The sequence below is a fragment of the Pseudomonas sp. ML96 genome, from assembly GCF_000761545.1.
GTDB lineage: Bacteria > Pseudomonadota > Gammaproteobacteria > Pseudomonadales > Pseudomonadaceae > Aquipseudomonas.
The window spans coordinates 1-53,542 of sequence record NZ_JPMY01000042.1 but is presented as its reverse complement, the minus strand read 5'-3'; the positions used below and the strand labels follow the sequence as shown (position 1 = coordinate 53,542).

Below are 53,542 nucleotides of genomic sequence, written 5' to 3'. Positions count from 1 at the left end.
CACGTCGGCGGCCAGGACTTCATCGGTCAGCTGGTTGGAACGGGCGGCGGCGGCTTTCTCGGCATCGTTCTGCTGCTCGGCGGGTTTCATCCAGCCGGCGAGCAGGGTTTCGTCCAGGTGCGGTACCGGCTGCTTGGCCAGATCACGGACGCTTACTTGATCCTGCGGATGAGCGGCCTGCCACTGGGCGATGAAGTCAGCGGTCAGCTGACGGGATACGGAACCTTCCTGGCGGGCGCTGCTTTCGATAACGAGGATGCGGGACATTTGGCTAACTCCATCGGGGTTGTTTGGCTTCGATGGGGTGCAGATTATGGTCAGCCAATAAGATAAAAAAGCGCAAATATCCGCTATAAACAATCAACAAAGTTGATTTATAGGCGAGCAGCCTCTAGGCTCATTTCGGCTCGCAGGTGACGTCCACGCGCAGCTTGATGATGTTGCGGGCGAAGCGCACGGTGAAGTTGGCGGTATCGCCGGCCTTCAGTTCAGCGGAGCGCGTACGCGGAGCCTCGGGGCCATTGCGGAACACCGCCTTGCACTTGGCGTCAGCAGCCCCGTAGTTGTACAGCGTGGCGCCACCGATGTTGCTGTCGATCTCCTGGACGGTGGCCGACACCTCGGCGCCATTCATCTGCTTCTTCAGCTCGGTCGGGTAGGCGAAAGCGGTCAGCGGCAGCAGCGTGAGCAGAACCAGGCAGCAATTTTTCATCGGTATCTCCTTTTTAGGGGCACCCAGATTAGAGAAGAGGAAGCGGCGATGAAAGCGCCCCGTGTCACCCTGGAACAATGGCGGACCCTGCAGGCGGTGGTCGACCACGGCGGCTTCGCCCAGGCGGCCGAGGCCATGCACCGCTCGCAGTCGTCGGTGAGCTACACGGTGGCGCGCATGCAGGAGCAACTGGGCGCACCGCTGCTGCGCATCGACGGGCGCAAGGCGGTGCTGACCGAAGCCGGCGAGGTGCTGCTGCGCCGCTCGCGGCAACTGGTCAAGCAGGCCAGCCAGCTGGAAGAGCTGGCCCACCACATGGAACAGGGGTGGGAGGCCGAGGTGCGCCTGGTGGTGGACGCCGCCTACCCCACCGCCAACATCGTGCGCACCCTCTCTGCCTTCATGCCGCAGAGCCGCGGCTGCCGCGTGCGCCTGCGCGAGGAAGTGCTGTCCGGCGTCGAGGAGGTGCTCACCGAGGGCTCCGCCGACCTGGCCATCAGCGCCCTCAACATCACCGGCTACCTGCCCATCGAACTGGGCGAGGTCGAGTTCCTCGCCGTGGCCCACCCGGAACACCCGCTGCATCGCCTGCAGCGCAACGTCACCTTCCAGGACCTGGAAGGCCAGATGCAGGTGGTGACCCGCGACAGCGGCCGCGTACAGCCGCGCGATGCCGGCTGGCTCGGCGCCGAGCAGCGCTGGACGGTGGGCAGCCTGCCTACCGCGCGCACCTTCGTTTCCAGCGGCCTGGGCTTCGCCTGGCTGCCGCGCCATCTGATCGCCCGCGAGCTGGACGAAGGCCTGCTCAAGCCGCTGCCGATGGAACAGGGTGGCACGCGCATGCCGCGCTTCTACCTGTACGCCAACAAGGACAAGGCGCTGGGCCCGGCCACGCAGATCCTCATCGAACTGATCAAGAACTTCGATGGCGCGCCGCTGGAGGCGCCCTTCGCCGCCCCGCTCCCCCAGGCCTGAGAACGACACCATGTCCTACTTCGAGCACGCCGGCTGCCAACTGCACTACGAAGATCGCGGCCATGGCGAACCGGTGCTGCTGGTGCACGGCCTGGGCTCGAGCATCCAGGACTGGGAATACCAGATCCCCCATCTACTCCAGCAGCATCGCGTGCTGGCCATCGACCTGCGCGGCCACGGCCGCTCCGGCAAGCCGCGTGAGCGCTACAGCATGGCTGGCTTCGCCGCCGACGTAGCGGCGCTGATCGAGCACCTGGGGCTGGGGCAGGTGCATCTGGTGGGCATCTCCATGGGCGGCATGGTCGGCTTCCAGCTCGGCGTCGATCGCCCGGAGCTGCTGCGCAGCCTGACCATCGTCAACAGCGGCCCCGAGGTGCGTGCCAAGAGCGCCGCCGACTGGTGGATGCTGGCCAAGCGCTGGAGCCTGTCACGCCTGTTGAGCATGAACACCATCGCCAAGGGCCTGGCCCGCGTGCTCTTCCCACGCCCGGAACAGGCCGAGCTACGCGCCAAGGTCGAACAGCGCTGGCCGCAGAACGACAAGCGCTCCTACCTCAGCAGCCTGGATGCGATCATCGGCTGGAGCGTGCGCGAACGCCTGTCCGTCATCACCTGTCCTACCCTGGTGGTCACCGCCGACCGCGACTACACCCCGGTGGCGCTCAAGGAGGCCTATGTGCGCGAGCTGCCCGACGCTCGCCTGGTGGTGATCGAACGCTCGCGCCACGCCACGCCGATGGACCAACCCGAACGATTCAATGCCGTCCTGGACGAATTCCTCGCCCAGGTCGCCCAGTCTCAACCGCAACAAGAAAACAAGGACCCGCAATCATGCTGAAGCAACTCCTCCTCTCTGCCTGTGGCCTGCTGCTGAGCACCAGCCTGCTGGCCGCGGAGAACCCGCACGTGCTGCTGACCACCAGCTACGGCGACATCGAGATCGAGCTGAACGCCGAGAAGGCGCCGATCAGCACGCAGAACTTCCTCGGCTATGTCGACGCCGGCTTCTACAACGGCACCCAGTTCCACCGCGTCATCCCCAACTTCATGATTCAGGGTGGCGGCTTCGATGCCAACATGCGCGAGAAGGACACCTTCAAGCCGATCAAGAACGAGGCTGACAACGGCCTGCTCAATGATCGCGGCACCATCGCCATGGCCCGTACTCAAGTCGTGGATTCGGCCACCAGCCAGTTCTTCATCAACCACAAGAACAACGACTTCCTCAACCACGGCGGCCGTGACTTCGGCTACGCGGTGTTCGGCAAGGTGGTGCGCGGCATGGACGTGGTCGACCGCATCGCCGGCGTCCGTACCAGCAACCGCGGCATGCACCAGAACGTACCCGTGGAGCCGGTACTGATCCTCACGGCGAAGAAGCTGTAACAGCCGCGCAATGGGTGCAGCCGCCCTGGCTGCCCCCTCTCACTCAGCGCAGATAGGCGCCCGCCTTGCGCTGCAGCAACTCGACCAGCTCCGGCTGCATGTACTGGTAATCGTCAGGAATGCCCAGGCAGATCACCCGCCGCCCCTTGAGCAGCGAGCCGAAACGCTGCTGCAGGCGACGTTGGTGTACTCGCTCCATGACGAAGATCAGCTCGGCCCACTGCACCTGCTCGGCCGACAGCTGCACCTCGGCGTCCGCCGCCAGGCCGGCCGAATCGCTTTCCACTCCAGGCCAGTCGGCAAAGATCTGCTCCGCCGTCGGGCTGCGCAAGCGGTTGCGACTGCAGATAAACAGCGCACGCGGCACCTCAGCACCCCGCCTGGCGGTAGGGCAGCAGCTCGCGCGCCTGCTCGGCATAGGCCAGCACGGCCGGACGCTCCTCGTCGAGGAAGCTGGCCACCGCACTGCGCAGACCGGGATGTAGCAGGTAGTGCCAGGAGCGGGTGATGACCGGTTCGAAGCCACGAATCAGCTTGTGCTCGCCCTGGGCGCCGGCGTCGAAGCGCTGCAGCCCTTCGGCGATGGCGCGCTCGATACCCTGGTAGAAGCAGGTCTCGAAGTGCAAGCGATCGAAGTCACCCAGGCAACCCCAGTAGCGCCCGTAGAAGCTGCCACCGGCCACCAGACTGAAGGCCATCGCCACCGGCCGCCCACCCTGCCGTGCGCTGACCACGCGGATCACCTCGGGCATGCGTTCGGCCAGCAGGCTGAAGAAGTCGCGGCTCAGGTAGGGCGCACGGCGGCGCACATGGTAGGTGCTGGCGTAGCAGGCGTAGACGAAGTCCCAATCCGCCTCGCTCAGCTCATGGCCAAGTTGCCAGCGGAAGTCGATGCCCTGCCCGGCTACCTGCTCGCGCTCCTTGCGCAGCTGCTTGCGCTTGCGCGAATTGAGCGCATCGAGGAAATCCTGGAAATCGCGATAGTCGCGATTGCACCAGTGGTACTGGCAATCCAGGCGCTGCAGCCAGCCGTCACGCCCCTCGAACAGGGCATCGTCTTCAGAGCGCAGGAAGTTGATGTGCAGCCCGGACAGGCCCTCCGCTTCCAGGCCCGCCGTCAGCTCTTCGAGCAGCGTGCCCAGCTGTTGCGGATCACCCAGCAGGCGCGGCCCGCTGACCGGGCTGAACGGCACAGCGCCGAGCAGCTTGGGGTAATAGGCGATGCCGGCGCGCTGGCAGGCCTCGGCCCAGCCCATGTCGAACACGTATTCGCCGAAGGAGTGCTGTTTCAGATAGGCCGGCAAGGCGGCCAGTACTTCGCCGGAGGCGGAGCGCAGCAGGCGGTGTGCCGGCTGCCAGCCGGTGCGCGCACCGACACTGCCGCTGTCCTCCAGCGCCGAGAGGAAGGCGTGGCGCAGGAAGGGTTGTGCCTCGGGCAGCAAGGTGTCCCAGACGGCGGGCTGGATATCGGCGAGGCAATACAGAGTGTGGAGTGGCATGCGGTCAGTCTGGCGGCTTGGCCAGGCAAAAAAAAGCCCCGCGAATGCGGGGCTCAGGAAGGAGCAACGATGAAGCGTTTTGCTTAGAAGACGTACTGAGCGCGCATTACGAAGCCGTCGCCGTCGTCGTCGCCATTGGCGTTGGTGGCGTTGTCGACCTTGGTCTTGACGTAGGTGCCGCTGATCTTCACGGACTCGTTGGCGTACCAGTTCACACCCAGGTTGTGCACTTTGGCTTCGACGTCGTCGGTAACCACGGTGCCGCCAGCGGTGTCGTCTTCGGCGTTCAGGTTGTCGTAGCGGTAGAACAGTTCCCAGGCACCGGTCTGCTTGTTGGTCGGCTTGATGGCATCGAACTTACCGAGTTTGTAGCCACGCGGCTCGCCGGTCAGGGTGTAGGCCAGCTGCACGTAGTAGCCGTCGGCATCTACGTCGTCATAGCCAGCGAGCTCGGAGTCCATGCTACGAGTGACGTATTCACCCTGTACGGAGAACGGGCCGGTAGCCCAGGCCGCTTCCAGACCGAAGGCGGCGTCATCTCCGTAGGCACCGGAGGTTGCAGCAGTCAGGCTACGACCACCCAGCAGCAGACGGTTGCCGTTGGTACCGGCATCCTGGCCACCGTCGGTGCTCACGCCACGCATGCCCAGACGGCTGCGGATACGAGCGTCGAGAGCGGAGTCGGAGAGGTCACGGTAGGCGTAGTTCAGACCGAAGTGCAGGACGTTGCCCGGATCACGCATCGGAGCGAACACGCCACGCAGGTTGTACTGTTTGATGCTGTCGCCGTCTTCGGTCTCAGTGTTAGCAGTGGTGCCGTCCTTGACAGTGATACCGGCGGAACCGTATAGGCTGGCGCCTACGGTGCCGGAAACCTGGATGCCCATGCCACCGTTGTGGGCGTTAGCCCAGTCGACCAGGTCGTAGGCAGCGGTACGCTCAGGAGCGGTTACCCACTTGGAGCTGGTGGCTTTTTCCAGACCGAATTCCGGGTCGAAGCGACCCATTTTGATAGCGATCGGTGCGAAGCCGTTGTAGGCCAGGGAAGCCTCGTCGAAGTAACCGTCGGAGCTGCGCTCGTCGCCACCGGCGTTGTGCGACAGGTCGTAGTTAATCTGGTAGGCCCAGTCGGTGAACATCACGCCGCCGATTTCGACGAAGGCGCGACGGAAGTAACCAGCGTCGGCGGTGTTGCCGTTGTTGGTGTAGAAACCATCGAAGCGGCTGTAGTCAGCCTGCACACGACCACCCAGCTTGAAGCTGAAGGCCTTGTCGGTGGTGCCTACTTCCAGGCCACCCTTGGTCTTGATCATGATGTCGGCGCCGTCAGTGGTGACGGTACCGGCGAAAGCCTGGGCGGAAATGGCCAGGGCCAGAGCGCTGGCAGCAAAACCGGCGAAGTGCTTCATGAAGGATTCCCCTATTGGTCTTAGAAAAACACTGGGCTTAGCCCTGCGTGTTGGGGGGGAATCTTGGCGGGGGGTTATTTCAGCCCAGTTGCCGTTATATGAAAATTCGATGACAGAGGAACTTTTTACTTCTATTGACGATAACCATGAAAGCCTTGCACTGCCTGGCTTGCGTGCCAATCAGCGCTGGCAAAAACCTCTCGCCAACCAATGATCGAGACTGAAATAACGCCCCGCTCCGTTAAAGAAAAGCGTCAACAACATGAGCAGATAAGTCACAGCGAACTCAATGCCGTTGTTCAGCACCACCAGGCGCCCGCTGCTGGTCAGCCACGAGTAGTCGCCGTGCTCCTGCAGAATCGCGCGGACGCGCTCCAGCTTCTGCGCCGAGGCCAGCACCCGCTCGCTGGCGAAAGGCGCGGACGGATCGGCGATGGCCTGCCAGCCGAATGGCCAGTGCACGGCGAAGATCGCCACCAGCATGGTCACCATCAACGGCACGCTGACCCAGCGCACGGCTAGGCCGCACAGCAGGAGCAGCGCCCCGCCCGCCTCGGTCAGCGCCGCCAGCCAGGCCAGCAGCTCGGGAAACGGCAGGCCCAGGCCCCAGTCCGGATTGCCGAACCAGGCGATGGTGGCGTCCATGTCCGCCAGCTTGTGCGTGCCGGCCATCCAAAACACCGGCACCAGGTACAGGCGCAGCAGCAGCGGCGCTAGAAAGTCCAGGCGACGGCTAGCGTCCAGGCCATCCTGGAAGCGGTTGAGTAGAGTCAACATGTTGTTCTCCGAGGCTAGGCGGCAGGCCCAACCCTTCAGGTATTAGGTGGAAACCAGATGTCCTGGCGTTGCCAGTCGTCCAGCAACGCGCGGGCATTGGCGAAGTAGTGCTTGTCGGCTGCCAGACCACTGGCCTCGGCCAGGTCCAGCAAGGCTTCCAGGTGGGGTTGCCCGGCCTGCAGACGCAGGGCCAGGTGGTAGGCGAAAGGCGACAGCTGCTGGAAGCGCACGCGTTCCTGGGCATCGCGCCAGGCCAGTAGGCAGGTCGGCTCGGCCGGTGGCTCGGCGGGACGGTAGTCGCCGCTCAGGCGCTGTACCGGCCAGACATATGCCAGCGGCCAGGCCAGCGGCGACCAGCCCTGCAGCGGCAACGTCTCGGTGGCGATATCCAGAGCCAGCTCGACGCGCTCGTAGTGCGCCAGCTCGGCGAGAAACGGCGGATCGTCCGGCTCCGCACCGCCCCCCATCTCCAGCCAGTCGACGAACTCGCCACCAATCTGCAGGAAATACGGCGTAGCAGCCCGATGCCCGCTGAGAAAAGCCCGCACCAGGCGCTGCCGGCGCGGCTCGCCGAGAATCTGGCAAAGCACCGGAAAACCGCTGCGGATGAAGCCGTCGAGGTTGTTGAAGAACAGCTCCTCGTACACCGCCATGCGCTCGGCGGGCACGCCCTGCACCAGCGGCGTTTCAGGCTGGCGGATGCGCGCGGCGAAGGCCTGCTGGTCGTGCTGACTCATCGCCCGACCTCCCCTTGCAGCGCGCGGATGCGCCCCACCTCGGCATACAACTCGGCCATTGGCGGGAAGTTGAAGTCACGTTCCAGTAACGTCGGGCGTACACCATGCACTGCATAGGCATGCGCCAGCAGCACCCATACCGGGTCGTCCACCGGCGCGCCGTGGGTGTCGATCTTCAGGTCAGCGGCCTGGTCCATGTGCCCGGCCACGTGCAGATAGGCGATGCGCTCGCTGGGCATCGCCGCGATATAGGCATGCGGGTCGAAGCCGAAGTTATGGGCGTTGACCTGCACGTTGTTGACGTCCAGCAGCAAGCTGCAGTCGGCCTCCTCCAGCACTGCGCGGACGAAGTCGATCTCGCCCAGCTCGCCGGGCAGGCGCGCATAGGCCGAGACGTTCTCGATGATCAGCGGCCGCTCCAGCACCTCTTCGACCTGGCGAATCCGCGCAGCAACGTGCAGCACCGCCTCATCGCTGAACGGCAGCGGCATCAGGTCGTACAGCTGGCCGTCGTCGGCGCATGCCGACAGGTGCTCGCTGTAGCCGCGGATGCCGTGCTCGTCGAGGAAGGCCTTGATCGCGCGTAGCAGCTCGAGATCCAGCGGCACGTAGCCGCCGAGGTTGAGGGACAGGCCGTGGCAGAGGAACGGCAGGCGCTCGGTCAGTGCGCGCAGCTGGCGGCCGAAACGGCCGCCGACGCCAATCCAGTTCTCCGGCGCGATCTCGAGGAAATCCACCTGCTCGGCCGCGCTTTCCTGCAGCTCGCCGAGCAGACCACGACGCAGGCCCAGGCCCGCGCCGCTGACGAAGTTGCCGTTGGCCATGTCCCGTCGCCCTTACTCGGCCTTCTCGCCGCCACACTTGCCCTCGTGGCCGGCCTTGCCTTCCTCGCCGCAGCTACCTTCCTTGCTCGCCTTGTCGCCGCCGCACTTGCCTTCCTCGGCCTTGTCGGCCGCCTTGCCCTGCATCTCGGCGCCACACTTGCCCTCGCCACAGGAGCCTTCCTGGCTCTTCTCCTGCGCCGCCAGGCTGTAGCCGCTGGCCAGTTCCTGGGCGGCGAAGGGATTGCTGCCAGCCTGGGCGACGAAGGTGGTGCCGAGCAGGGCTGCGCCCAAGGTGATGGCGATGGAATTGCGCTGTTTCATGGAGTCTCTCCAGTCGTGATTGTTGTACGAGGAGCGCCTGGCTCCTTCGCAACACTAGACGGAGGTCGATGCGGGTCGTTACAGCGCGACGGGAAAAAATTTGCGAATCAGGATTCGCGCTGCTGGCGGGCGAGTTTCTCGGCCAGGGCGTCGAGCTCTGGAATCGCCTCGTCCGGCAGTTGGCGCAGCACCGCCTGGCTCAGCTTGAACTGGCGAATGAAGCGCCGGCAATGACTGCACATGGCCAGGTGCGCACGCACGCTGATGCGCTCGCGCAGGCGCAGTTGGCCGTCGAGATAGTCGCTGGAATGGGCCACCAGTTCCTTGCAGCTCAGCATTGGCCGGTCTCCTCGAAATGCTCCAGGGTGGCGAACACCTTGAGCCGGGCGCGGTGCAGCAGTACCCGCAGATTGGAGAGCGAGATATCGAGAAGATTACAAATCTCCTCGGGCTCCAGGCCCTGGCGTTCGTGCAGCAGCAATACGCTGGCCTGCAGCTCGGAGAGGCTGGCAATGGTCTTCTCCAGGCATTCGCGCAGCTCGGCCTCGGCCAGCAGCGCCTCCGGGGTGTCCAGTTCCCACTGGCTGGGCGGGGTCTGCCAGTGGCCGTCTTCGGCGAAACGCTCGGCCCCGACGCTGCCATGCGGCGCCGGCAGGTCATCGAGCAGCGGCTCGCGGCGCTGCTGGCGCAGGCGGCTCTTGGCGGTATTGGCGGTGATGGTCAGCAGCCAGGTCTTCAGGCTGGAGCGGGCCTGGAAGCCGCCGAGGTTGCGCACCACGGCCAGCCAGGCGTCCTGCACCACTTCGTCGGCATTGCGACTGCCGACGATGGCGAAGGCCACGGCGCGCATGGCGCCCTGGTAGGTCGACACCAGCTCGCGGAAGGCGCGCTGCTCACCGGCCAGCAGGCGGGCGAGCAGCTCGGCGTCGGTCCCTGACATGCCGCGCGGATCAGCCCTTGCGGCGCAGGATCACGCTGCCGATGGAATAACCGGCACCGAACGAGCTGAGCACGCCCAGGCTGCCGGCCGGCAGGTCGTCCTGGTTCTTGTGGAAGGCGATCACCGAACCGGCGGAGCTGGTGTTGGCGTAAGTGTCGAGGATCACCGGCGCCTCGTGCGCTTCGGCGTCGCGGCCGAGCAGCTTACGGGCGATCAGCAGGTTCATGTTGAGGTTGGCCTGGTGCAGCCAGAAACGCTTCACGTCGCCGACGTTCAGCTGGTTCTCGGCCAGGTGGGCGCCGATCAGTTCGGCCACCATCGGGCAGACGTCCTTGAACACCTTGCGGCCTTCCTGGACGAACAGTTTGTCCTTGGCGCCGATGCCCTCTTCCGCCGCGCGGTTGAGGAAGCCGAAGTTGTTGCGGATGTTGTTGGAAAACTGGGTCAGCAGCTTGGTGCCGAGAATGTCCCACTGATGCGGCGAGGTGGCCTGGTCGGCACGCTCGATGATCACCGCGGTAGCGCCGTCGCCGAAGATGAAGTGGCTGTCGCGGTCGCGGAAGTTCAGGTGACCGGTACAGATCTCCGGATTGACCATCAGCACGGCACGGGCCTGGCCGGTGGCGATGGCGTTGTTGGCGGCCTGGATGCCGAAGGTGGCCGAGGAACAGGCCACGTTCATGTCGTAGCCCCAGCCGTCGATGCCCAGGGCGGCCTGCACTTCGATGGCCACGGCCGGGTAGGCGCGCTCCAGGTTGGAACAGGCGACGATCACGCCGTCGATGTCAGCCACGGTGCGGCCAGCGCGCTCCAGCGCCTGCTTGGCGGCGGCCACGGACATCTCGCAGAGAATGCCCCACTCCTCGTTGCTGCGCTGCGGCAGACGCGGGGTCATGCGCTGCGGGTCGAGGATGCCGGCCTTGTCCATCACGTAGCGGCTCTTGATGCCGGAAGCCTTCTCGATGAAGGCGCTGTTGGACTCGGTCAGCGCCTCGATCTCGCCACGCTCGATGGCGGCGGCGTTGTCGACGTTGAACTGTTGAACATAGGCATTGAAGGAGGCCACCAGCTCGTCGTTGGAGATGCTGTTGGCGGGGGTGTACAGGCCAGTGCCACTGATTACGGCTTTGTGCACGGGACATTCCTCTTCTTCTGGCCGCCCGAAGCGGCGAGCTTGACGGTTGCACCCCAGCCCAGGCCGGTGGCGCGAATTCGGTTGCAGCGGTGGCGCGAACCAGGCAGTGGCACAGCACGCTGCAAAGAGCGGAGTGTGCCATAGCCGGGGCCTGCGGCGCTGCCATGGCGAAGCGGCACCGACTGGCGGCGCGCGCCCAGGTGTTCAGGAGATGCACGATCCGGCGGGAAAGACACAGGACTTATGCGGCTATTTTCGGCAATTACGTCATAAACACGCGAGAACTCACGCGCGATACCGACACACAGGCGCTTTGACCGGCCACTCAGGAAGGCGCAGCATTGAGCCTCCTCACCACCAGGACCCACCCGGCCATGCTCGGCACCCACGACCTCGCCCTGTTCGTCATTTCCGGCCTGTTGCTGAACATGGCCCCCGGCCCCGACTCCCTGCTGATCATGGCGCGCAGCGCCACCCAGGGCTGGCGCGCCGGTTCGGCGGCGGCACTGGGTATCGGCGCCGGCACCTGCGTGCACATAGTCGCCGCCGCGCTGGGCATGTCCGCCCTGCTCGCCACCTCGGCCACGGTCTTCATGGTGGTCAAGCTGATCGGCGCGGCCTACCTGCTGTACATCGGCATCGGCATGCTGCTGGCCAAGCGCAAGGAGGCGGTCGAACCCGAAGCCAACGAACTACCGCCGCAGCCCTACGGGCGCATCTTCGCCCAGGGCTTCCTGACCAACGTGCTCAACCCCAAGGTGGCGCTGTTCTTCCTCGCCTTCGTGCCGCAGTTCATCAGCCCGGATGCCGAGCACAAGGCCCTGGCCTTCCTCCTGCTGGGCGCCATCTTCAACATCAACGGCATGCTCTGGTGCCACTTCCTGGCGCTGACCACCGCCTTCGCCCAACAGCGCCTGCAGATCGGGCGGCGTGTCGGCCTGTGGCTGGAGCGCTGCACCGGCGGCCTGTTCACCCTGCTGGGCGTGAAGCTGGCCCTGGCCGACCGGGTCTGAAAGCCTGTTTCGAAGACGCTGCGCGTCGGCCATGCGTCGTTGGAATCGGCCTCGGGCTGCTCATTTACACCTCGTAAACTCCGCACCCTCGGCCGCTTCCGCCTAGCCTGGCGCTAGCTCGCGCTCCCGAAAAAGGCTTTCTCAGTCACGACATCAGTTGCAGTTGGCCGGCGGAGTCGCCGCCACCACGGTGCTGTAGTGATAGCTGTAGTCACCACCGACCGACTGGGTGCCGCTGGTTCCGGCGTACTGGCCGATGATCCAGGTCTGCGCCTTGGGAATCCCGCCATCGGCATAGGCGGCGATATCGGTAGTGGCGTTGCCATAGGCGCGCACGATATTCAGGCCGACCTGTTCGCGCAGGTACTTCACGTAGTTGGTCTTGTGCGCCTGGGTATCCGGCGGGATCGGCCCGTCGCCATAGGGGTTGGAGCGGTAGTGCCACTGCGGGATGCCTTGGGTGTCGAACCACTGCCGCGCATCCTTGGTCACCCAGTACGGCCGCGCAGTGAGGAACACCAGCTGGTAGCCCTTGTCGCGATAGGCCTTCACCGTCTGCGGCGCGTAGTAGTAGGCCTGCGCGGTCTTCACCCCGACATAGTCGGCGTAGGCCTCGAAGTCGTTGATGGTCAGGGTGCCGTCGATGTCGAACAGCACCGCCGGGCGATTCGGATCGACCACGCTGAGGTAGCCGTCGACCTGGCTGAGATCACCCTCGACCACGAAGCGCACGCGGTACTCGCCCACCGGCCGGGCGCCGAGCGCGACGTTGATCTTGCCGTCGCTGTCGGTGGTGTAGCGGCCCAGGTAGCTCCAGCCGTTCATGCCGGTGCCGTACAGGTAGGCGTGCACGTACTCGCCCTCCAGATCCTTGTGCAGCACCGCGTCATAGTCGAACTTGGCGGTGATGGTGGCGGCCTGGCCGCTACGTACCATCTGGTCGTGGACCATGTGCCAGGGCTTGTACAGGCCGGCCAGCACTTGGCTGCCGAAATTGCGGAAGTTCTTCTTCGCCGGCTTGCTGAAGCTCGGCGGGTTGGCGGGACTCTGGAAGTCGGGGCACTGGGCGCTGACCTGGGCACTGACGGCCAGCAGGGTGAGGGCTGCGAGAGCACGCATCGCTACATTTCCTTATGGTTCGTTGTTGTTATGGCGCATCCCCAGACCGGGGAGCGCTAGAAGTTAAGCAGCGATTGTTAACCCAACATGAATGCCCGCAGCGCCACACCGTCGTGCCGCAAACGCCAGCGGCTCTAGCGCGCCATTGCGGCACGCGCGCGACCTGCTCGGCTTGTGACCGGCATCACCTTCGGTTAGCGTCAGCAGCATCCCTCGACTTCATTCGGCAGCTTCCATGGCCCTGCACATCTGGCTGATCTATCTCACCGCCGTCTTCGGCCTGTCGCTGACGCCCGGCCCCAACGGCCTGCTCGCCCTCACCCACGGTGCGCTCTACGGCCACCGCCGCGCGCTATGGACAGTCACCGGCGGCATGCTCGGCTTCGTCCTGCTGATGGCCCTGTCGATGTTCGGCCTGGCCGCCCTGCTCAAGGCCTCGGCACATGCCCTGCTGGTGCTCAAGTGGGTCGGTGCCGCCTACCTGATCTGGCTCGGCATCCAGCTCTGGCGCGCACCGGCGCTGCACCTCACGCCACTGGAATCGGCCGCGCCGCGCCCGGGCATCCAGCTGTTCCGCCAGGGTCTGTTGTCAGCCCTGTCCAACCCCAAGGTGATCCTGTTCTTCGGCGCCTTCCTGCCGCAGTTCATCGACCCGGCGCGCAACCTGTGGCTGCAGTTCGCGCTGATGGCCGCCACCTTCGCCATCGTCGAGGGCGTGGTGGAATACCTGCTGGCGCGCACCGCGCAGCGCACCCGACCCTGGCTGGAACGAGCCGGGAGTGGCTTCAATCGTTGCTGCGGCGGGTTGTTCGCGGCGATGGGCCTGGCCCTGCCGTTGACGCGCTGAGCCTCAGCCCGCCAGATCGTAAACAGGCTGCGCGGCGGCGAAGTTCAGCCGCCTGACCCAGCCGCAGCCCAGCAACGCACCGCAGAGGCGCTCGGCCGCGGCCGACTCCTCCAGCCACAGCAGCCAACCGGCTGGCCGTGGCTCCAGGCGCCATGCACAGGACTCGCCCAGCGCTGCCAGGCGCTGGCGCACCAGCGACTCATCCAGAGTCAGCGTCTCGATCAGCACGGCATGCAGCATGGTGACCTCCGGCCCGCGCGGGTGGTGATGGGAGTGCAGCGGCTCAGCGCCTCACAGCGCCGGCTGCATGGCGAAACCGACACCGAAGCGGTTCCAGGCGTTGATCGTGGCGATGGCCAGGGTCAGTTCGGCGATCTCGCTCTCGTCGAAGTGCCTGGCCACTTCCGCGTACACCGCATCCGGCGCATGCCGCTCGGCCAGCAGGGTCAGGGTATCGGTCCACAGCAGCGCGGCACGCTCGCGCTCGCTGAAGAACGGCGCCTCCTCCCACACGCCCAGCGCCAGCAAGCGCCGCGCCGACTCGCCCTGCTGCAGCGCATCGCTGCTGTGCAGGTCCACGCACAGGGCGCAGCCATTGAGCTGCGAAGCACGCACCTTGATCAGCTCGCGCAGCGAAGCCTCCAGGCCGAAGGCGGCTTGGGCCTGCTCCAGGGCGTAGATGGCCTTGAACACGTGGGGAGCGGTCTGGTGATAGTTGTTGCGTTTGCTGGTCATCATGCTGGCGTCTCCAAAGTAGGCCGGCGTCGTGCCGGGATTGGTCGCCACTGTATTGCTCGGCGTTTACGAGATAAATTGGCCTTACTCGTAAACATTGTGCGGAGAAACGGACAATGGCCTTTGACCGCCTGGAAGCCATGCGCGCCTTCTGCCGCATCGTCGAGCTCGGCAGTTTCACCCGCGCCGCCGAAGCCATGGGCCTGGCCAAGACCACGGTGTCCGGCCAGGTGCTGGCGCTGGAAACGCAGCTCGGCGTCAAACTGCTGCACCGCACCACCCGCCGCGTATCGCCGACCACCGATGGCAGCGCCTACTACGAGCGCGTCCGCGCCGTGCTGGAGGACCTCGACGAGCTGGAAAGCAGTGTCTCGCACAGTCGTGGCGTGGCCCATGGCCGGGTCAAGGTGGAGATGCCCTCGCCGGTCGGGCGCTTCCTGGTCATCCCCGCCCTGCCCGACTTCGTCGCCCGCCACCCGCTGGTGCGCCTCGACGTCGGCTGCAGCGAGCGCGTCGTCGACCTGGTTCAGGAAGGTGTGGACTGCGCCATCCGCGGCGGCCCGGTCAACACCCCGGACCTGGTCTGCCGGCCGATCGGACAGATGCGCTTCATCGTCTGCGCCACGCCCGGCTACCTGGCCCAGCACCCGCCACTGGAGCACCCCAGCCAGCTCGCCAACCTGCGCTACCTGGCCTTCGTCTTTCCCGGCAGCGGCCGGCAGAAGGTCAATGTGCTGCGCCGCGGCGAGGAGAGTTTCCTTATCGAGCAGGAGCCGGCGATGCGCTTCAACAGCGGCGGTGCCTATATCGCCGCTGCCGAGGCCGGCCTGGGCTTCGCCACGGTGCCCGCCGCCGAGGCGCAGCAACCGCTGGCCGAGGGCAAGCTGGTGGAAGTCCTGCCGGACTGGCAGCTCGAGAGCATGACCATGAGCCTGGTCTACCCCTACTCGCGGCACCTCTCGGCGCGGGTTCGCGCCTTCACCGACTGGGCCTGCGAGCTGATGCTCAACGACCCGCTCTGGCGCCCCTAGCATGAACCTTGCAGCCACCCTCGCGGCGGTTAAGCTGTGCTCCAAGCGCGCCACCCGCTCGCCCACCCTCATGTCCGGGAGCCCCATGCGTCTGCTGCCCATCGCGTTGCTGCTGTTCTGCGCCCAAGTCCTGGCCGAGGAGCGCCCCATCCGCTTCTCGGTAACCGAGAGCTGGGCCATGCCGATGATGCGCTACGACGCCCAGGGCCAAGCGGCTGGCGGCATCCTTTTCGACCTGCAAAGCCGTCTGGCGCAGAAGATCGGCCGCCGCGCCGAGATGCCGGTGCTGCCGCGCCGGCGCGTGCAGCAGATGCTGGTGCGCGGCCAGATCGACGTGCGCTGCTACGTCAATCCAGCCTGGCTGGAAGAGTCGCACCACCAGTACATCTGGAGCGTGCCGTTCATGGTTCAGCGCGACCTGATCGTCGGCCGCGCCAAGGAGATCGAGCGGCCGGGGCAACGCGACGGCGACCTGATCGGCACCGTGCTGGGCTTCAGCTATCCACGCCTGGAGCCGCTGTTTGCCAGCGGCCACCTGCACCGCGACGATGCGCGCACGCAGAAGCTGGTGCTGGAGAAACTGGAGGCCGGGCGCTACCGCTTCGCCGTCAGCAATGAAATGACCCTGGACTGGTTCAACAGCCAGCAACCCCCGCCTCGCCGCCTGCAGCGCCTCGAGGAAATCTCCGCCGATGTGGTCGCCTGCCTGGTACGCGACGAACCGGACGTGCCGACCATGCCGCTACTGCGCGCGCTGGTGCAGATGAGCAACGCCGGCGAGTTCGAGCAGATACTCGACCGCTACCGCTAGCCCTGCCCACCCAGCGCCTGCAGGCACTGCTGCGACACCTGCTGCAGGCGCTTGATCAGCGGTTCGGGCAGGTCGGCCTTCTCCAACGCGGCAACCTCGGCGGTGCTGAAGTCGCGGTCGATGCGCGTCACCGTGCATTTGCAGTAGAGCCCGGCGCGCTCCTGGCCCAAGGCCTCGCCCGCGCTCTTCACGCAGCCCTGCTGGAAGGTGTCGCGCACACCCGCCGGCCACTCGGCGGCCAGCACCGGCATGGCGGAGAACAACAAGGCGACCCAGGCAACTCGTGCGATACCGACCATCGTGCATCCCCCAGTGATGTGCATGCTGCAGTTGAGGCCATCGCGGGCGGCAAGGCAAGCCCCGCGCCTCACGCCGCCGCAGGCGGCACGAACTGGCTCAGGTCGCGAGCATCCAGCTGATCTTCGTCCAGGTAACGCTGCGCATACTCCAGGCACGCTCCCGAGGCGACGAAGATACGGAACAGTTCGCGATCCAGATGGCCCTCCTCGCACATGCTGCGCATGATGCGTAGCGCCTGGCTCAAGGTCTTGCTCGGCTTGTAGGGCCGGTCGCGCGCGGTGAGCGCCTCGAACACATCGGCGATCGCCAGCATGCGCGCCTGCGGGCTGAGCTGCTCGCCGGTCAGGCCGCGCGGATAGCCCTTGCCGTCGATGCGCTCGTGGTGGCCACCGGCGATCTCCGGTATCGCCGCCAGCTCCGGCGGAAACGGCAAGGCGGTGAGCATGCGGATGGTCTGCACGATGTGCTCGTTGATCTTGTAGCGCTCCTCCTCGGTCAGCGTGCCGCGGCGGATCGACAGGTTCTTCAGCTCGCCACGGTCGTACAGCAGCTCCGGGATCGGCATGCGGAAGCCCCAGGGATTGTCCGCCTCGTAGCGCTCGCTGGCGCGCCGCTCGACACACTGCTCGGGGCGATCGGCCAGCAGCGGCTCCAGCACGGGCACTGCCACCAGCGGCTGGCGTTCCTTGCGCTGGCGCTCCTCGCCGGAGATGCCCAGGCGATCATCCAGGGTGCGCAGCCAGGTGCGCTGGGCGATCCGCTGCAGGCGCTGCAGACGCTCGTCGTCGACGAAGCCGGTGTTGCACTCGGCGACGAAGGCGAATTCCTCGTCCAGCGTGGCCAGCAGTTGATCACGTGCGGCGCGGGCCTGAGCCTCGTCGGTGCCGGTCTGCACGGCCCGCAGGTAGTCGATCTCGGCATCGCGCTTGAGCACCTCGAAGCGCATGCGCACCTCATGGATGCGATCGTAGAGGGTCTCCAGCTTGGTCGCCTTGTCCACCACGTACTCCGGCGTGGTGACCTTGCCGCAGTCGTGCAGCCAGGTGGCGATATGCAGCGCCTGCCAGTCGTGCTCGTTCATGGCGAAGCTGGCGTAGGGGCCATGGCTTTCCGCGCAGGCCGCTGCGGCCAGCAGGCGCGCCGCCTCGGGCACCCGCGAGCAGTGACCGCCGGTGTAGGCGCTCTTGGCATCGATGGCGCTGGCAATCAGCTGGATGAAGGACTCGAACAGCGCCTTCTGCCGTTCCAGCAGGCCACGCGTCTCCAGGGCCAGCGCGGCGAAGCCGGCCAGTGCCTCGATGAAGCGCACCTCGTTATGCGCTGGCGCATGTTCGAAGAACAGCACCAGCACCCCAGCACCGTGCCCCTGGCGGGTGAACAGCGGCACGGCCACGCTGAGGCTGGGCGGCAAGCCGAGCGCGGCGCTGGCCTGCGGGTCCGCCTCGCGCAGCTCGGAATGGCGCGAGCGCATGGCATCGCTCACCGCGAACGACGGCGCATCGCTGGCCACCTCCAGCACGCGCGCGCCCCAGCGCCCCGCCATCAGGCGCGGGGGGGTGTCGGCACTGTGCTTCACATAGAGCAGGCCACCGATAGCCTGACAGGCCTCGGTGGTAATGCGCAGCAGGGTCGGCAGCAGGCGCTCGAAGTCGCGTTCGTCGTTGAGCTGCAGGGCCAGCTCGACGAAGCGCTGCTGGGTCACCCGGCTGTGATTCAGGTTCGCCGCCAACTGGCGTACCTCGACGATGCGGGTGGGCAGCTCCAGTGGCTCGTTGAACTCGAAGTTGTTCAGCCGCTCCGCGGCGGCAGCCAGGCGCAGGATGGGATCGACCAGGAAACCGGACAGCCAGACCGCCACGGGCAGGCTGAGCAGCAGGATAACCAGGGTCTGCAAGAGGATGGCGTTGCGGATATCACGGGCGTCTTTCAGCAACTCGTCGGCAGGTATGGCGATGCCCAGGTACAGCGGCCCGCCGCTCTTGTGCGGCAGGCTCAGTCGTTGCAGGTACCAGTCGCGCCGATCACCCGAGAACTGCTGCATTTTCCCTTCGGGCATTTCCACCAGCTGGGCCAGGGCTTGCAGGCCGAGCTTCCGGGCATCTACCCCTCCCTCCAGGTCCTTGAGGAAGTCTTCACCCCGATCCGATGCGATCACCATGCCTTGCTCATCGAGCAACAGCATGCGCGTCGAGGATGTCAGGCGATATCTGCCCAGCACCTCGTTGAGCAGGGCATGGCGAAAATCGGCAGCCGCGACGAACTGGCGATCCTGGGTGGCCATTGCCACCGTGTAGCCGCGCTCACCGCTGCTGAAAAACGTATAGGCGCCGGTACGAATCAGCTCATGGCTGGCCATGGCCTGGGTATACCAAGCCCGCTGGCGCGGGTCGAGGCCGGCAACTTCCGCATCGGCATGCCGGGCCAACTCGTTCAGCTCGAGATCGAAATACAGGCGCAGCGCCTGCACCTTGTCCCCAGCCCGCACGATACTCAGTGCGACATAGGCGCTATTGGCCGGGGCAGTATTGTCCAGGGGCTGTTGCGCGCGGCGGACATAGAACAACGAGCCGCTGGTATCGGCAAAGTAGAACCCCCTGGCTGCCGACGAGGTATGCAACATGGTCGCCATGAAGGGCAGCGCGCGCAGCTGCCCTTCAACCGCATCCATGCGCGGCAGGCGGCTAAGCCCGAGCAGCTCGACGCCGGAACGCACCGGAGCGGTAAGACGGAAGAACTCGCGAGTGGCGGCAGCGCCCACATCGACAGCCCTGGTCAGCGCCTGACGCCGAATCGCATCGGCGCTGCGCTCATAGGCCAGCAGCGCGGTAAGCGCTCCGATGCCGCAGATCAGCAGGAGGAAGGTGACGATGATCAGGGAACGAAGTCGGAAGCTGGTCGGCATGGCGCAATCCCTGGCGGCTAGAGAGGACTCCTGCCCGGGACAGACACGCTGGACCAGCCGGGGGCTACCAGCAGTCTAGTAGCCCTCCCCTGGGTTGCCCGTCTCAGGGCTGCGGCGGATTGGCATCCGGGCGAATGTCGAAGCCGCCTTTGTTCTCGCTGACCACGTGGAAGTACTGGGTGCTGCCCGGCGTCACCTTCACCGCCAGCTCCTTGTGCAGGCGCCCCATGCCGCACAGAGTGTCGTCCATCTTGTCGACGGTCAGGCCCAACACGCGGGTGCCGGCCGGCACGTTGAAGCTAACCACCTCGGCCATGGCGATACGCGCCGCCAGCTTGCGATCCACTTCCAGGGCCACGTAGCAACCGCCGCCCATCACGCCCATGTCGCGGTTGACGATCAGTCGGCCGCCGTTCGGTTGCTCGTCCTGGTATGCCAGCAGGCGATCGCTGGGTACCGGCGTGATGTTCTCGGCATCGGGGCGGAACGACGAACAACCAGCCAATACAACCAGGGGAAGAACAGCGAGCAATGAACGCATGGGAGCCCTCCTTGGGCATACCTGGGGTCGGCCCAGTATTGGCGGTTAGGCGCCGCGGCTCAAGTACCCGGCAGAATCCCTGAACCTGGCGCACGCTTCCGGCCTCTACAGGCCAACAGCACGCGCGAGGAGAACGAGATGAAAGCAATGCTTATCTGCGGCGGCCTGGCCGCCTGCCTACCGCTACTGGCATTGGCCGATGGCGAGATCAGCGAGCAGCTCAACGGCCTGCAGATCGAAACCAGCAGCAGCCCGCTGACGGCCCAGGACAACACCGGCGCCGCCGGCCCGGTCACCGGCAACGCCACCCTGTTGCTCAAGCTGACCAACCGCGATACCCAGATAGTGGAATGCGTGGTCGATCCCGGCCCCACCGCCACCGAACCGCAGCAGCAGCGGGCCCAGCTGGCACCCGGCGAGAGCGCCACCCTGCGTGTGGAAGCCCGTGCCGGAGGCCAGCAGAGCGACGCCCGCCTGACCTGTACCCCGGCCGGCGCCTCCTGACAGCGCCACTCCCCCGCCAGCCCCGCTCATGGGGCTGGCATATTTCTGTTCGCGCTACAGCCCCGATTTCAGCTTGCTGAAGGCGCGGGTCAGGGCGCGGTTGAAGGCCGGGCTGTTGTCGTTCTTGGTGTACAGCTGCGCACGCACCTCGGCCGGCGGATAGGTACCCGGATCGGCGAGGATCGCCGGATCGACCGTGGCATTGGCCGCCGGCACCGCGTTGGCGTAGTAGATGGTGTTGCTGATGGCACCGATCACCGCGGGCGTCATCAGGTGGTCCATCAGCGCCAGCGCTTCCTGGGGATGCGGCGCATCCTTCGGCACCACCATGGCGTCGAACCAGATCAGCGTGCCTTCACGCGGAATGCTGTAGTGCAGGCTGTACGGTTTGCCGGCCTGTTGCGCCTGGCCGGCGGCGATCGACACGTTGCCGTTCCACGACATCGCCAGGCAGGTATCGCCGTTGGCCAGGTCGGCAATGTTGCGGTCGTTGTCGAAGTAGCGAATGTATGGCCGCACCTTGGCCAGGTGCGCCTCGGCGCGCTTGAGGTCGTCGAGGTTCTGCTGGTTGATGTCCAGGCCCAAGTAGCGGAAGGTCGCGGCGAATACTTCGTTGGGGTCGTTGAGGAAGCTCACCCCGCAGTCGGCGAACTTGGCCACCACGGCCGGGTCGAGCAGCATCGCCCAACTGTCGGTCGGCGCATTGGCCAGGCGTTTGGCGATGGCCTCCTGCTGATAGCCGAAGCCGGTGGTGCCCCACACGTAGAGGCCGGCGTAGCGGTTGCCCGGATCGAACGCCGCCATGTGCGTGGTGAACTCCGGTGCCAGCCCGGTGAAGTGCGGTAGCGCCGCCTTGTCCAGCGGCTGCAGGGCATCGCTGCTGATCGCCCGCTGCAGGTGCTGGCCGGCGGTCAGCACCAGGTCGTAGCCGCTGCGCCCGGTGAGCAGCTTGGTCTCCACGGTTTCCAGCGAGTCGAAGTGATCGACCACCACCTTGATCCCGGTCTTCTGCTCGAAGGACGACAGGGTGTCCGGCGCCAGGTACTCGTTCCAGATGTACAGGTTGACCTGCTTGGCCGGCTCCGCCGCCTGCACTTGCGCGCAGACAGCCAGGGCCAGAGCCGCGATGGCATGCAGCTTCATGCTGGCCTCCTAGCGCTTGGGCGCCGCATATTGCGGCATGGTGATGCAGGCGACGTTGCCACCGCCGAGCAGGATTTCCCGCGAGTTCTCGATGCCGAGGATGCGGTGCTTGGGGAACAGCTCGGCCAGGGTGGCCTGGGCGATGCGGTCGCACGGATCGTTGAACAGCGGCAGGACGATGGCCGAGTTGCCGGCGTAGTAGTTGATATAGGAGGCGCAGATCTGCGTGCCGGCCTGGCGCGTGTGGGTCGCGTCATCCTGATCCAGGCCCTCGGCCTCCTCGGCCGTCCACTCCAACACCCGCGGTTGCGGCAGCTTGTGAATCTCCAGCTCACGACCCTGGGCGTCGCGGGTGCTGCGTAGGATGTCGTAGGCCTCCTGGTAGATCTCCCACTGCGGGTCGTTGCGATCATCGGTCCATTGCATCACCACCACGCCAGGGCGGACGAAGCAGGCCAGGTCGTCGATATGACCGTCGGTTTCGTCGAATTTGCAGCCACGCGGCAGCCAGATCACCTGTTCGGCGCCCAGGTAGTCCTGCAGACGACGGGTCACCTCGTCCTTGCCCAGGTGGGCGTTGCGGTTGCGGTTGAGCAGGCACTGCTCGGTGGTCAGCAGGGTGCGCTGGCCATCCGTCTGGATACCGCCCATCTCGGCGATGAAGGGCGCGCGGTAGCGGTCGTAGCCTTCGATCTCGAGGATCTTCTGGGCGATCTGGTCGTCCTTGTCCCACGGATAGTAGAGACCGCCGTCGAGGCCGCCGTAGGCGTTGAACTCGAAGTCGACACCGCGCACTTCGCCGCTGTCGTCATTGATCAGGAAGGCCGGGCCGCTGTCGCGGAACCAGGTGTCGTTGCAGGTCATCTCCACCACCCGCACATGGGCCGGCAGCTGGCGACGGGCGTTGGCGTACTGGCTGGCCGAGGCGCACACGGTCACCGGCTCGCTGCTGGCGATGGCGCTGACGATCTCCACCCAGACCTTCTGCGCCGGCTTGGCGCCGTTGCGCCACACGTCGGTACGCTCCGGCCAGCCGAGCCAGCAGCGGGCCTTGGGTTCGAATTCACCGGGCAGGCGGAAGCCGTCGGCTTTGGGCAGGGAGGTCAGGGAACGGGCCATTACTAGGTACTCGTCGGTGGCTGTTGGATAGCTCGACAGTACCCGTGGCAGAGCGGCCGCGACCAATGACCATTATCGCGGGATAGATGAATCCAATTCAGATATCAGCCAGCTGATCGGTGAACCATTCGACGAACTGCGCCACTGCCGGCTTCTCCAGACGCAGGCGCTCGCACACCAGCGCGTATTGCCCGAGCGACGCCACCTGGGCAGCGAATGGGCGAACCAGGCGCCCACTGGCCAGGTCCTCGGCACTGGTCAGGTTGTCGCCGATGGCCACGCCCTGTCCTCTTGCCGCGGCTTCCATGGTCAGCCCGGCATGGCCCAGGTACAGGTGGCGCGCCGGCTGGATGTCGCCGGCGTGGGTGGTCAGCCAGGCGGTCCAGGTCTTGCCGTCCTGATCGTCGTGCAGCAGGCAGTGCCGCGCCAGGTCGCGCGGGTGTTTGAGTGGCAGTTGGTTGAACAGGCCGGGGCTGCACACCGGGAAGAACTGCAGGGTCGGCAGCGGCCGCACGAAGTAGGCGCTGGCGTCCTCCGGACCGGTGCCGTAGGTGATCGCCAGGTCGATTTCGGCGCCCGGCAACGGAGCCTCCAGCGGCTGATCGTGCAGGTGCAGGGTGATCTGCGGGTGACGCTCAGAGAAGTCCGCCAGGCGCCCGACCAGCCACTTCTGCGCCAGCTCCACGGTCACCGCGACACGCAGTTGCGCCTGCGAGCCGGGGTCACGCAACTCGTCGCAGGCTTCGCCGATCAGCTCGAAGGCCTGCTGCAGGCTGCGCAACAGGCGCCGCGCTTGAGGCGTGGGACGCACCTGGCGGCCGTCGCGCTGGAACAGCGCAGTGCCGAGTTGCTCCTCAAGCTGGCGAATCTGGTGGCTGACCGCGCTATCGGTGACGCACAGCTCGGCGGCAGCGCGGCCGAAGTGGGCGTGACGTGCGGCGGCCTCGAAGGTGCGCAGGGCGGTGAGTGAAGGCAGGCGGCGCATGGCGATCCGGTTCCGGCAAAAGCCGTCATCCTTGCCCAGCGCCGCGCTCCGCGTCCAGCCCGATCAGTGCCCCTGGAAGGTCTGCCGCCAGGCGCTGGGCGACACACCGAAGGCGCGGCCGAAGTGATGCCGTAGCGATACCGGCGAGCCGAAGCCGGCCAGACCGGAGATAGCCTCCACGCTCTGCTCGCTGCTCTCCAGCAAGCGCTGGGTCAGGGCTAGGCGCTCAGCCAGCAGCCAGTCACCCACCGTCATGCCCGTGAGTTGACGGAAGTGCCGGGTGAAGGTGCGCCGGCTCATCAACGCGCGCTCGGCCAGGCTGTCCAGGCTATGCGGCAGGTCTAGATGGGCGCGCACCCAGTCCAGCAGGCCGGCCAGGCGATCGTCGCGGGAGGTAGCCGGCAGCGGCTGCTCGATGAACTGCGCCTGGCCGCCCTGGCGATGCGGCGGCACCACCAGGCGCCGCGCTACCCGGTTGGCCAGCTCGGCGCCGTGCTGCTGGCGCAGCAGGTGCAGGCAGCAGTCGATGCCGGCGGCGGTGCCGGCCGAGGTCAACAGGCCGCCATCGTCCAGGTACAGCACATCGGCGTCCACCGTCACGTTCGGGAAGCGCTCGGCGAAGTCGCGAGCCCAGGCCCAGTGGGTGGTGGCGCGCAAGCCATCGAGCAGGCCCGCCTCGGCCAGCACGTAGGCGCCCAGGCACAGGCCGACCAGCCGAGTACCGCGCGCATGGGCCGCCACCAGGGCGTCCAGCAACGCCTGCGGCGGGCGCTCGTCCGGGTCATGCCAGCTCGGCACGATGACCGTCTGCGCCCACTGCAACGCCTCCAACCCGTGTTCGACCTGCAGGGCGAAACCGGCGGTGGTCGGCAATGCGCCCGGCGCACTGGCGCACACGCGCAGCTCGTACAGCTCGGCACCCGAACCCAGGTCGCCGAATACCAGGCAGGGCACGGACAGGTGGAATGGCGTGATGTGGTCGAAGGCGACCACGGCGATGCGGTGGGCAGACATGGCGTTGTCCCGATCCGGAGATTTGGCCCGATCTTAGCGCAAGCTGGCTTCAGGGCCACTCACGGCGACAGGCGCGACGGGCGAACAATCTGCCCATCGACCACCACCACGCAAAACAAGAGGAACCCATCATGAGCAAGCAACCGAAACGCGCCCTGATCGTCATCGACGTACAGAACGAATATGTCACCGGCAACCTGCGTATCGAGTACCCGCCCATCGAGCAGTCGATGGCGAACATCGGCCGCGCCATGGACGCCGCCACCGCCGCCGGCATTCCGGTGATCGTCATCCAGCACCTGCTGCCGGAAAGCGCGCCGATCTTCGCCACCGGCAGCCACAACGCCGAGCTGCACCCACTGGTGGGCGAGCGCCCGCGTGATCACTTCATCCAGAAGCAGATGGCCAGCTCCTTCGCCGGCACCGACCTGGCCGCCTACCTCAAGCAGCACGACATCGACACCCTCAGCGTGATCGGCTACATGACCCACAACTGCGACGACTCCACCGTGCGTCAGGCCCACCACGAAGGCTGGAACGTCGAGCTGCTGCACGACGCCGCCGGCTCGCCGCCCTATAGCAATGCCATGGGCTCGGCCACCGCCGAGGAGATCCACCGGGTGTTCACCGTGGTCATGCACACCGGCTTCGCCGCCGTGCTCAGCACCGATGATTGGCTGAAGGCGCTGGAGACCGGCGAGGTGCCGCAGCCGGACAACATCTACCTGTCCAACCAGCGCGCGCTGCAGGCGCGCTGAACGAGCCGGCATCGACACCACTGATGCCCACTAGCACAAGCATCGATTTCTGCCGGCCCGGCCGGCGATGGTTTGATTAGCCCCGTAGAGCGAACCGCCGCAAGCGGCCTCGGCGACCCGCGCAGCACAGCCTGCGCACACCCGACCGAGCAGCTGCCGGTGACCTCGGCCCACTATCGACAGGAGAACATCAGCATGAAAATCGCATCCATCGTTTCCGCCCTGATCTCCAGCATCGCCCCGCTGGCCTTCGCCGACGACGCCGGCAAGATCGGCACCGGTGTGCCGGTGCAGGACTACCACTACGGCATGCAGCTCGACGTCGCCAGCGTCCTGCAACGCACCGACAACTCGCAGAAGACCGGCGTGGTGCCTAGCGTGATGGTCTACCGCGACAGCCAGGGCGAAGTGCACAAGGTGCGCTACCTGGAATGGGGCGGCCGCAGCAGCGACAGCCACAACGGCTAAACGCACGGCACCGGGCCGCACTGCCCCTTCGAGATGCCGCGACCGGCCAACGGCGCGGCACCAAGGACGAGTAACCACAACAGCAGAAGGGCGTACCAGTCAGTGGTACGCCCTTTTTCATGCTGGCCAGCTGGCCAGTGCCGCGACCCAGGCCGCGCTTCGGCATCGGGCAGCTTGTCTGCTGGCCGGCAAACTGGCTAAGGTCGCCCACCCGCGAAACGTCTGTTCGACGTCACCCGCACCCCAAGGAAGGCCCCGCCGGCCAAACCGGCCACCCATAGGATGGAATCCATGCGCCCTCTGTTTCGCACCCTCGCCCACACCATCAGCGGGCTGCCCCTGCTCATCTGCCTTGGCGCCCAGGCCGAAGTCGCCCCTGGCTGCCAGGTAGAGATCGAGCACGAACCGCAAAGCATCGCTGAATACCAAAGCAAAGCCGACGCAGGAGATGCCTGCGCCCAGTTCAACATCGGCTACTCCTACTACACCAACCAGGACTACCCGAACACCGAACTCTGGTATGCCAAGGCCGCCGAGCAGGGCATCAGCCGCGCCGCCTTCGAGATCGCCATGCTCTACCGCGATAATCTACTGCCGGGCGGCAAGGAGCACACCCTGCACTGGCTAGAGCAAGCCGCAGAACAAGGCCTGGCCATGGCCCAGACCGAGCTGGGTTACCAATACCTGGAGGATCGGCAGAGCGCCGAGGAACTGTTCATTGCCATGAGCTGGCTGGAGAAAGCCGCCGAGCAAGGCGACGCACAGGCCCAGTACCTGCTGGGCGAACAGTACTGGTCCGAGAGCCGCGGCACGCTGGATATGTATGCCAGCATGAGTTACGACGAAGCCACCGAGCGCTTTACGGCGAGCGATAGCAAGGCGCTGTACTGGCTGTGCAAGGCAGCGCAGAACGGTAACGAGTTTGCTCAGTTCAGCCTCAGCGAAGCCTACAGCCGCGGCAATGGAAGTGGCATGCCGGTCGATCAGATACAGAGCCAGCTCTGGCTGGAAAAGGCCGCAGCCAACGGCGACGAGGATGCCATCGCCATCCTCAAGAACGATCTCGCCAGCTGGCAGACCAAGGCCGAGCTGTGGGTCAAGCGGCAACTGGGCGACGCTGAGCCACGCTGCCCGGAAGTTGCCCTGGCCCTGCCGCAATAACTCCCTGGCAATAAAAAGGGCGCGCCGACATCAGCGGCGCGCCCTCTTCCCCAGCCGATTTCTCAGCCGTTGATGCGCTTCACCAGCCGCGCCTGCAGCGCCTTGAGCTCCTCGGCGTCACCCTGATTGGTGGCGTGGATGCCCAGCTTGTCGCCGTCGTAGCGCGGCACGATGTGCACATGGATATGGAACACCGTCTGCCCGGCCGGAGCGCCGTTGAACTGCGCCACCTGCACACCGGCCGGCTCCAGCTCGTCGACCACCGCCTGGGTCAGCTTGCGCACCACGGCCATCAGTTTGCCCAGGTTGGCGTCGTCGATCTCCAGGATGTTGCGCGCCGGGGCATTCTTAGGGATCACCAGGCAATGGCCGTAGGACTGCGGGAACAGGTCGAGGAAGGCGAGCACGTCCTCGTCCTCGTACAGTTTGTAGCAGGGCGCCTCGCCGCGAATGATCTTGGCGAAGATGTTCTGCGCATCGTATTGACCGTGCAGGCTCATGGTGAAGGCTCCGTGACCCGGTTGAGAAAGCACGCACCATACCGGCTCGGCTCCGCGCAGGGAACCTGCGGCGGATCAGCCGGGTCGATGGCCATTAGCACAAGGTTCGATTTCATCCGCCGCGCGTGAGATGTTCTGATCGCCGCACCACCCAACCGAATCAGGGAACCCCATGACCGACCTGTCCGCCTTCCCCATCACCCACAAGTGGCCCGCCCAGCACCCCGAGCGCCTGCAGCTCTACTCGCTGCCCACGCCCAACGGCGTCAAGGTGTCGATCATGCTGGAAGAGCTGGGCCTGGCCTACGAGCCGCACCTGGTCAGCTTCGAGACCAACGACCAGTTCACCCCCGAATTCCTCTCGCTGAGCCCGAACAACAAGATCCCCGCCATCCTCGACCCTAACGGGCCAAACGGCGAGCCGCTGGCCCTGTTCGAGTCCGGCGCCATCCTCATCTACCTGGCCGACAAGACCGGCCAACTGCTGCCGCAGGACCCGGCCCAGCGCTACCAGGCCATCCAGTGGCTGATGTTCCAGATGGGCGGCATCGGCCCGATGTTCGGCCAGCTCGGCTTCTTCCACAAATTCGCCGGCAAGGACTACGAGGACAAGCGCCCGCGTGAGCGCTACGTGGCCGAGTCCGCCCGCCTGCTCGGCGTGCTCGACCAGCACCTGGAAGGCCGCGACTGGGTGATGGGCAGCGAATACAGCATCGCCGACATCGCCATCTTCCCCTGGGTACGCAACCTGATCGGCTTCTACGAGGCCGGCGAGCTGGTCGGCTTCGAGCGCTTCGCCAACGTGCGCCGCGTGCTCGACGCCTTCCTCAGCCGCCCGGCGGTGCAGCGCGGTTTGAATATTCCCAAACGCGGCTGATGGCCACGGGTCACGGCTTGTCGAGCACCACGCCACTGGCGAGTGGTCGTTCACAAGCCGTGCGGCTGGAACCCGCGCGGCGGTAGATGCATCGCGCGGCGGCTCCGGGTATCTTCTGCGCCCAGTCGAATCAGCCAGAACCCGTAGTCCCTATGAGCAGTACCCTCGTTCGCGCCGCCCTCCTCTGCCTTGCGGCGCTCAGCAGCACCAGCGTCCTCGCCAAGGTCGAGGTCGAGTCCGGCGAACAGAAGCCTCTTGGCCGCGTGCTGGTGGCCAAGGTCTCCGAGGAGATTTCCCCCGGCGACTACGACGCCCTGCTCAAGGGCCTGCGCGCCCACCCCGGCAAATTCGCCCGCAAGATTGTCCTGCTAGACAGCATCGGTGGCAGCGCTGCCGAGGCCATGCGCATGGGCCGCCTGCTACGCGAGACCGGTTTCGACAGCCTGGTGCCGTCCACCGGCGTGTGCCAGGGCAGCTGCGTCTACCTGCTGGCCGCCGGCCTGAAGAAGACGGTGAAAGGCCACGTCGCCATCCACCGCCCGCCCTTCCCCGCCGGCGACTCCGCCCAGTCCAGCCGCGCCGGCATGCCGTACAACGTGAGCGGCTACCTGAGCAAGATGGGCGTGGCGCCGAGCCTGGCCAGCGACATGCAGGCCATCGAGCCGCAGCGCATGAAGGTGCTTACCGCGCAGGAACTGGCGCGCTACCGGCTGAACTGATCACTATCTGCACAGTGCGGCTGGCCCTAGCGGCCGCCGCCCCGTACCATCCGCCCTCGTTCCCGCCGCTCTCGCATAGCCCATGAAAATCGCCCGTCTGCGCGCCGACGTTCTCGCCGGCCTCACCTCGTCCTTCGCCCTGGTGCCCGAGTGCATCGCCTTCGCCCTGGTGGCGCAGCTCAATCCGCTGATGGGGCTGTATGGCGCGTTCATCATCTGCACCATCACTGCACTGTTCGGCGGGCGGCCGGGGATGATCTCCGGCGCGGCCGGCTCGATGGCGGTGGTGATCGTCGCGCTGGTGGTGCAACACGGCGTGCAGTACCTGCTGGCCACGGTGCTGCTCGGCGGGTTGCTAATGATCCTGTTCGGCGTGCTGCGCATGGGCAAGCTGGTGCGCATGGTGCCGCACCCGGTGATGCTCGGCTTCGTCAACGGCCTGGCCATCGTCATCGCCCTGTCGCAGCTGGAGCACTTCCACGAGGGCGAAGGCTGGCTCAAGGGCACGCCGCTGTACTGGATGCTCGGCCTGGTGGCCCTGACCATGGCGGTGGTCTACCTGCTACCCAAGCTGACCCGCGCGGTGCCGCCGGCGCTGGTGGCGATCCTCGGCGTCGGCCTGTTGGTGTACTTCCTCGACCTGCCCACGCGCACCCTCGGCGACATGGCACAGATCGCCGGCGGCCTGCCGCAATTCGCCCTGCCGGACATTCCCTGGAACCTGGAAACCCTGCGCATCATCGCGCCCTATGCAGCGCTGATGGCCCTGGTCGGCCTGCTGGAAACCCTGCTCACACTCAACCTCACCGACGAGATCACCCAGAGCCGCGGCCACACCAACCGCGAGTGCGTGGCCCTCGGTGCGGCCAACGTGGTGTCCGGCGCGTTCGGTGGCATGGGCGGCTGCGCGATGATCGGCCAGACCGTGATCAACCTCAGCTCAGGCGGCCGAGGCCGGCTGTCCGGCGTGGTCAGCGGGGTGATGATCCTGCTCTTCGTGCTGTTCCTCTCACCGCTGATCGAGCTGATCCCGCTGGCCGCGCTGGTCGGGGTGATGTTCGTGGTGTCGCAGCAGACCTTCGCCTGGGGCTCGCTGCGCGTGCTCGGCAAGGTGCCGGCCAACGACGTGCTGGTGATCGGCGCGGTGACGGTGATCACCGTGTTCACCGACCTGGCCACCGCCGTGCTCTGCGGCATCATCGTCGCCGCGCTGAACTTCGCCTGGCATCACGCCCGCGAGCTGTACGCCGACAGCGACGAGCAAGCCGACGGCAGCAAGCTGTACCGCGCCCACGGCACGCTGTTCTTCGCCAGCACCACGCCCTTCCTCAACCTGTTCGACGTGGCCAACGATCCGCAGCAGGTGACCCTGGACTGCCGCCACCTGAGCTTCGTCGACTACTCGGCCATCGCCGCGCTGAAGACCCTGCGCGAGCGCTACGAACGCGCCGGCAAGCACCTGCGCGTGGTGCATCTGTCCGAGCGCTGCAAACAACTGCTGAAACGCGCCGGCGCCGAAGACTGAGGTACCGGTTGGGAGCTGAAGCCAGCCTCTAGGACTTGGCTTCCGGCTTCTTGGCCTGGGGCTTGGACCAGTGGGCCTTCCTGGAGTCGGCGGAGAGGCCGGTAGTGCCAATGGCGATCTGGGTGATCTCGCCGCCCTTGGTCAGGAACGCTTCGATTTGCTCATCCAGCTTCAGCTGCAATGAACTGTTGATCGGTTCGTACATGGCGGCGCTCCTTGCTCAGATGAGCGCCTCACTATACAGACTCCGCCGCGCCTGGCCGGTTAATTCTCGATCAGCCTCACACCCAGCCGTCATTACGCTTGCGCCGCACGCGCAGCATGGTCGGCAGGACCAGCCCGGCCAGCAGGCCGGCGCCGGCGATGCTGCTGCCGTAGACCATGTAGCGCATCAGCACCTGCTTGTTCTCGTCGCCCAGCTGCGCCTGAGCCTCGCGCAGGTCGGCCTGGGCTTGAGTCAGCTGGCTGTTCAGCTCGGTGCGCGCCACCTGCAGCTCGTCGATCAGCGTCTTGCGCGAATCCAGCGTCTCCTGCATGCCCTGCACACGGGTCTTCCAGGTGTCGTCGATGCCCTTCAGCTCGGCGCTCAGGTCGGCCACCTTCTGCTCCAGTTGCGGCAGGCGCTCGGCCTGGCCGGGCACGCTCTGCAGATCGCGGGTGGCAATCCACACGCTGTCGCCGTTGTCGCTGCGCACCTGGCTGTAGTCGCCCTGGCTGCGCAGCAGCTCGACCTTCTGCCCGGAGGCGAGCGAGCCAACGATGCGGTAGCCATCGGTGGGGCCGCTGCGCACATAGGTGTTCAGGCTGTCGCTGACCCAGCGTGAGCTCTGCGCGCCCTCCTCGGCCTGCACGCCCGCCGCCCACAGCGAGCCCAACAGGCAAGCGGTGAGGACACGGGGTTGGAAGGAAAAGGCAGTCGCGGAATACAGACGGGACAGGAGCATGGGCAATCTTCACCAGACAGAGGAACGAAGCCCGCAACGCGGGCGCGAACATGCCGGCACCCGCGCAGTGCGCGAAAAGGCCGACGGGTGACTGACCGCGTGACACCCGTCGAGTTCACCGACCGGCGGCCAAGCCGGACGAGCTGCCCCGGCCGCGAGAACGATGCGAAAGCGCCATCAGCGCCGCTGGCGGAAGGCCATTTGCAGCGCTCGGCGCACCGGCCTGCGCGGCGCGCAAGGCCTCATTCGGGCAGGTCTTGCGGGTCGCCCTCGTTGGAGCGGCTGCGCGGCTGCTCGCCGGTGATCGACTCGTCCGGCTGCTCTTCCTTCGGTGGCGGTTCGTTGGAATGCTTGGGTGGAACTGGCGGCGGGTTGGCCGGTTGGCTCGGTTTCATGCATCACCTCCACGGGACGGTCCCGGTATGAATTGGAGGACGGCGCATGGCCGAGCGTTCCGGCTATAGAACTGCCAAGAACCCGCTCAGGCTCTTCTGAATTAGAGCCAGACAAGGCAAAAACGGCCGAGGAAGCGGAGTTTACGAAGTGTAAATGAGCATTCCGAGGCCGTTTTTAACGCAGTATGGCCGCGAGTCAGGAGAGCATGAGCAGGTTCTCAGCGGAGTGTGTAGCCCTTGTCGACCACCCAGTCCTGGCCGTAGACACCGCGTGCGCCGTGAGACAGCTGGAACAACACCACCTCGGCCACCGCCTCGGAGCTGAGGAACTCGCCATCCACCAGGCGCGCATTCACCTCGCTGGCGACCCCGGCCAGCGCCTCGTCCGGCAGGCCCAGGCTGTTCCAGATCGGCGTGGCGGTCGGCCCCGGCGACACCAGGTTCAGGCGCACGCCCTCGCCCGCATGTTCCAGCGCCAGGCTGCGCACCAGCGCCGACAGCGCCGCCTTGCTGGCGATATAGGCGCCCAGGCCGACGAAGCCCAGGTGACGCAGGAAGGTGCTGATGAACACCACCGACGCCGGCCCGGCCAGCTGCGCCTTCAGCGCATAGAAGGTATTCACCGCGCCGGCACCGTTGACCCGCCACTGCTCATCGAAAGCCTGCAGATCGCTACCCGGCGCCAGCTTGGCGATGCCGGCGTTGGGCACCAGGTAATGCACCTCGCCCAGCTCGGCGGCGCGCTCGGCCAGCGCCTTGAGCGAGGCATCGCTGGTCACGTCACCCTCCTGCCAGAACAGCTGCTCGGGATAACGCGCCAGCAGCGGCTCCAAACCACCCAACCGGCGCGACATCGCCAGCACCCGCGCGCCGCACTGCAGCAGCAACTCGCTCACAGCCAGACCAATACCGGAACTGGCGCCAGTCACCACCGCCAGGCGTTGTTCGAATTCGTTGTTCATCACTACCTCGGAAACAGAAAGAGAGAGTCACGCCCCGGGCGGCGCCCGGAGCGAAGGCAAAGAAATCAGCGATAGAGGATTCGCCCCTGGCGCAGCTCGACCTGCTGGCCCGGCTCGAAGCGCTGCTTGGGCGAGCGAATCCAGCGTTCCTCGCCCTCGTCGTCGCGCACGATGTAGGCAGTGCCGGTGTTGCCGCTGGCGCTCTGCACCTGCGCCCCACTCCAGCCACCGACCGCCGCGCCGACCACGGCCCCAATCGGCCCACCAGCAGCGGCGCCGACCATCAACCCGGTCAGCCCACCGAAACCGGTGCCGACCGAGTTCTCTTCCTTCTCCGCCACCACCTGGGCGGCCTGAATGGATTGCACGGCCAACAGGCCGGTAGTGAAAGCAAGCAAGGCAAAGCGATTCATCTGAGTTTCTCCGTTGTATAGGCGTTGCGCCGGGAGCTACTCAGGATTTGTGCCAGGTATTTTTCTGTTTAATTTCAGTTAGTTGAGAAAAATAGAGGTCGCTATGACAGCACTGAATCGCTGTCGATAGGACATGGTGGATGGTCGGAATGACAGCGAAGCGGCACTCGATCTCCCTATAGAACGAAAGGACAAGTTGCGTGACGGGCTTCTCATTGGATAAGTTCGGCAAACGCTAATGGCGATGCGCCAGCCAGAACGCATCACCGAATAGGATGTTGGCCCATAGGCCAGTTAGCCGAGTAAGTCGGCGCGACAAGGAACTCGCTATGCGCTTTGGATTCTGGAAGCTGCTTTCTTTTCATACATTCACTAAGCATCCCCCCTAGTTAAATATTTCGCTCCATTTAGCTCTTCCTTGTAAGTAATCAGTTCCCGTGCACCGCATTTAAATTCATGAATTTCTCATATGGTGCAGATGGTTTTGACGAACCTAAAAAACAAAAACAGCAGACTTCAAAAATGAATGAACCTCTCGAAAAAATTCCAGCACTAATCCAAGAAATAAAAAGCAAGAATTTAAACGAAGCAGATACACGCCACCAAATTATCGACGTCATAATTCACAATATTCTTTCCTGGCCCAGAAATAGAGTATCACTAGAAGAACACATTCACTCAGGATATGCTGACTACATACTAAAGAAACAAAATGGGGAAGCATTACTATTCATTGAGGCCAAGAAAGAAGGTACTTTTTTCGAATTACCAATCCCCCACAAACAAGACGAAACCTCCTGCTTCATACAAATAAGCAAATTAATCACAAATACAAATATAAAATCCGCAATGAATCAAGTGAGAGCATATTGCTTTGATAGCGGATGCGAGTACGCATGCATTACAAACGGACACTCTTGGATATTCTTCAAGAGTTTCGAAAAAGGAAAAAAATGGGAAACCCTACAAGCCTTTGTAATCAGGGACCTCTCTTATTTTGAAAAAGACTACACAAAAGCAATAAACACATTCTCATTCACCGCAATAAACGAACATTCGACACTGCCTTCCCTGCTAAATAGCACGCACCCAAAAGACCGAGGAATTTTCTTCCCAAAAGAGAAAATACCATCATACGCACATACGATTACTGCTAACCGTCTAGCATCTTCACTTCGACCTATAGCAAATCACTATTTTGGCGTAATAAAAGATCATGACACAGAGTTCATGGAGCGCTGCTATGTATCTCAGAGAGAGTACCAAAACACACACGAGGGAATGAGGAGCCTGATACAAGACTCATTGACCCCATACCTAGAGTCCCACAACATTCAACAGCTTGGCGACACCGGAAAAGGAGGGCAACTCGGTGGAAAATTAACAAAAAATCTCAAAAACAAAAAACATGGAGAAGTTCTTGTTCTGTTTGGAGGGAAAGGAGCGGGAAAATCCACATTCATTAAACGTCTTCTTCATCATAACCCTCCACGATGGCTAAAAGAACATGCAATTATCGCAATCATAGATTTATTAAAAACACCCGAAGACATACAGGTGATAAGAGAATCCATCTGGCAAACACTTATCGATGAAGTTGACAAAGAAAAACTTCTAGACGCCCCCAGAGGAGAACTCATCGAAAGATTATTCAACGACAAATTCCAAGTAGCATTGAAACAGGATCTCTCAGGCCTAGATCCAAAATCAGAAACATTTAATGTAAAGCTAAACCAGTTAGTCTCCGAATGGAAATCCGATAAAAAATATTGCATTAAGAAAGTCGCGAATTACTGGAGCACACTAGACAAGGGGATAATTGTAGTTGTCGACAACACGGACCAGTACTCATCTACAGTCCAAGATTTTTGCTTCTCTTCGGCCCAAGAAATATCCAATGAACTTGGATGCGCCACTTTAATATCCATGAGGGAGGAAAGGTTCTATGACTCAAAAATTCACGGAGTCCTAGACGCCTTTCAAAATTCTGGCTTCCACATTAGCTCCCCTAGACCCTCAGAAGTATTCAAAAGACGCCTGGACTATACAATAAGCCTACTTCAAAACGACTATAAACGACCTGAAATAATCCCCAGCCAAGACAACAAATTAATACAAGATTGCTCAACGTACTTAGAAATACTAAATAAAGCATTTTCAAACGATCAGTCACCGCTAAATAGTTTTCTCTCCGCATGCGCCCATGGGGACATACGCCTTTCGCTAGATCTTTTTAGAAGCTTTTTGCTGTCCGGATATACTAACGTAGATGAGATGATTTCGGCTGGAAGATGGGACTTCCAAATACATCAGGTTATAAAACCAGTGATGATCCCCACCCGCTATTTCTATGATGAGAACCTAAGCGACATACCGAACATTTATCAATTACGTTCCAACAGAAACAGCTCTCACTTTACAGCCCTTAGAATCCTAAGAAAACTTGCAAAAACAGTAGAATCATCGACCCCATCTTATTTATCAACCGCCGAATTACGCTCTTACTTTGCAGAAACATTTAACATGGTTGATGATTTCGAAAAAAATACAGACATCCTGCTAAAACACGGCTTCATAGAAGCAAACAACAGACTAGACACATATTCAGAAAATGTAGATAGCGTAAAAATAACGAATTACGGAATCTACATGATAAATGAATTGGCCTTTTACTTCTCCTATCTTGACCTAATCTGCACAGACTGCGGAATATATTCAGAACAAACAAGTAACTACCTTACCGAGGCAGCAAAAAAAGAATACAACCTCTTCAACAAAGGGGACCGCTTATCTAGAGTTCAAGTTCGTCTAGAGCGCGTAGAGGAATTCATCAATTATCTAAAAACCGAGGAAGCTCGAGAAAAGGAATTTTACTCACTAGGAATGCCAGAAGACGAAATGTTCACATTCAAAGCCGCAGTAAATTTCCATCCAGAAAAGGAAAGAGTTATAAAAAGCGCAGCCAAACAAAAAAATCTATCTACACCTCCAAAAAAATTCTTTAAACGGCGTAAACCATGGCAGTCAAAGTGAACTTCACGGCACGCTCTATTTCCAGATCGTGTTTAAACGGGTGAAAGCTTGGATTAAACCCCAGAAAAATATCCACCTAGCCATCCCCTCTCCCGTAAATGGTAGAGGGGAGTTACAGTGCCCGCCCCAACGCCCCCAGCCCCGAGCAAACCCCGATGAGCAACGACCCCCTCCACGGCCTAACCCTGAAAGCCATCCTCCAGGCCCTGGTCGACAAACACGGCTGGGACCGCCTCGGCCAGCTCATCGCCATCCGCTGCTTCACGCACGAGCCCAGCGTCGAATCCAGCCTCAAGTTCCTGCGCAAAACGCCTTGGGCGCGGGAGAAGGTCGAAGCCCTCTATATCAAGGACATCGCCGGCCGCTGAGGCGCGTAGCCGCGACCATCCGGCAGACCGGCCTATCCGCCACCGGCCAACGCGGTCATAGACGGGACCAGCCACCCTTCGCGGAGGTCCCATGCAACCGCCCACCCAGGTTCTGCACCAACGCCTCGACCTCGATGGCGTCGAGGTCTTCTACCGCGAGGCCGGCCCGCCCGATGCGCCGGTGCTCCTGCTGCCCCATGGCTACCCCTGCTCCTCCTACCAGTTCCGCAACCTGATGCCGCTGCTGGCGGACCGTTGGCGGCTGCTGGCGCCGGACTTTCCCGCCTGCGGCTACTCGGCCACGCCCTACGACTTCACCTATGACTTCGACGGCTATGCCGACTTCCTCGCGCGCTTCGTCGGGCACCTGGGCGTCGAGCGCTTCGCCCTGTACCTGCACGACTTCGGCTCGCAGATCGGCCTGCGCCAGGCCATCAGCCGGCCGCAGCGCATCACTGCGCTGATCGTGCAGAACGGCGATATCTACGAGGATCAACTGGGGCCGCGCTATGCGACGCTCAAGCAGTTCTTCGCCAACCCCAGCGAGGAGGCGCTCGGCACTCTGGCCGAGGCGGTGAGCCTGGCCGGCTACCGCGAAGAGTTCCTCAACGAGGTGGAGCCGGCAGTGGCGGCGCGCATCGCGCCGGACCTGTGGCAGCTGCACTGGGCGCTGACCACGCCGCTGCGCAAGCGCATCGCCCTGCAGGTGATCGCCGGGCTCAGGGAGAACCTGGCCTGGTTCCCGCACTACCAGGCGTACCTGCGCCAGCACCAGCCGCCGACGCTGATCCTCTGGGGCCCGCGCGACGGCTACATGCCCGAAGGCGCGGCGCGCGCCTACCTGCGCGACCTGCCGGACGCCGAGCTGCACCTGTTCGAGGATGGCGGCCACTGGCTGCTGGAGACGCACCTGCAGCAGGCGGCAGTGCTGATCCGCGACTTCCTCGGCCGCACCCTGAGCGATGTGCAGCAGGGCTGAGCCGGGCGGACGAACGGCCCGGCGCCCTGCACGAATCTTCTAAACCCGGCCGCGCAAACCGGTTAAGGTCGGGACTCGCCCCCTTCACCGCCAGCGGAACGCGCCGTGAGCACACGCAACTGGATCGACTTCAAGCAGGATGCCGACACCGGCATCGAGTCGATCCGTGCCCATTTCGAGGGCCACGCCTACGACCCGCACTGGCACGACAGCTACCTGGTCGGCGTCACCGAGCAGGGCGTGCAGCAGTTCAACTGCCGGCGCGAGAAGCACATGAGCACGCCGGGCAAGGTGATCCTGCTGGAGCCGGGGGAGATCCACGACGGCCATGCGCCGACCGAGGAAGGCTTCACCTACTCGATGCTGTACATCGACCCGCAATGGCTGGAGCGCGAGCTGCACGCGCTGTTCGAGCATGCGCCGGCGGATAGCACGCCGAGCTTCGCCAGCATCCTGAATAGCGACAGCCGCCTGGCCGGCGCCATCTTCCGCGCCTTCCACACGCTGCACGAGGGCGACCTGCGCATCGTGCGGCAGACCGCCATCGACGACCTGCTCGGCACCATGACCAGCCGCCTGCAGTGGCGCAAACGGGAGAACCCGGACCCGCGCCTGCCGCTGGTGGCGCAGCGCGCCCGTGATTACCTGCACGCGCACTACGACCGCGACATCGGCCTGGATGAGCTGGCCCAGGCCTGCGGGGTGGATCGCTTCCGCCTCAGCCGCGCGTTCAAGAGTGCCTTCGGCGTGGCGCCGCATGCCTATCTGATCCAGCTGCGCCTGGCCAAGGCCCGCCAGCGCCTGGCCCGTGGCGAGACGCCGGCGGATGTGGCGAGCGCCCTCGGCTTTGCCGACCAGAGCCACCTGGGCCGCTGGTTCCGCCGCGCCTACCAGCTCACCCCCGCCGACTACCGCCGCCGCTGCTCAAAGCTTCCAGACTGACCCGCCGCTACATCGCACCATTCTTCTCAATCAACGAGGAGATCCTGTCATGCGTCGTATCCACTTCATTCGCGGCGGGAGGGCCTGAGCCATGCAAAGCCTGCTGCCCTTCCTGCTGTTCGCCTTCGTCGCCACCATCACGCCGGGACCGACCAATATCCTGGCGCTGAGCCACGCCGCGCGCTTCGGCCTGCGCGCCACCTGGCCGCTGGTGCTCGGCGCGTGCATTGCGGCAGCGCTGATCGTGATGCTGGTCGGGCTGGGCCTGGGCGAGGCGCTGCTGCGCTACCCGCGCGTGCAACTGGCGATGAGCTGGCTCGGCGCGCTGTGGCTGAGCTGGCTGGCCTGGCAGCTGTGGCGCAGCGCAGCCAAGCCGCTGAACACCGAGGCCAGCGGCCAGCGCGAACTGGGCCCGCTGGGCGCGGCGCTGCTGCAGCTGGTCAATCCCAAGGTGTGGATGATGGCGGTCGCGGTGGTCAGCGTGTTCGCCGCCGGCAGCGAGGACAAGGTCGCGCGGGTGCTGCAGCTGTCGCTGATCTTCCTGCTGCTGGCGATCCCGAGCATGAGCGCCTGGGCTTTGCTCGGCGTCGGCAGCGCGCGCCTGCTGCAGTCGCCGCAACGCCTGCGCACCTTCAATCAGGCACTGGCACTGCTGCTGTTGGTCTCGACCTGGCTGGCGCTGTTGCTCTAGACGCCGATCAGCGCGGGGCGGCGAGCGCGGCGGCCAGCTGGTGTACGGCTTCCGCCTCGACCTTGCCCTCTTCCGCACCGGCGGCGAACACCGCGCAGGTGGCTGAGCGCTCACCCTGGGCGCAGTGGTAGACCGCCACCACGCTGCCCGGCCCGCCACCGGTGTGGCCGCTCAGCAGCAGGCCGTTATCTGCCGGGCCCTGCATCAGGCCCAGCGCATAGCCGGGTGAAGTCCATGGCCGGCCGGGGATCGGCCCGCCCAGCACCCGCACCTCGCGCATGGCTTGCAGCAAGTCAGGCGGCAGCAGATCGCCGTTCTGCAGGCGGTCGAGCAGCAGCGCCGCCTCGCCCAATGGGCCAACCAGCAGGCCGTGGTAGACCCAACCGGGGTGGTAAGCGCTGGCGCTGCCCATGTCCACGCCCTGCAGATCGGCCGGGGTGGTGGCCAGGCGCACCTGGCTCAGGCCCAGCGGCGCGAACAGGCGCTGCTGCAGCGCCTCGCCCAGAGCCAGGCCGGTGCTGCGCTCGATAAGCCGCGCCACATACAGATAGCCGACATTGGAGTAGCGCCAGCCTTCGCCCGGCAGGTAGCGCAGGCGCGTGGCGTCGAGGCGCTGCAGCATGTCCTCGGCCGACCAGGGGGCGTCGTGGCGGGCGACGGCGGCGTGGTACTCGGCCAGCTCACCGTAGTCGGCCAGCCCGGTCTCGTGGCGCAGCAGCTGGCGCAGGGTGAACGGGCCTTCGGCGAGCGGCTCATCGAGGTCGAGCAGGCCGTCACGCACCAGGCTCAGGGCCGTGGCGGCGAGCACCGTCTTGGTGAAGCTCCACCAGGGCACACACTGGGCGGGCTGGGTGGCTGGCTGCGGTTGGCCGTCGACGATGAGGCAGGCGTGCATGCTCGGCTACTCGGTGGGGTTCAGAACTTGTTTACGATCTTCTGGATTAGAGCCAGACAAGGCAAAAACGCCCGAGGAAGCGCAGTTTACGAATGGTAAATGAGCATTCCGAGAGCGTTTTTAACGCCGTATGGCCGCGAGCCAGGAGATCGTAAACAGGTTCTCAGACCTTGATGCTTTTGACTGCCTCTATCCAGGCCAGGTCGAGGTGCTTCTGCTCCACGTCCAGCCCGCGCTGCTCCATCAGCTCGCGGTGGGCATCGATCTCGCGGACCAGCTGGCTCAGCTCGCTGGTGTTGCCGTCCAACTGGTACATCTGGCGCAGGCCCAGGTGGTAGAAACGCAGCAGCTTGAAGGCGTTCTCGTCGCCCGCCGCCACGCCGACCTTCACATGGTGCATGACGTTGGTCACGCGCATCAGGCTGCGTTTGAGGCCCCAGCCGTAGGCGGCCGCCGCCATGAACGGGCGGTGCCACAGTTGCAGGCGCACCACGCCGATGGTCAGGCCCATGCCGAACAGCACGCCGAGCAGGTTCCACTTGAAGTTGTCGCCGGGCGGACCGCCGAACAGCTTTGTGCTGGCGGTGGCGCAGAGCATGGCCAGGGCCAGGAAGATGGCGATGATGACGAAGGTGCTGCGGCGGGTCTGCTGGCGGTAGAGCTCGGGGCTCATGGTCTGGAGTTCGAACATGACGGTTCCGGGGCGTTGCGGGGAGCGCCACCTTGCCCGATTGGGGCCGGCGGGTCGAGCGGCAGATGATGACAAGGCTTGAGTGGCGCTTACTTGCGCGTGGCCGCCGGCGGCTCCAGGTGCTTGGCGCCGGGCTCGGGACTGATGGCCAGATCGCCGAACCTGTACCAGTCCTCGCCGAAGGTCTCCACCGGGTGCATGGTGCGTTCGGCGCCGTTGCCGCAGGCCAGCGCGCCGCTCGGGCAGTACAGGTCGCAGCCCCAGCACAGGCGTTCGGGATGCGGCGGGTTGAGCGGGAATTTCTTGGCCATGCCGTGCCTCGCTGATTGCGCTGGCCACAGCTTACGCAGGCGCCGCACCGCGGCCCTTGATCTCGATCAGTGCACTTCGATGCGGTCGCGGCCGCCGGCCTTGGCCTTGTACAGCGCGCGGTCGGCGCGATCGAGCATGTGCTGCGGGCTCTCGTCGCCACGGAACTGGGTGATGCCGAAACTGGCGGTCTTGCGCAGCACGGTGTCGAAGTCGAACTGGCGGATACGCGCCTGCAGGGTGCGCGCGGCGGCCTGCGCCTGCTCGGCGTCGATCTCCGGCAGGATGATGAGGAATTCCTCGCCACCCAGGCGGCCGACCTTGTCGCTGGCGCGTACGTTGTCGCGCAGCAGCGCGGCGAACTGGCGCAGCACGCTGTCACCCACGGTGTGGCCGTGGTGGTCGTTGACGTGCTTGAAGTGGTCGATGTCCAGCAGGATCACCGAGAACGGCGTGCCGTAGCGCTGGGCGCGGCCGATTTCCTCGACGAACAGCTGGTCGATGCGCGCGCGGTTCCACAGCCCGGTGAGGCCGTCGATGCTAGCGCTCAGGGCCAGGCGGCCCTGGTCGAGGAACATGGTCTTGTGCGCCTTCTCCAGCACCATGGCGCAGAGCAGGCCGAAGGAGAACGCGGCCAGCACCCAGATGAAGTGCAGGCGATGGGCGCCGGGCTGCAGGGCGTCGACCAGGGTCAGCGCCATCAGCACCAGCGCCGAACAGGAAGCCGTCAGCGTGGCCTGGCGCAGGGTCAGGCCGGAGACGGTGAAGGTCCACATCAGGTTGAGGTAGATCTCCGGCACGAAGTAGGCGAAGTCCGGGCTGCCACGGTTGAAGGCGAGGTTGGTAAGCACCGCGCTGACCGGCGCCACGCACAGGATGGCCAGCATCCAGCGGTGCCAGGCAGGGAAGTAACTAGCCACGCCGACTGCCAGCAGCGCCAGCGGCACCAGAATGCCGTGGGCGAGCAGGCGCAGGCCGAGATGATCCTGCGCCACGTTCTGCTCGATGGCGGCGTAGATCAGGTACAGGACCATGGTCAGGAAGGCCACCGAGCGGATCTGCGGCAGCTTGGCCTGGCTGTACCAGCAGGCGAACTCCTGCCGCGTCTCCTCGGGCATGCCGTGCAACGGGTCGAGCAAGCGCTGCAGTCTCTCGATCAAGGTCAATCCGCACTCCCCGCCATCTTCTATGGATGGTTCAACTGTGTCGGCCGAGCTTGCTCAGGCATGAATGCAGAATGCCATCACGCCTCGACCTGGCTCCACTGCTTGCTCAGCCGCTTGTCGGACACCGCCATCTTGGTGCCGAGCTGCTGGGCGAACAGCGACACGCGGTATTCCTCGAGCATCCAGCGATACAGCACCAGCTCGGCGTCGCGCTTGCCCTCTTGGGCGTGCTTGGCGGCTCTAGCCTGGTACTGCTCCCAGGCGGCAGTCAGCTCGCCGGTCCACACGCGGTCGCGCTGCACCTGGCTGCCGACCTTGTCCAGGCGCTGCTCGATGGCCTTGAGATAGCGCGGGATTTCCTTCAGCCACTCGCCCGGCGTCTCGCGGACGAAGCCGGGATAGACCAAGTTGGCCAGCTGCTGCTTGATGTCGTTGAGCGCCATGGCCTGGGCCAGGTCGATCTTGCCCTTGAAGCGCTTCTGCAGGCCGTGGGCGAGTTTGAGGATGTCCAGCACCAGCTTGGCGATGCGCTCGGCGTGAGCGGTCCAGTCGCCGCGCTTCTTCTCGGCCAGGGCCGCCAGGGCTGCGCCATCACGGGGCAGGCTGGCTTCGCCGTCGAGGATGCAGGCGTCCAGGCTGGCCAGCAGGATGTCTTCGACCAGCGCCTCGGGCCGGCCCATTTCGCGATACAGCAGGCCCAGCTCGGTGAGGCCCGGCAGCTTGCCGCGCAGGAACTTGGCCGATTCGGCCAGTTGTTGCAGCAACAGCTTCTGCAGGGCACGGCGGTGCTGGAAGTCGGCCTCGGCCTGGGTCGGGAAGCGCCCTTCCTTGACCACCCCGCCCTCTTCCACCAGCGCCGGGAACACAGTCATGGAGAGGCCGGCGATCTTCTGCTGGGTCTTCTCGGCGACCTGGGCGAAGGCCTTGGCTTCGACCGGCTTCTGTTCCTGCTTCTGCTGCGGAATGGCCAGGGCAGCCTGGCTGGCCTCGGCGAAGCGCGCGGTCAGCTCGGCCAGGTCGCGGCCTTCGCCGAGGAACTTGCCGCGGGCGTCGACCACTTCCAGGTTCATCTTCAGATGCGCTTCCAGCTGCTGCGCTGCTTCCTCCCAGGCTTCGTCGGAAACGCGGGCGCCGGTCATGCGGGTCAGCTCGCGGCCGAGCGATTCGGGCAGCGAGCCCTGGCCAAAGGCGATCTTCGACAGGGCCGCGCCGACGAAGTCCGGCACCGGCACGAAGTTCTTGCGGATCGCCTTGGGCAGGTTGCGCACCAGGGCGATGGCCTTGGCCTCGATCAGGCCCGGCACCAGCCACTCCAGGCGGTCCGCCGGCAATTGCGGCAGCAGCGGCGCCGGCACGCGCAGGGTCACGCCGTCGCGCGGGTGATTGGGCTCGAAGTGGTAGGTCAGCGGCAGTTGCAGCTCGCCGAGCTGGAGGATGTCCGGGTACTGCGCGGCGGTGACTTCCTTGGCGTCGCGCGCCAGCACGTCTTCCTCGCGCATGATCAGCAGCTGCGGGTTCTTCGTACTCTCGCTCTTGTACCAGTGCTCGAAGGTGGCGGCCTGGTGGATCTCGGCCGGGATGCGCGCCTCGTAGAAGGCGTACAGGGTTTCCTCGTCGGCGAGAATGTCGCGGCGACGGGCCTTGGCCTCCAGCTCGTCGAGGCGCTCCAGCAGCTCGCGGTTGGCCGCCAGGCACTTGGCGCGGCTGTTGATCTCGCCGCGCACCAGGCCGTCGCGGATAAACAGCTCGCGCGAGGCCACCGGGTCGACCGGGCCGAAATGCACCGGGCGGCGGCCGACCACGATCAGGCCGTACAGGGTGACCTGCTCGAAGGCCACCACCTGGCCACGGCGCTTCTCCCAGTGCGGCTCGAAGTGGTTCTTCTTGATCAGGTGGCCGGCCAGCGGCTCGATCCAGTCCGGCTCGATCTTGGCCACCTGGCGAGCGAACAGCTTGGTGGTTTCCACCAGCTCGGCGGTCATCACCCAGCTCGGCTTCTTGCGCCCGATCACCGAGGACGGGTGAATCCAGAAGCGCCGCTGGCGCGCGCCGAGATAATCACCGTCCTCGGTCTTCTGGCCGATCTGGCTGAGCAGGCCGGACAGGATCGCCTTGTGCACCGCGGCGTAGCTCTTGGCGCGCTGCGCCGCCTCGCCAGCCTCGGCCTGCTCGCGGACGATGACATTGACCTTGGTGTCGGTGGTCGGCTTGGCCTTCTGCTCGCCCTGAGCCGGGCGCTCGCGCTTGCCGTCCGATTTGCCAGCGGACAGCTGCAACTCGCGGGCGATCAGCACCAGCTGGCGGTGGGCATCGCGCCACTCGCGCAGGCGCAGGTAATTGAGGAAGTTCTTCTTGCACCAGTTGCGCAGCGGGTTGCTGCCCAGCTCCTGGCGCTTCTCCTCGAAGCCGCGCCACAGGTTGATCAGCGCGGCGAAATCGGAGTCGACGTCCTTCCACTGCGCGTGGGCCTGGTCGGCGGCCTGCTGGCGCTCCATCGGCCGCTCGCGCGGGTCCTGCACCGAAAGCGCCGAGGCGACGATGAGGATTTCATCGAGACTGCCGAGCTTGGCCGCCTCCAGCACCATGCGACCCAGGCGCGGGTCGATGGGCAGGCGCGCCAGCTGGCGGCCGATGGGCGTGAGCTGGCTCTCGCGGTTGACCGCCGAGAGTTCCTGCAACAGGGTGAAACCGTCGCTGATGGCCTTGCCATCTGGCGGCTCGATAAAGGGGAAGTCCTCGATGCTGCCCAAGCGCAGATGGAGCATCTGCAGGATCACCGCCGCCAGGTTGGTACGCAGGATTTCCGGATCGGTGAATTCGGGGCGGCCGAGGAAATCCTCCTCGCTGTACAGGCGGATGCAAATGCCCGGCTCGATCCGGCCACAGCGGCCCTTGCGCTGGTTGGCGCTGGCCTGCGACACCGCCTCGATGGGCAGGCGCTGCACCTTGGCGCGGTAGCTGTAGCGGCTGATCCGCGCCGTGCCGCTGTCGATCACATAGCGAATGCCCGGCACGGTCAGCGAGGTTTCGGCGACGTTGGTGGCCAGCACTATCTTGCGCCCGGCCATGGGCGCGAAGATCTTCTGCTGCTCGGCCGGGGTCAGCCGCGCGTACAGCGGCAGCACCTCGGTGAAGCGCAGGTTGGCCTTACGCAGCACCTCGGCGGCGTCACGAATCTCACGCTCGCCGGGGAGGAACACCAGCACGTCGCCAGGGCGTTTGCCCTCTGCACTTTCATGGGCGGAGATCTCGTCCAGCGCGGCGAGGATGCCCTGGTCGACGGTGAGGTCGTCGAGCAGGCTCTCGCCCTCCTCGTCCACCTCGGCGGCCAGCGGGCGATACCAGGTTTCCACCGGATAGGTACGCCCGGACACCTCGATGATCGGCGCGTCCGGAAGGCCGGCCCCGTTGAAGTGCTTGGAGAAGCGCTCCAGGTCGATGGTCGCCGAGGTGATGATCAGCTTCAGATCGGGGCGACGCGGCAGCAGAGTCTTCAGGTAACCGAGCAGGAAGTCGATGTTGAGGCTACGTTCGTGGGCCTCGTCGACGATGATGGTGTCGTACTTCTCCAGGAAGCGGTCGTGCTGGGTCTCGGCCAGCAGGATGCCGTCGGTCATCAGCTTGATCAGGCTGCTGTCGCCGGAGTGGTCCTCGAAGCGCACCTGGTAGCCGACCAGTTCGCCCAGCGGCGTGCCGATCTCCTCGGCCACGCGGGTGGCCACGCTACGCGCGGCCAGGCGGCGCGGCTGGGTGTGGCCGATCAAACCATGCACGCCGCGACCCAGCTCCAGGCAGATCTTCGGCAACTGGGTGGTCTTGCCCGAGCCGGTCTCGCCGGCGATCACCAGTACCTGGTGTTTCTCCAGCGCGGCCTTGATCTCGTCACGCTTGGCGGCGATCGGCAGGGCGTCGTCGTAGCGAATCGTCGGGATGCTGCGCTTGCGCGCCTCAACCTTGGCGCAGGAAGCCTGGAAACGCTCCAGCCACTGCGCCAGCTTGGCCTCGTCCGGCTGTTTCTGCAGCTCGTGCAGCTGGCGGCGCAGGCGGTGACGATCGGCCTGCATGGCCAGGTCGAGGTTCTTCAGCAGGGAGGCGTGGTCGGTCATCGGCGGGCGGGCAATCGTGGCAAAGGCGCGATTGTCGCAGATTCCGCCGCCGCGTTGCGCCCCGCGCCGTGGATGGCGCGAGACGCTGCGGAACGGCTCAGCGGGTGGCAGTCACCGGCAGGCTGCGTAGCTCCTGCGGCACCGTGCGCAGGGCCAGGTCCTGGGACTGGATCGCGGCCCAGGCATAGCCCTGCAGATCGCCCGGTTTGATCTGGCCGAGGTGGGCCAGCTGCTCGGCGGCAGGCGTCGGCGGCGGCGTGCCGTAGATCAGCGCATAGAACACCGAAGCGGCCAGGTAACTACCGGCGTAGCTCGGGTGGCTGCCGTCCTCGATGAACAGCTGCGGCTGCGGCGAGACTGCCAGCGCGCGCTGCCAGGCCTGGCCGACCGGCGCCAGCAGTGCGTGGGTCTCGTTGGCCAGGCCGGTGTAGACGCTGTCGAGCTGCGCCTGCATGGCCGGCTTGGCCTGCCGCGCCCAGGTCAGGTAGAGGATCGGCTGGGCGCCGGCCTTGCGCGCGGCGGCGGCCACCCGGCGCACGTACTCGCGGGTCAGGTCCGGGTTATCCACCGGCATGGTGCTGAAGTCCTGGATCACCACGTAGTCCCAGTGCTGGCTGGCGATCACCTTCTGCACCTCGCCGCGCTGCCAGTGGGCCTGCAGGCTGGCGCCGCCGAAGGTCACGTCGCGCACCTGCAGCGGGCGTGGCTGGATGGCCTCGACCGACATGCGCTGCACCATCTGCGGCAGGTCGTTGTAGAAGGTGTAACTGTTGCCGACGAACAACACGCTGATCGACTGGCCCGGCAAGGGTGCCTGGGTGGTGGAGCCAATCACTGGCGTTTCGGTCGGCAGATCGCCGGCCAAGGCTTGGCCGACAGCGGCCACTCCCAGCATCCAGGCCAGGAGGAAGCGACGCACGAAAAGATGCATGAAAATCCCCCGGGAAGCGCAACGGCGCGGGCTCCAGGCCCGCGCGACCGGCGCAGATTATGTTATTGCGCGTCTGTCGCAATGCCTGAACCGGGCATGAGCGACGAGAGGTCATACCGTTCAGCGGAGTTCCCAGCAGCGTTGACCGTGATCAAGGTCCGCAGCCGGCGATTGGGCAAACTGTGGCGAAATGCCACTTCTCCTGCGTGCAGATAAAAAGACCATGAAAAACTGGATCCTCAACCTCTCCCTCAAATACAAGTTCTGGGCGGTCAACCTGGTGGCCTTCGTCACCACTCTGCTGCTGGTGCTGTTCGCCATGCAGCAGGAACAGGCAGGCCGCGCCGAGGCCGCACGCGAAGCAGCGCAGGCCTCGGCGCGCCTGCTGGCCAGCTGGCCGGCGGCCGCGCCGCTACCTGCGGATGCCCGCGTAATCAGCTTCGCTCGTGGCAGCAAGCCGGCGCTGCCCGGTGTAAGCGGCAGCGAGCGCGGCTGGGTCGACCTCGAACATGACGGCCTGTGGGGCAACGATCCGTTGATCGGCGCCTGGCTGCAGGACGCCGGCGACGGCCAGCGCGTGGCGGTGACCGCCAGCGCGCCGAGCCTGTGGCAGATATTCGAGACCCGCGCCGGCGCCTACGCGGCCTGCGTCATGGTGCTGATGCTGCTCCTGCTCGGCGCCTCGCAGTTGCTGATCCGCTTCATCCTCAGCCACCTCAACCAGCTCAAGGACGTGATGCTGCACGTCGAGCGCAGCGGCGACCTGTCTGCCCGCGCCGAACTCAACAGCAACGATGAAGTGGGCCAGATGGCCAACGCCTTCAACGCCATGCAGGCCGGCTACCAGCGCGTGGTCGGCACCGTGGCCCAGGCCGCCGCCAGCCTCGACGATGGCGCACGGCGCCTGGCCGGCAGCATGGAGCGGGTACGCGGCGGCATGCTCGGCCAGCAGAGCGAAACCGACCAGGCCGCCACCGCGATCAACGAGATGTCCGCCACCGTGCACCACATCGCCCAGCACGCCGCCGACACCCGCGACCAGTCCACCGAGGCGGATCGCCTCAGCGGCGTCGGCCAGCAGGTGGTCGGCCGTGCCAGCCAGGCCATCGCCAGCCTGTCGCAGGGCGTGCAGCAGACCGCCGAGATGATCCAGCGCCTGAACGACGACAGCCGCACCATCGGCGGCATGGTCGAGACCATCCACGGCATTGCCGAACAGACCAACCTGCTGGCGCTCAACGCCGCCATCGAGGCCGCCCGCGCCGGCGAGATGGGCCGTGGCTTTGCCGTGGTCGCCGACGAGGTGCGTAACCTGGCCAAGCGCGTGCAGGACTCCACCGACGAGATCACCCGCATGATCGGCAACCTGCAGGCCGCCAGCCGCGACGCGGTGGAGTTCATGCAGGAGAGCTCGCACAAGGCCGACCACTGCGTGCAGGAAGCCAACGCCGCCGGTGAAGCGCTGGGCGACATCGCCCGCGCGGTGGCGCTGATGCGCGAGAGCAACACGCAGATCGCCGTGGCCGCCGAGCAGCAGAGCCAGGTGGCCGAGGAGATGACCCGTTCGGTGGTGGGCATCCGCGATGTCACCGAGCAGACCGTGCAACAAACCCTGACTTCGGCCAGCACCAGCGGCGAGCTGGTCGGCCTGGCGGAGGAGCTGGGCAAGGCGATTCGCAAGCTGAAGCTGTAGACGGGTCGACTGTGCGGCGCCACGCGCCTGGACTAGCATTCGCCGAAACCGGTTGGCTGGCGAGGTAGAACATGCTCAAGGCGCGTCTGGCGGTAGTGCTGCTCGGCATCCTGCTGCCCTATCTGGCCCGCCTGCCCGGCGGCCTCGGCTGGCTTGCCCAGTACACCAACACGGGGCTCAGCGGCGCTACGTTCCTCGGCCTGTTCAATGCCATCGCCTGGGGCGCCATCCTGCTGATCAGCCTGCTCTACCGCCGGCCGCTATCGGTGCTGGCGCCAGCCGTGCCCGGCTTCCTCTTCCTGGCCTGGGCGCACTACCAGCTAGACCTCGCCGCCGATGCCCAGGCGGCGCTGGGCATCGTGTTCTTCCCAATCTACGCGCTGCTGCCCATCCTGCTCGGCGGCGTGCTCGGCTACCTGCTGGAGCGCCGTGCGCGCCAGACCCAGCAGCCGGGCTGACGCCCGCTTCAGAACCCCGCCGCGCGATACACCTCTTCGCCACCGAGCAGGGTCCACAGCACCTTGGCCTGGCCGATCTGCGCCGGCGGCAGCTTGAAGATGTCACGGTCCAGCACCAGCAGATCGGCCTGCTTGCCCACCTCCAGCGAGCCGGTACTGTCCTCCTGACGCAGGGTATAGGCGGCGTCCAGGGTATAGGCGCGGATCGCCGCGTCCAGATTCGGCAGGCCACGCGCACCCAGGCCCAGAGCGTTCTGCATGATGCCCAGCGGCGACAGCGGGTTCACATCCCAGTCGGAACTCAGGGTGACCCGCGCGCCGCTGTCATACAGCGCGCGCATCGGCAGCATCTGGTAGGCACGTTGGCCGATCAGCGGCTGGTTGTCCTTGAGGAAGGACGGGGTGAAGTACGGGCTGGGCTGGAAGTCGGCGATCACCCCCAGTTGGCGGAAGCGCGGAATATCCGCCTGATCGACCAGCTCGACATGGGTCAGGCGATGACGACCACGGCCGGCCTGCTCGATGGCGTCCAGCGCATCGCGCACCGCCTGGTCGCCGATGGTGTGGATATGCAGGTCGAAGCCGCTCGCCGCCAGCTCGCGGGCGTAGCGCGCCAGGCGCTCGGGGCCGAAGTAGTACAGGCCGCGCGGATCGACGCCGGCCAGGCTGTGCTGGTAGGGCTGGCGCAGGCGCGCGGTGGTGTTGTGCACGATGCCGTCGACATACAGTTTGATCTGGGTGATGTGCAGCAGATCGTCTTCATCGCCCGGCTGGTACAGCGCCTTGAGCTGGGCCAGTTGCTCGCCATCGTCCAATTGTGGATAGGCCCACAGGCCCAGGCTGGTGCGCGCCTTGAGGCGATCCTCGCGCGCCGCCTTCTGCCAGGCCTCCAGATGGCCACGGCGCCAGAACACGCGGGCGTCGGCCACCGAGGTGATGCCGTTGCGCGCCAGCTCGTCCTGGCCGTCCAGCACCGCCTGGTAATACAGCTGCTGTAGCGCCTTCGAAGGCGGCAGGGCCTTGTCCATCACCAGGTCGCCGGCATTATCGAGCACCACGCCGGTGGCCCTGCCCTGCGGGTCGCGCAGGATCACGCCGCCCTCGGGATCATCACTCTCGCCGTCGAAACCGGCCAGCTGCAGCGCCTTGCTGTTGAGCCAATAGGAGTGAGAGGTCTCTTCCATGATGGCGATGGGCAGGTCGGGGGCGATCTCGTCGAGCAGCGCGCGCGGGCTCTCACCACTGTCGAGCAGGGTGTGCAGGCTGAAGCCGCTGCCCAGCAGCCACTCGCTGCGGGACTGCTCGGCGCACCCGGCGATCTCGTCCAGCCACTGCTCCAGCGTGCCGTCCGCCTCCAGCGGGCAGTAGCCCTGGGCCTCGGACGACGCGTCCAGCACATGTGCGTGGCTGTCCTGGAAGCCGGGCAGCACCAGGCGCCCGCCGAGGTCGACGAACTCGGTGTCGTCGTCGGCGTATTCCTCGACCTCGGCGCGGCTGCCAACGGCGAGTATTTCGCCCTCCTCGCTCACGGCCAGGGCCTCGGCCCAGGGCTGGTCGGCATCCACGGTGTAGATGCGGGCGTTGTGCAGCAGCAGGCTGGCGGCCTCCTCGGCCTGGGCCAGCGGCGCCAGCAGCGCCGCGCAGAGCGGCAGACAGCGAAACATGGAGCGATCCTCAAGTAAAAAAGCCATGCCCGAACGGGCATGGCACAAGTGCGAGGGAGTTGGTCGATCCCTCGATGGGAGCAGGTCAGGAAAGGCTAGATCACAGACGCGGCATGTTCTTGGTCACGCAGTGGATGCCACCCCCGCCGCCAGCGATCGGATCGATGTTGACCTGGACGATGACACGGCCCGGATAGAGCTGGGTGAGCAGGTCCTTGCAGTACTTGTCCGCCGCCGCGTCGCCGAACTGCGGAGCGATCACTGCACCATTGATCGGCAGGTAGTTGATGTAGCCGGGGGCGAAGTCCGGGTTGTTCTGGGTGTAGACGTTGCTGCGCTTCTTCAGGGGTGGCGGCAGGGTGTGCACCACCAGCTTGCGGCCGTCAGCATCGGTGGCGTTCTGCAGGATCTGCAGGTGAGTGCGGGTCACCGCGTAGTCGTAAGACTTGGGGTCGTTGTCCAGGTTGGCGATGACCACCCCCGGCTTGACGAAGCGCGCGTAGAAATCGACGTGGGCGTCGGTGATGTCCTTGCCCTTGATGCCGGGCAGCCAGATGATCTTGCGCAGGCCGAGGTTGGCCTTCAGCTCGGCCTCGATCTGCGCCTTGCTCATGCCGGGGTTGCGGTTGCTGTTGACCCAGCAGCTCTCGGTCATGATCGCCGTGCCGTGGCCATCCACCTCGATGCCGCCACCCTCGCCCACCAGCTGGCTGCCGACGTAGCTGGCGTCCAGCTCGTAGCTCAGGGTGTCAGCGACCATGGTGTCGTTGCTCGAGCGCTGCTTGCCGCCCCAGCCGTTGAAGTTGAAGTCGACCAGGCCGCGGCCACCCTGGCCATCGACCACGAAGCAGCCACCGTAGTCGCGCACCCATACATCATCCAGCGGCATGGTGAGGAACTTGATATTGCTGGTGCCGCACTTCTGCTTGGCCTGGGTCAGCTGGTTAGCGCGGCACAGCACGGTCACCGGCTGGTACTTGGCGATGGTCTTGGCCAGCAGGGCGATGCAGTCGTTGACCGGCGTGGCCCAGTCCTCCCAGATCGCCGTGGAGGCGGCGAAGGCGAGGATCACCCGCTCCTGCGGGGCGTGCTCGTCGGGCATGTACCAGCTGCCGGCCAGGGCGGCGCGCGCGCGTGGCGCACTGATGCCCAGACCCAGGGAGGCGACGGCGCCGAGACTGGCGGCCATCGTCAGGTGCTTCATGAAATCGCGACGCGTAGACATGGTGTGTCCCTCTTCTCGTTGGGGGTTGTGCTGCGCCATCAATGGCTTGCTGCTCCCTGGCGAGACGGATGGGCCGGCGGCCCATGGCCGGCTCAAAAACTCTTGTTGGCACCCAGCACCAGGGTCGCCGAGCAGACGTCGTCGAAGCCCATGTAGTTGGCGCACTCGTTGTCCGAGAGATCGGTGTCGACGTAGCTGGCCGACCAGTTCAGGCCGAACAGCTCCTTGCTCAGCTTGAGCTGCCATTCGCGGTAGCTGTCGCGGGTGTCGCCGCTGCCGTCGAGGAGCAACGGGTCCTTGAGGTCGACGTTGCCGTAGCGCAGGTCCAGGGCCACCTCGGCCGGCAACAGGGTCTCGTAGCCGACGTAGCTGTACAGGTAGCTCTGGTCGCCGCCGAGGTTGTCCGAGTAGTAGGCACCGAGCTTGGCACCGTAGGCGGTGAGCTGGCTGAAGTACTCGCCGTAGTTGAGCGCGCTCTGCCGCGGGTACTCGTACTGGAAGTAGGCGGTGTCGAGGCTGATGTCGTCGCTGATCTGCCAGTTGTAGCCGGCGTAGTAGTCGATCTCCTGGCGGGTCTTGCTGCCCAGGCCGAAGTCGACGTTGGAGCTCCACACCCCGGCGTACAGGCCGCTGCTGTGGCTGAGGGTGGCCGAGCCCTGCAGCGCCGGATCGTTCTGCGTCTGCGAGATACCGCGGGTGCGGTAGTCGCTGTAGACGCCGGCATCCAGGTACAGGGCGAGGTCTTCGTTCAGCTCGATGGCCTGGCTCAGCCCCCAGGGGGCAAGCAGTGCGAGGGCCAGGGCGGCCTTGGGGTACGACATGGTGAGGCTCCTTTCTTGTTGTTCTGTGGGCATGGCTTCGCCGTGCCGCGCCGGTGGGCGCGGCATTGG

At 65.1% G+C, this 53,542-nt stretch carries 59 protein-coding genes (1 of these 59 cut by a window edge); 22 read left to right on the top strand and 37 right to left on the bottom strand.

Annotated elements, in window-relative coordinates; all coding sequences use genetic code 11:
- Together IP89_RS20405 and IP89_RS20400 are read right to left on the bottom strand one after the other, a co-directional pair.
- Positions 1-267: the 5' end (the start) of an FMN-dependent NADH-azoreductase gene (locus IP89_RS20405; protein ID WP_043311572.1), read on the bottom strand. It extends 333 nt beyond the left edge of the window; 267 of the gene's 600 nt are visible here — the first part of the coding sequence; its start codon is at positions 265-267; its stop codon lies off the left edge, out of view.
- Positions 268-397: 130 nt separating this feature from the next.
- Complete coding sequence (locus tag IP89_RS20400; RefSeq protein ID WP_043311571.1) at positions 398-712, bottom strand: hypothetical protein; 315 nt, start codon at positions 710-712, stop codon at positions 398-400.
- A gap of 48 nt (positions 713-760) precedes the next feature.
- On the opposite strand from IP89_RS20400, the gene IP89_RS20395 reads away from it, so the two are divergent.
- The 3 genes from IP89_RS20395 to IP89_RS20385 are packed head-to-tail and all read left to right on the top strand — an operon-like array spanning position 761 to position 3,073.
- Positions 761-1,687, top strand: coding sequence for a LysR family transcriptional regulator (locus tag IP89_RS20395; protein ID WP_043311570.1), 927 nt, complete (start codon positions 761-763; stop codon positions 1,685-1,687).
- Positions 1,688-1,697: 10 nt separating this feature from the next.
- Complete coding sequence (locus IP89_RS20390) at positions 1,698-2,525, top strand: alpha/beta fold hydrolase (RefSeq protein ID WP_043311569.1); 828 nt, start codon at positions 1,698-1,700, stop codon at positions 2,523-2,525.
- Positions 2,519-3,073: a peptidylprolyl isomerase gene (locus IP89_RS20385; RefSeq protein ID WP_043311568.1), complete on the top strand. Its 555-nt coding sequence runs from the start codon at positions 2,519-2,521 to the stop codon at positions 3,071-3,073. The genes IP89_RS20390 and IP89_RS20385 overlap by 7 nt, the downstream gene beginning before the upstream one ends.
- A gap of 43 nt (positions 3,074-3,116) precedes the next feature.
- Here IP89_RS20385 and IP89_RS20380 read toward each other — a convergent pair whose 3' ends face one another.
- From IP89_RS20380 to IP89_RS20370, 3 genes are all read right to left on the bottom strand, one after another.
- The gene (locus tag IP89_RS20380; protein ID WP_043311567.1) at positions 3,117-3,440 is read right to left on the bottom strand and encodes a low molecular weight protein tyrosine phosphatase family protein; all 324 of its coding nucleotides are present in this window, start codon (positions 3,438-3,440) and stop codon (positions 3,117-3,119) included.
- A 1-nt stretch (position 3,441) separates the two neighbouring features.
- A complete protein-coding gene (locus IP89_RS20375; RefSeq protein WP_043311566.1) occupies positions 3,442-4,572 on the bottom strand; it encodes a GNAT family N-acetyltransferase in 1,131 nt (376 codons plus the stop codon).
- Between the two features lie 83 nt (positions 4,573-4,655).
- Entirely contained in the window at positions 4,656-5,981 is a 1,326-nt protein-coding gene (locus IP89_RS20370) for an OprO/OprP family phosphate-selective porin (RefSeq protein ID WP_043311565.1), read from the bottom strand.
- On the opposite strand from IP89_RS20370, the gene IP89_RS23450 reads away from it, so the two are divergent.
- Positions 5,980-6,195 carry a hypothetical protein gene (locus IP89_RS23450; RefSeq protein WP_156115096.1) on the top strand — a complete coding sequence of 72 codons (216 nt, stop codon included), beginning with the start codon at positions 5,980-5,982 and terminating at the stop codon, positions 6,193-6,195. The genes IP89_RS20370 and IP89_RS23450 overlap by 2 nt on opposite strands.
- Here IP89_RS23450 and IP89_RS20365 read toward each other — a convergent pair.
- The 7 genes from IP89_RS20365 to IP89_RS20335 all read right to left on the bottom strand — a co-directional run bounded on the left by IP89_RS20365 (position 6,162) and on the right by IP89_RS20335 (position 10,715).
- On the bottom strand, positions 6,162-6,758 hold the full coding sequence (locus IP89_RS20365; protein WP_043311563.1) for a DoxX family protein: 597 nt from the start codon (positions 6,756-6,758) through the stop codon (positions 6,162-6,164). The two genes, IP89_RS23450 and IP89_RS20365, sit on opposite strands and share 34 nt — an antisense overlap.
- Positions 6,759-6,793: 35 nt before the next feature.
- Positions 6,794-7,495 carry a DUF2063 domain-containing protein gene (locus IP89_RS20360; protein ID WP_043311562.1) on the bottom strand — a complete coding sequence of 234 codons (702 nt, stop codon included), beginning with the start codon at positions 7,493-7,495 and terminating at the stop codon, positions 6,794-6,796.
- Positions 7,492-8,319 carry a DUF692 domain-containing protein gene (locus IP89_RS20355; RefSeq protein ID WP_043311561.1) on the bottom strand — a complete coding sequence of 276 codons (828 nt, stop codon included), beginning with the start codon at positions 8,317-8,319 and terminating at the stop codon, positions 7,492-7,494. The genes IP89_RS20360 and IP89_RS20355 overlap by 4 nt, the downstream gene beginning before the upstream one ends.
- A 12-nt stretch (positions 8,320-8,331) precedes the next feature.
- Entirely contained in the window at positions 8,332-8,640 is a 309-nt protein-coding gene (locus tag IP89_RS20350; protein WP_043311560.1) for a hypothetical protein, read from the bottom strand.
- 107 nt (positions 8,641-8,747) lie between these two features.
- Positions 8,748-8,978 carry an anti-sigma factor gene (locus IP89_RS20345; RefSeq protein WP_043311559.1) on the bottom strand — a complete coding sequence of 77 codons (231 nt, stop codon included), beginning with the start codon at positions 8,976-8,978 and terminating at the stop codon, positions 8,748-8,750.
- Complete coding sequence (locus IP89_RS20340; protein ID WP_043311558.1) at positions 8,972-9,580, bottom strand: RNA polymerase sigma factor; 609 nt, start codon at positions 9,578-9,580, stop codon at positions 8,972-8,974. The genes IP89_RS20345 and IP89_RS20340 overlap by 7 nt, the downstream gene beginning before the upstream one ends.
- Positions 9,581-9,590: 10 nt before the next feature.
- Positions 9,591-10,715, bottom strand: a complete 1,125-nt coding sequence (locus IP89_RS20335) for a beta-ketoacyl-ACP synthase III (protein ID WP_043311557.1) — start codon at positions 10,713-10,715, stop codon at positions 9,591-9,593.
- Between the two features lie 341 nt (positions 10,716-11,056).
- On the opposite strand from IP89_RS20335, the gene IP89_RS20330 reads away from it, so the two are divergent.
- The gene (locus tag IP89_RS20330) at positions 11,057-11,728 is read left to right on the top strand and encodes a LysE family translocator (protein ID WP_256203174.1); all 672 of its coding nucleotides are present in this window, start codon (positions 11,057-11,059) and stop codon (positions 11,726-11,728) included.
- 153 nt (positions 11,729-11,881) lie between these two features.
- On the opposite strand, the gene IP89_RS20325 is transcribed toward IP89_RS20330, so the two are convergent.
- A complete protein-coding gene (locus IP89_RS20325) occupies positions 11,882-12,847 on the bottom strand; it encodes a lipin/Ned1/Smp2 family protein (protein ID WP_043311555.1) in 966 nt (321 codons plus the stop codon).
- A gap of 235 nt (positions 12,848-13,082) precedes the next feature.
- Here IP89_RS20325 and IP89_RS20320 point away from each other — a divergent pair, with 235 nt between their 5' ends.
- Positions 13,083-13,694, top strand: a complete 612-nt coding sequence (locus IP89_RS20320; RefSeq protein ID WP_043311554.1) for a LysE family translocator — start codon at positions 13,083-13,085, stop codon at positions 13,692-13,694.
- A gap of 3 nt (positions 13,695-13,697) precedes the next feature.
- Here the strand turns inward: IP89_RS20320 and IP89_RS20315 are convergent, their stop codons facing one another.
- Positions 13,698-13,934, bottom strand: a complete 237-nt coding sequence (locus IP89_RS20315; protein ID WP_043311553.1) for a hypothetical protein — start codon at positions 13,932-13,934, stop codon at positions 13,698-13,700.
- Between the two features lie 51 nt (positions 13,935-13,985).
- A complete protein-coding gene (locus IP89_RS20310) occupies positions 13,986-14,429 on the bottom strand; it encodes a carboxymuconolactone decarboxylase family protein (RefSeq protein ID WP_043311592.1) in 444 nt (147 codons plus the stop codon).
- Between the two features lie 116 nt (positions 14,430-14,545).
- On the opposite strand from IP89_RS20310, the gene IP89_RS20305 reads away from it, so the two are divergent.
- Positions 14,546-15,460, top strand: a complete 915-nt coding sequence (locus IP89_RS20305) for a LysR family transcriptional regulator (RefSeq protein WP_043311552.1) — start codon at positions 14,546-14,548, stop codon at positions 15,458-15,460.
- Between the two features lie 85 nt (positions 15,461-15,545).
- The gene (locus tag IP89_RS20300; RefSeq protein WP_043311551.1) at positions 15,546-16,271 is read left to right on the top strand and encodes an ABC transporter substrate-binding protein; all 726 of its coding nucleotides are present in this window, start codon (positions 15,546-15,548) and stop codon (positions 16,269-16,271) included.
- Here the strand turns inward: IP89_RS20300 and IP89_RS20295 are convergent.
- The 3 genes from IP89_RS20295 to IP89_RS20285 all read right to left on the bottom strand — a co-directional run bounded on the left by IP89_RS20295 (position 16,268) and on the right by IP89_RS20285 (position 20,014).
- Positions 16,268-16,570 (bottom strand): hypothetical protein, encoded by a 303-nt coding sequence (locus IP89_RS20295; protein ID WP_043311550.1) that lies wholly within the window; start codon positions 16,568-16,570, stop codon positions 16,268-16,270. The genes IP89_RS20300 and IP89_RS20295 overlap by 4 nt on opposite strands.
- 68 nt (positions 16,571-16,638) lie before the next feature.
- The gene (locus tag IP89_RS20290) at positions 16,639-19,473 is read right to left on the bottom strand and encodes an HD domain-containing phosphohydrolase (protein ID WP_043311549.1); all 2,835 of its coding nucleotides are present in this window, start codon (positions 19,471-19,473) and stop codon (positions 16,639-16,641) included.
- A gap of 103 nt (positions 19,474-19,576) precedes the next feature.
- The gene (locus IP89_RS20285; protein ID WP_043311548.1) at positions 19,577-20,014 is read right to left on the bottom strand and encodes a hypothetical protein; all 438 of its coding nucleotides are present in this window, start codon (positions 20,012-20,014) and stop codon (positions 19,577-19,579) included.
- Positions 20,015-20,152: 138 nt separating this feature from the next.
- Between IP89_RS20285 and IP89_RS20280 the strand changes: the two genes are divergently transcribed.
- A complete protein-coding gene (locus tag IP89_RS20280) occupies positions 20,153-20,518 on the top strand; it encodes a hypothetical protein (protein WP_043311547.1) in 366 nt (121 codons plus the stop codon).
- Between the two features lie 54 nt (positions 20,519-20,572).
- Here the strand turns inward: IP89_RS20280 and IP89_RS20275 are convergent, their stop codons facing one another.
- The 4 genes from IP89_RS20275 to IP89_RS20260 all read right to left on the bottom strand — a co-directional run bounded on the left by IP89_RS20275 (position 20,573) and on the right by IP89_RS20260 (position 24,779).
- A complete protein-coding gene (locus IP89_RS20275; protein ID WP_043311546.1) occupies positions 20,573-21,661 on the bottom strand; it encodes an extracellular solute-binding protein in 1,089 nt (362 codons plus the stop codon).
- Between the two features lie 9 nt (positions 21,662-21,670).
- On the bottom strand, positions 21,671-22,780 hold the full coding sequence (aguA, locus tag IP89_RS20270; protein WP_043311545.1) for an agmatine deiminase: 1,110 nt from the start codon (positions 22,778-22,780) through the stop codon (positions 21,671-21,673).
- A gap of 97 nt (positions 22,781-22,877) precedes the next feature.
- Positions 22,878-23,765 (bottom strand): LysR substrate-binding domain-containing protein, encoded by an 888-nt coding sequence (locus IP89_RS20265; protein WP_043311544.1) that lies wholly within the window; start codon positions 23,763-23,765, stop codon positions 22,878-22,880.
- Positions 23,766-23,828: 63 nt separating this feature from the next.
- Positions 23,829-24,779: a GlxA family transcriptional regulator gene (locus tag IP89_RS20260; RefSeq protein WP_043311543.1), complete on the bottom strand. Its 951-nt coding sequence runs from the start codon at positions 24,777-24,779 to the stop codon at positions 23,829-23,831.
- 128 nt (positions 24,780-24,907) lie between these two features.
- On the opposite strand from IP89_RS20260, the gene IP89_RS20255 reads away from it, so the two are divergent.
- The 3 genes from IP89_RS20255 to IP89_RS20245 all read left to right on the top strand — a co-directional run bounded on the left by IP89_RS20255 (position 24,908) and on the right by IP89_RS20245 (position 27,166).
- Positions 24,908-25,537: a cysteine hydrolase family protein gene (locus IP89_RS20255; RefSeq protein ID WP_043311542.1), complete on the top strand. Its 630-nt coding sequence runs from the start codon at positions 24,908-24,910 to the stop codon at positions 25,535-25,537.
- Positions 25,538-25,732: 195 nt separating this feature from the next.
- Positions 25,733-26,005: a DUF2790 domain-containing protein gene (locus tag IP89_RS20250; RefSeq protein WP_043311541.1), complete on the top strand. Its 273-nt coding sequence runs from the start codon at positions 25,733-25,735 to the stop codon at positions 26,003-26,005.
- A 291-nt stretch (positions 26,006-26,296) separates the two neighbouring features.
- Complete coding sequence (locus tag IP89_RS20245; protein WP_177326911.1) at positions 26,297-27,166, top strand: tetratricopeptide repeat protein; 870 nt, start codon at positions 26,297-26,299, stop codon at positions 27,164-27,166.
- Between the two features lie 62 nt (positions 27,167-27,228).
- Here the strand turns inward: IP89_RS20245 and IP89_RS20240 are convergent, their stop codons facing one another.
- Positions 27,229-27,666 carry an HIT family protein gene (locus IP89_RS20240; protein ID WP_043311540.1) on the bottom strand — a complete coding sequence of 146 codons (438 nt, stop codon included), beginning with the start codon at positions 27,664-27,666 and terminating at the stop codon, positions 27,229-27,231.
- Positions 27,667-27,838: 172 nt separating this feature from the next.
- On the opposite strand from IP89_RS20240, the gene IP89_RS20235 reads away from it, so the two are divergent.
- From IP89_RS20235 to IP89_RS20225, 3 genes are all read left to right on the top strand, one after another.
- Positions 27,839-28,543, top strand: a complete 705-nt coding sequence (locus tag IP89_RS20235; RefSeq protein WP_043311539.1) for a glutathione S-transferase N-terminal domain-containing protein — start codon at positions 27,839-27,841, stop codon at positions 28,541-28,543.
- Positions 28,544-28,695: 152 nt separating this feature from the next.
- Positions 28,696-29,262 (top strand): periplasmic-like protein, encoded by a 567-nt coding sequence (locus tag IP89_RS20230; RefSeq protein WP_043311538.1) that lies wholly within the window; start codon positions 28,696-28,698, stop codon positions 29,260-29,262.
- An 82-nt stretch (positions 29,263-29,344) separates the two neighbouring features.
- Positions 29,345-30,787, top strand: a complete 1,443-nt coding sequence (locus tag IP89_RS20225; protein ID WP_043311537.1) for a SulP family inorganic anion transporter — start codon at positions 29,345-29,347, stop codon at positions 30,785-30,787.
- Between the two features lie 28 nt (positions 30,788-30,815).
- Here the strand turns inward: IP89_RS20225 and IP89_RS23575 are convergent, their stop codons facing one another.
- The 5 genes from IP89_RS23575 to IP89_RS20210 form a co-directional block, all read right to left on the bottom strand.
- Positions 30,816-30,992, bottom strand: a complete 177-nt coding sequence (locus tag IP89_RS23575) for a hypothetical protein (RefSeq protein WP_177326910.1) — start codon at positions 30,990-30,992, stop codon at positions 30,816-30,818.
- Between the two features lie 76 nt (positions 30,993-31,068).
- Positions 31,069-31,731, bottom strand: a complete 663-nt coding sequence (locus IP89_RS20220; protein ID WP_043311536.1) for a TIGR04211 family SH3 domain-containing protein — start codon at positions 31,729-31,731, stop codon at positions 31,069-31,071.
- Between the two features lie 242 nt (positions 31,732-31,973).
- Positions 31,974-32,126 carry a hypothetical protein gene (locus tag IP89_RS23445; protein WP_156115094.1) on the bottom strand — a complete coding sequence of 51 codons (153 nt, stop codon included), beginning with the start codon at positions 32,124-32,126 and terminating at the stop codon, positions 31,974-31,976.
- 218 nt (positions 32,127-32,344) lie between these two features.
- Positions 32,345-33,088, bottom strand: a complete 744-nt coding sequence (locus tag IP89_RS20215) for an SDR family NAD(P)-dependent oxidoreductase (RefSeq protein ID WP_043311535.1) — start codon at positions 33,086-33,088, stop codon at positions 32,345-32,347.
- Between the two features lie 65 nt (positions 33,089-33,153).
- Complete coding sequence (locus IP89_RS20210; protein WP_043311534.1) at positions 33,154-33,501, bottom strand: hypothetical protein; 348 nt, start codon at positions 33,499-33,501, stop codon at positions 33,154-33,156.
- 456 nt (positions 33,502-33,957) lie between these two features.
- On the opposite strand from IP89_RS20210, the gene IP89_RS23440 reads away from it, so the two are divergent.
- The 5 genes from IP89_RS23440 (at position 33,958) to IP89_RS20190 (ending at position 39,514) form a co-directional block, all read left to right on the top strand.
- Positions 33,958-36,534, top strand: a complete 2,577-nt coding sequence (locus tag IP89_RS23440) for a P-loop NTPase fold protein (protein WP_156115093.1) — start codon at positions 33,958-33,960, stop codon at positions 36,532-36,534.
- A gap of 155 nt (positions 36,535-36,689) precedes the next feature.
- A complete protein-coding gene (locus tag IP89_RS20205) occupies positions 36,690-36,902 on the top strand; it encodes a VF530 family DNA-binding protein (RefSeq protein WP_043311533.1) in 213 nt (70 codons plus the stop codon).
- 91 nt (positions 36,903-36,993) lie between these two features.
- Complete coding sequence (locus tag IP89_RS20200) at positions 36,994-37,881, top strand: alpha/beta fold hydrolase (protein WP_043311532.1); 888 nt, start codon at positions 36,994-36,996, stop codon at positions 37,879-37,881.
- A gap of 105 nt (positions 37,882-37,986) precedes the next feature.
- Entirely contained in the window at positions 37,987-38,823 is an 837-nt protein-coding gene (locus tag IP89_RS20195) for an AraC family transcriptional regulator (protein ID WP_043311530.1), read from the top strand.
- Between the two features lie 91 nt (positions 38,824-38,914).
- A complete protein-coding gene (locus IP89_RS20190; RefSeq protein ID WP_043311529.1) occupies positions 38,915-39,514 on the top strand; it encodes a LysE family translocator in 600 nt (199 codons plus the stop codon).
- A 7-nt stretch (positions 39,515-39,521) separates the two neighbouring features.
- On the opposite strand, the gene IP89_RS20185 is transcribed toward IP89_RS20190, so the two are convergent.
- The 6 genes from IP89_RS20185 to IP89_RS20160 form a co-directional block, all read right to left on the bottom strand.
- Complete coding sequence (locus tag IP89_RS20185) at positions 39,522-40,409, bottom strand: serine hydrolase (protein WP_043311528.1); 888 nt, start codon at positions 40,407-40,409, stop codon at positions 39,522-39,524.
- Positions 40,410-40,572: 163 nt separating this feature from the next.
- Positions 40,573-41,100: a DUF3087 domain-containing protein gene (locus IP89_RS20180; RefSeq protein WP_043311527.1), complete on the bottom strand. Its 528-nt coding sequence runs from the start codon at positions 41,098-41,100 to the stop codon at positions 40,573-40,575.
- Positions 41,101-41,189: 89 nt separating this feature from the next.
- Positions 41,190-41,411 carry a DUF3079 domain-containing protein gene (locus IP89_RS20175; protein WP_043311526.1) on the bottom strand — a complete coding sequence of 74 codons (222 nt, stop codon included), beginning with the start codon at positions 41,409-41,411 and terminating at the stop codon, positions 41,190-41,192.
- Positions 41,412-41,477: 66 nt separating this feature from the next.
- Positions 41,478-42,569, bottom strand: a complete 1,092-nt coding sequence (locus IP89_RS20170; protein WP_256203173.1) for a diguanylate cyclase — start codon at positions 42,567-42,569, stop codon at positions 41,478-41,480.
- 83 nt (positions 42,570-42,652) lie between these two features.
- Entirely contained in the window at positions 42,653-46,681 is a 4,029-nt protein-coding gene (hrpA, locus tag IP89_RS20165; protein ID WP_043311525.1) for an ATP-dependent RNA helicase HrpA, read from the bottom strand.
- Positions 46,682-46,778: 97 nt separating this feature from the next.
- Positions 46,779-47,612: an SGNH/GDSL hydrolase family protein gene (locus IP89_RS20160; protein WP_052081156.1), complete on the bottom strand. Its 834-nt coding sequence runs from the start codon at positions 47,610-47,612 to the stop codon at positions 46,779-46,781.
- A 223-nt stretch (positions 47,613-47,835) separates the two neighbouring features.
- Here IP89_RS20160 and IP89_RS20155 point away from each other — a divergent pair, with 223 nt between their 5' ends.
- Both IP89_RS20155 and IP89_RS20150 read left to right on the top strand, forming a co-directional pair.
- Positions 47,836-49,305 (top strand): methyl-accepting chemotaxis protein, encoded by a 1,470-nt coding sequence (locus IP89_RS20155; protein ID WP_043311524.1) that lies wholly within the window; start codon positions 47,836-47,838, stop codon positions 49,303-49,305.
- A 71-nt stretch (positions 49,306-49,376) separates the two neighbouring features.
- A complete protein-coding gene (locus IP89_RS20150) occupies positions 49,377-49,763 on the top strand; it encodes a hypothetical protein (RefSeq protein WP_043311523.1) in 387 nt (128 codons plus the stop codon).
- Positions 49,764-49,771: 8 nt separating this feature from the next.
- Here the strand turns inward: IP89_RS20150 and IP89_RS20145 are convergent, their stop codons facing one another.
- From IP89_RS20145 to IP89_RS20135, 3 genes are all read right to left on the bottom strand, one after another.
- A complete protein-coding gene (locus IP89_RS20145) occupies positions 49,772-51,427 on the bottom strand; it encodes an amidohydrolase (protein ID WP_052081155.1) in 1,656 nt (551 codons plus the stop codon).
- Between the two features lie 100 nt (positions 51,428-51,527).
- Positions 51,528-52,652, bottom strand: a complete 1,125-nt coding sequence (locus IP89_RS20140) for an agmatine/peptidylarginine deiminase (protein WP_043311522.1) — start codon at positions 52,650-52,652, stop codon at positions 51,528-51,530.
- Positions 52,653-52,744: 92 nt separating this feature from the next.
- Positions 52,745-53,473 carry a TorF family putative porin gene (locus IP89_RS20135; protein ID WP_043311520.1) on the bottom strand — a complete coding sequence of 243 codons (729 nt, stop codon included), beginning with the start codon at positions 53,471-53,473 and terminating at the stop codon, positions 52,745-52,747.
- Positions 53,474-53,542 lie beyond the last annotated feature (69 nt).

Bases quoted from the DNA above. Each gene is read 5' to 3' on its own strand.
- IP89_RS20400 (WP_043311571.1), bottom strand. From the start codon at position 712: ATGAAAAATTGCTGCCTGGTTCTGCTCACGCTGCTGCCGCTGACCGCT.
- IP89_RS20395 (WP_043311570.1), top strand. From the start codon at position 761: ATGAAAGCGCCCCGTGTCACCCTGGAACAATGGCGGACCCTGCAGGCG.
- IP89_RS20390 (WP_043311569.1), top strand. From the start codon at position 1,698: ATGTCCTACTTCGAGCACGCCGGCTGCCAACTGCACTACGAAGATCGC.
- IP89_RS20385 (WP_043311568.1), top strand. From the start codon at position 2,519: ATGCTGAAGCAACTCCTCCTCTCTGCCTGTGGCCTGCTGCTGAGCACC.
- IP89_RS20375 (WP_043311566.1), bottom strand. From the start codon at position 4,572: ATGCCACTCCACACTCTGTATTGCCTCGCCGATATCCAGCCCGCCGTC.
- IP89_RS23450 (WP_156115096.1), top strand. From the start codon at position 5,980: ATGAAGGATTCCCCTATTGGTCTTAGAAAAACACTGGGCTTAGCCCTG.
- IP89_RS20370 (WP_043311565.1), bottom strand. From the start codon at position 5,981: ATGAAGCACTTCGCCGGTTTTGCTGCCAGCGCTCTGGCCCTGGCCATT.
- IP89_RS20365 (WP_043311563.1), bottom strand. From the start codon at position 6,758: ATGTTGACTCTACTCAACCGCTTCCAGGATGGCCTGGACGCTAGCCGT.
- IP89_RS20360 (WP_043311562.1), bottom strand. From the start codon at position 7,495: ATGAGTCAGCACGACCAGCAGGCCTTCGCCGCGCGCATCCGCCAGCCT.
- IP89_RS20355 (WP_043311561.1), bottom strand. From the start codon at position 8,319: ATGGCCAACGGCAACTTCGTCAGCGGCGCGGGCCTGGGCCTGCGTCGT.
- IP89_RS20350 (WP_043311560.1), bottom strand. From the start codon at position 8,640: ATGAAACAGCGCAATTCCATCGCCATCACCTTGGGCGCAGCCCTGCTC.
- IP89_RS20345 (WP_043311559.1), bottom strand. From the start codon at position 8,978: ATGCTGAGCTGCAAGGAACTGGTGGCCCATTCCAGCGACTATCTCGAC.
- IP89_RS20340 (WP_043311558.1), bottom strand. From the start codon at position 9,580: ATGTCAGGGACCGACGCCGAGCTGCTCGCCCGCCTGCTGGCCGGTGAG.
- IP89_RS20325 (WP_043311555.1), bottom strand. From the start codon at position 12,847: ATGCGTGCTCTCGCAGCCCTCACCCTGCTGGCCGTCAGTGCCCAGGTC.
- IP89_RS20320 (WP_043311554.1), top strand. From the start codon at position 13,083: ATGGCCCTGCACATCTGGCTGATCTATCTCACCGCCGTCTTCGGCCTG.
- IP89_RS20315 (WP_043311553.1), bottom strand. From the start codon at position 13,934: ATGCTGCATGCCGTGCTGATCGAGACGCTGACTCTGGATGAGTCGCTG.
- IP89_RS20310 (WP_043311592.1), bottom strand. From the start codon at position 14,429: ATGACCAGCAAACGCAACAACTATCACCAGACCGCTCCCCACGTGTTC.
- IP89_RS20305 (WP_043311552.1), top strand. From the start codon at position 14,546: ATGGCCTTTGACCGCCTGGAAGCCATGCGCGCCTTCTGCCGCATCGTC.
- IP89_RS20300 (WP_043311551.1), top strand. From the start codon at position 15,546: ATGCGTCTGCTGCCCATCGCGTTGCTGCTGTTCTGCGCCCAAGTCCTG.
- IP89_RS20295 (WP_043311550.1), bottom strand. From the start codon at position 16,570: ATGGTCGGTATCGCACGAGTTGCCTGGGTCGCCTTGTTGTTCTCCGCC.
- IP89_RS20290 (WP_043311549.1), bottom strand. From the start codon at position 19,473: ATGCCGACCAGCTTCCGACTTCGTTCCCTGATCATCGTCACCTTCCTC.
- IP89_RS20285 (WP_043311548.1), bottom strand. From the start codon at position 20,014: ATGCGTTCATTGCTCGCTGTTCTTCCCCTGGTTGTATTGGCTGGTTGT.
- IP89_RS20280 (WP_043311547.1), top strand. From the start codon at position 20,153: ATGAAAGCAATGCTTATCTGCGGCGGCCTGGCCGCCTGCCTACCGCTA.
- IP89_RS20275 (WP_043311546.1), bottom strand. From the start codon at position 21,661: ATGAAGCTGCATGCCATCGCGGCTCTGGCCCTGGCTGTCTGCGCGCAA.
- aguA (WP_043311545.1), bottom strand. From the start codon at position 22,780: ATGGCCCGTTCCCTGACCTCCCTGCCCAAAGCCGACGGCTTCCGCCTG.
- IP89_RS20265 (WP_043311544.1), bottom strand. From the start codon at position 23,765: ATGCGCCGCCTGCCTTCACTCACCGCCCTGCGCACCTTCGAGGCCGCC.
- IP89_RS20260 (WP_043311543.1), bottom strand. From the start codon at position 24,779: ATGTCTGCCCACCGCATCGCCGTGGTCGCCTTCGACCACATCACGCCA.
- IP89_RS20250 (WP_043311541.1), top strand. From the start codon at position 25,733: ATGAAAATCGCATCCATCGTTTCCGCCCTGATCTCCAGCATCGCCCCG.
- IP89_RS20245 (WP_177326911.1), top strand. From the start codon at position 26,297: ATGCGCCCTCTGTTTCGCACCCTCGCCCACACCATCAGCGGGCTGCCC.
- IP89_RS20240 (WP_043311540.1), bottom strand. From the start codon at position 27,666: ATGAGCCTGCACGGTCAATACGATGCGCAGAACATCTTCGCCAAGATC.
- IP89_RS20235 (WP_043311539.1), top strand. From the start codon at position 27,839: ATGACCGACCTGTCCGCCTTCCCCATCACCCACAAGTGGCCCGCCCAG.
- IP89_RS20230 (WP_043311538.1), top strand. From the start codon at position 28,696: ATGAGCAGTACCCTCGTTCGCGCCGCCCTCCTCTGCCTTGCGGCGCTC.
- IP89_RS20225 (WP_043311537.1), top strand. From the start codon at position 29,345: ATGAAAATCGCCCGTCTGCGCGCCGACGTTCTCGCCGGCCTCACCTCG.
- IP89_RS23575 (WP_177326910.1), bottom strand. From the start codon at position 30,992: ATGTACGAACCGATCAACAGTTCATTGCAGCTGAAGCTGGATGAGCAA.
- IP89_RS20220 (WP_043311536.1), bottom strand. From the start codon at position 31,731: ATGCTCCTGTCCCGTCTGTATTCCGCGACTGCCTTTTCCTTCCAACCC.
- IP89_RS23445 (WP_156115094.1), bottom strand. From the start codon at position 32,126: ATGAAACCGAGCCAACCGGCCAACCCGCCGCCAGTTCCACCCAAGCAT.
- IP89_RS20215 (WP_043311535.1), bottom strand. From the start codon at position 33,088: ATGAACAACGAATTCGAACAACGCCTGGCGGTGGTGACTGGCGCCAGT.
- IP89_RS20210 (WP_043311534.1), bottom strand. From the start codon at position 33,501: ATGAATCGCTTTGCCTTGCTTGCTTTCACTACCGGCCTGTTGGCCGTG.
- IP89_RS23440 (WP_156115093.1), top strand. From the start codon at position 33,958: ATGAATTTCTCATATGGTGCAGATGGTTTTGACGAACCTAAAAAACAA.
- IP89_RS20205 (WP_043311533.1), top strand. From the start codon at position 36,690: ATGAGCAACGACCCCCTCCACGGCCTAACCCTGAAAGCCATCCTCCAG.
- IP89_RS20200 (WP_043311532.1), top strand. From the start codon at position 36,994: ATGCAACCGCCCACCCAGGTTCTGCACCAACGCCTCGACCTCGATGGC.
- IP89_RS20190 (WP_043311529.1), top strand. From the start codon at position 38,915: ATGCAAAGCCTGCTGCCCTTCCTGCTGTTCGCCTTCGTCGCCACCATC.
- IP89_RS20185 (WP_043311528.1), bottom strand. From the start codon at position 40,409: ATGCACGCCTGCCTCATCGTCGACGGCCAACCGCAGCCAGCCACCCAG.
- IP89_RS20180 (WP_043311527.1), bottom strand. From the start codon at position 41,100: ATGTTCGAACTCCAGACCATGAGCCCCGAGCTCTACCGCCAGCAGACC.
- IP89_RS20175 (WP_043311526.1), bottom strand. From the start codon at position 41,411: ATGGCCAAGAAATTCCCGCTCAACCCGCCGCATCCCGAACGCCTGTGC.
- hrpA (WP_043311525.1), bottom strand. From the start codon at position 46,681: ATGACCGACCACGCCTCCCTGCTGAAGAACCTCGACCTGGCCATGCAG.
- IP89_RS20160 (WP_052081156.1), bottom strand. From the start codon at position 47,612: ATGCATCTTTTCGTGCGTCGCTTCCTCCTGGCCTGGATGCTGGGAGTG.
- IP89_RS20155 (WP_043311524.1), top strand. From the start codon at position 47,836: ATGAAAAACTGGATCCTCAACCTCTCCCTCAAATACAAGTTCTGGGCG.
- IP89_RS20150 (WP_043311523.1), top strand. From the start codon at position 49,377: ATGCTCAAGGCGCGTCTGGCGGTAGTGCTGCTCGGCATCCTGCTGCCC.
- IP89_RS20145 (WP_052081155.1), bottom strand. From the start codon at position 51,427: ATGTTTCGCTGTCTGCCGCTCTGCGCGGCGCTGCTGGCGCCGCTGGCC.
- IP89_RS20140 (WP_043311522.1), bottom strand. From the start codon at position 52,652: ATGTCTACGCGTCGCGATTTCATGAAGCACCTGACGATGGCCGCCAGT.
- IP89_RS20135 (WP_043311520.1), bottom strand. From the start codon at position 53,473: ATGTCGTACCCCAAGGCCGCCCTGGCCCTCGCACTGCTTGCCCCCTGG.